This window comes from Listeria sp. SHR_NRA_18, assembly GCF_003856515.1.
GTDB lineage: Bacteria > Bacillota > Bacilli > Lactobacillales > Listeriaceae > Listeria_A > Listeria_A newyorkensis.
Genome location: NZ_QPKR01000006.1, coordinates 57672 through 115342, shown reverse-complemented (window position 1 = coordinate 115342; position 57671 = coordinate 57672). Strand labels below are relative to the sequence as shown.

The 57671-nt window shown below is 43.5% G+C and carries 55 protein-coding genes and 1 riboswitch (1 of these 56 only partly in view); of the genes, 34 read left to right on the top strand and 21 right to left on the bottom strand.

What is annotated here, in order from left to right; all coding sequences use genetic code 11:
- A protein-coding gene (locus DUK53_RS10490; RefSeq protein ID WP_081964431.1) for an LPXTG cell wall anchor domain-containing protein crosses the window boundary here: on the top strand, positions 1–1576 show its 3' portion. 716 nt of this gene lie to the left of the window's left edge; only the last 1576 of its 2292 coding nucleotides appear in the window; its start codon lies beyond the left edge, outside the window; it ends in the stop codon at positions 1574–1576.
- A 495-nt stretch (positions 1577–2071) separates the two neighbouring features.
- Here the strand turns inward: DUK53_RS10490 and DUK53_RS10485 are convergent, their stop codons facing one another.
- Positions 2072–3562, bottom strand: coding sequence for an SdrD B-like domain-containing protein (locus DUK53_RS10485; RefSeq protein ID WP_036131937.1), 1491 nt, complete (start codon positions 3560–3562; stop codon positions 2072–2074).
- Positions 3563–4087: 525 nt separating this feature from the next.
- Between DUK53_RS10485 and DUK53_RS10480 the strand changes: the two genes are divergently transcribed.
- The 5 genes from DUK53_RS10480 to DUK53_RS10460 are packed head-to-tail and all read left to right on the top strand — an operon-like array spanning position 4088 to position 10015.
- A complete protein-coding gene (locus DUK53_RS10480; RefSeq protein ID WP_036131935.1) occupies positions 4088–4531 on the top strand; it encodes a PTS fructose transporter subunit IIA in 444 nt (147 codons plus the stop codon).
- Positions 4532–4546: 15 nt separating this feature from the next.
- On the top strand, positions 4547–6022 hold the full coding sequence (locus tag DUK53_RS10475) for a PTS fructose-like transporter subunit IIBC (protein ID WP_036094610.1): 1476 nt from the start codon (positions 4547–4549) through the stop codon (positions 6020–6022).
- A complete protein-coding gene (locus DUK53_RS10470) occupies positions 5976–7037 on the top strand; it encodes a zinc-binding metallopeptidase family protein (protein ID WP_036131933.1) in 1062 nt (353 codons plus the stop codon). The genes DUK53_RS10475 and DUK53_RS10470 overlap by 47 nt, the downstream gene beginning before the upstream one ends.
- 59 nt (positions 7038–7096) lie before the next feature.
- The gene (locus tag DUK53_RS10465; protein ID WP_036131931.1) at positions 7097–8272 is read left to right on the top strand and encodes a MalY/PatB family protein; all 1176 of its coding nucleotides are present in this window, start codon (positions 7097–7099) and stop codon (positions 8270–8272) included.
- 6 nt (positions 8273–8278) lie between these two features.
- Complete coding sequence (locus DUK53_RS10460; RefSeq protein WP_036131929.1) at positions 8279–10015, top strand: PTS sugar transporter subunit IIA; 1737 nt, start codon at positions 8279–8281, stop codon at positions 10013–10015.
- A 59-nt stretch (positions 10016–10074) separates the two neighbouring features.
- On the opposite strand, the gene DUK53_RS10455 is transcribed toward DUK53_RS10460, so the two are convergent.
- The 5 genes from DUK53_RS10455 to DUK53_RS10435 form a co-directional block, all read right to left on the bottom strand.
- Positions 10075–10761: an immunoglobulin-like domain-containing protein gene (locus DUK53_RS10455; RefSeq protein WP_036131926.1), complete on the bottom strand. Its 687-nt coding sequence runs from the start codon at positions 10759–10761 to the stop codon at positions 10075–10077.
- A gap of 282 nt (positions 10762–11043) precedes the next feature.
- Positions 11044–13392, bottom strand: a complete 2349-nt coding sequence (locus DUK53_RS10450; RefSeq protein ID WP_052164914.1) for a polysaccharide lyase 8 family protein — start codon at positions 13390–13392, stop codon at positions 11044–11046.
- A gap of 316 nt (positions 13393–13708) precedes the next feature.
- Positions 13709–14137: a hypothetical protein gene (locus DUK53_RS10445; protein WP_036094605.1), complete on the bottom strand. Its 429-nt coding sequence runs from the start codon at positions 14135–14137 to the stop codon at positions 13709–13711.
- 64 nt (positions 14138–14201) lie between these two features.
- On the bottom strand, positions 14202–14840 hold the full coding sequence (locus DUK53_RS10440) for a hypothetical protein (protein WP_036094604.1): 639 nt from the start codon (positions 14838–14840) through the stop codon (positions 14202–14204).
- Positions 14837–15256, bottom strand: coding sequence for a permease prefix domain 1-containing protein (locus tag DUK53_RS10435; protein WP_036131924.1), 420 nt, complete (start codon positions 15254–15256; stop codon positions 14837–14839). Before DUK53_RS10435 ends, DUK53_RS10440 begins: the two co-directional genes overlap by 4 nt.
- A gap of 588 nt (positions 15257–15844) precedes the next feature.
- On the opposite strand from DUK53_RS10435, the gene DUK53_RS10430 reads away from it, so the two are divergent.
- Positions 15845–16666, top strand: coding sequence for an alpha/beta hydrolase (locus tag DUK53_RS10430; RefSeq protein WP_161564237.1), 822 nt, complete (start codon positions 15845–15847; stop codon positions 16664–16666).
- Positions 16667–16730: 64 nt separating this feature from the next.
- Here the strand turns inward: DUK53_RS10430 and DUK53_RS10425 are convergent, their stop codons facing one another.
- Both DUK53_RS10425 and DUK53_RS10420 read right to left on the bottom strand, forming a co-directional pair.
- On the bottom strand, positions 16731–18662 hold the full coding sequence (locus tag DUK53_RS10425) for an ABC transporter permease (RefSeq protein ID WP_036131922.1): 1932 nt from the start codon (positions 18660–18662) through the stop codon (positions 16731–16733).
- Positions 18649–19416 (bottom strand): ABC transporter ATP-binding protein, encoded by a 768-nt coding sequence (locus DUK53_RS10420; protein ID WP_036094601.1) that lies wholly within the window; start codon positions 19414–19416, stop codon positions 18649–18651. The genes DUK53_RS10425 and DUK53_RS10420 overlap by 14 nt, the downstream gene beginning before the upstream one ends.
- A 196-nt stretch (positions 19417–19612) precedes the next feature.
- Here DUK53_RS10420 and DUK53_RS10415 point away from each other — a divergent pair, with 196 nt between their 5' ends.
- The 3 genes from DUK53_RS10415 to DUK53_RS10405 all read left to right on the top strand — a co-directional run bounded on the left by DUK53_RS10415 (position 19613) and on the right by DUK53_RS10405 (position 22691).
- Entirely contained in the window at positions 19613–20302 is a 690-nt protein-coding gene (locus tag DUK53_RS10415) for an aspartate/glutamate racemase family protein (protein ID WP_124892724.1), read from the top strand.
- Positions 20303–20365: 63 nt separating this feature from the next.
- The gene (gene rlmN / locus DUK53_RS10410; protein ID WP_036094600.1) at positions 20366–21484 is read left to right on the top strand and encodes a dual-specificity RNA methyltransferase RlmN; all 1119 of its coding nucleotides are present in this window, start codon (positions 20366–20368) and stop codon (positions 21482–21484) included.
- Between the two features lie 256 nt (positions 21485–21740).
- Complete coding sequence (locus DUK53_RS10405; RefSeq protein WP_036131918.1) at positions 21741–22691, top strand: quinone oxidoreductase family protein; 951 nt, start codon at positions 21741–21743, stop codon at positions 22689–22691.
- Between the two features lie 52 nt (positions 22692–22743).
- Here DUK53_RS10405 and DUK53_RS10400 read toward each other — a convergent pair whose 3' ends face one another.
- The 5 genes from DUK53_RS10400 to DUK53_RS10380 form a co-directional block, all read right to left on the bottom strand.
- Positions 22744–24204 (bottom strand): AcpB/EbpR/MafR family transcriptional regulator, encoded by a 1461-nt coding sequence (locus tag DUK53_RS10400; protein ID WP_036131915.1) that lies wholly within the window; start codon positions 24202–24204, stop codon positions 22744–22746.
- A gap of 174 nt (positions 24205–24378) precedes the next feature.
- Complete coding sequence (locus DUK53_RS10395) at positions 24379–25284, bottom strand: AEC family transporter (RefSeq protein WP_036131914.1); 906 nt, start codon at positions 25282–25284, stop codon at positions 24379–24381.
- A 127-nt stretch (positions 25285–25411) separates the two neighbouring features.
- A complete protein-coding gene (locus tag DUK53_RS10390; protein WP_036131912.1) occupies positions 25412–26893 on the bottom strand; it encodes an MDR family MFS transporter in 1482 nt (493 codons plus the stop codon).
- A gap of 215 nt (positions 26894–27108) precedes the next feature.
- A complete protein-coding gene (locus DUK53_RS10385; RefSeq protein ID WP_036131911.1) occupies positions 27109–28074 on the bottom strand; it encodes a cation diffusion facilitator family transporter in 966 nt (321 codons plus the stop codon).
- 230 nt (positions 28075–28304) lie between these two features.
- Positions 28305–29726, bottom strand: a complete 1422-nt coding sequence (locus DUK53_RS10380; protein ID WP_036131909.1) for a CapA family protein — start codon at positions 29724–29726, stop codon at positions 28305–28307.
- Between the two features lie 377 nt (positions 29727–30103).
- Here DUK53_RS10380 and DUK53_RS10375 point away from each other — a divergent pair, with 377 nt between their 5' ends.
- Positions 30104–31534 carry a DEAD/DEAH box helicase gene (locus DUK53_RS10375; RefSeq protein WP_036094592.1) on the top strand — a complete coding sequence of 477 codons (1431 nt, stop codon included), beginning with the start codon at positions 30104–30106 and terminating at the stop codon, positions 31532–31534.
- Positions 31535–31562: 28 nt separating this feature from the next.
- Here the strand turns inward: DUK53_RS10375 and mutT are convergent, their stop codons facing one another.
- Entirely contained in the window at positions 31563–31958 is a 396-nt protein-coding gene (mutT, locus tag DUK53_RS10370; RefSeq protein WP_036094591.1) for an 8-oxo-dGTP diphosphatase MutT, read from the bottom strand.
- A gap of 529 nt (positions 31959–32487) precedes the next feature.
- Here mutT and DUK53_RS10365 point away from each other — a divergent pair.
- On the top strand, positions 32488–35514 hold the full coding sequence (locus DUK53_RS10365; RefSeq protein WP_052164912.1) for a DUF3427 domain-containing protein: 3027 nt from the start codon (positions 32488–32490) through the stop codon (positions 35512–35514).
- Positions 35515–35578: 64 nt separating this feature from the next.
- Here the strand turns inward: DUK53_RS10365 and DUK53_RS10360 are convergent, their stop codons facing one another.
- The 5 genes from DUK53_RS10360 to DUK53_RS10340 form a co-directional block, all read right to left on the bottom strand.
- Positions 35579–35977: a (deoxy)nucleoside triphosphate pyrophosphohydrolase gene (locus tag DUK53_RS10360; protein WP_036094589.1), complete on the bottom strand. Its 399-nt coding sequence runs from the start codon at positions 35975–35977 to the stop codon at positions 35579–35581.
- 156 nt (positions 35978–36133) lie between these two features.
- Positions 36134–36565, bottom strand: coding sequence for an SMI1/KNR4 family protein (locus DUK53_RS10355; protein ID WP_036094587.1), 432 nt, complete (start codon positions 36563–36565; stop codon positions 36134–36136).
- Positions 36565–38025: a T7SS effector LXG polymorphic toxin gene (locus DUK53_RS17965; RefSeq protein WP_036131907.1), complete on the bottom strand. Its 1461-nt coding sequence runs from the start codon at positions 38023–38025 to the stop codon at positions 36565–36567. Before DUK53_RS17965 ends, DUK53_RS10355 begins: the two co-directional genes overlap by 1 nt.
- A complete protein-coding gene (locus tag DUK53_RS10345) occupies positions 38012–38326 on the bottom strand; it encodes a hypothetical protein (RefSeq protein WP_036131905.1) in 315 nt (104 codons plus the stop codon). The genes DUK53_RS17965 and DUK53_RS10345 overlap by 14 nt, the downstream gene beginning before the upstream one ends.
- A 21-nt stretch (positions 38327–38347) precedes the next feature.
- Entirely contained in the window at positions 38348–38641 is a 294-nt protein-coding gene (locus DUK53_RS10340; protein ID WP_036131904.1) for a DUF3130 family protein, read from the bottom strand.
- A gap of 164 nt (positions 38642–38805) precedes the next feature.
- On the opposite strand from DUK53_RS10340, the gene DUK53_RS10335 reads away from it, so the two are divergent.
- The 17 genes from DUK53_RS10335 to DUK53_RS10255 all read left to right on the top strand — a co-directional run bounded on the left by DUK53_RS10335 (position 38806) and on the right by DUK53_RS10255 (position 52266).
- Positions 38806–40146: a metallophosphoesterase gene (locus DUK53_RS10335; RefSeq protein ID WP_052164911.1), complete on the top strand. Its 1341-nt coding sequence runs from the start codon at positions 38806–38808 to the stop codon at positions 40144–40146.
- 66 nt (positions 40147–40212) lie between these two features.
- Positions 40213–40791 (top strand): nitroreductase family protein, encoded by a 579-nt coding sequence (locus tag DUK53_RS10330; RefSeq protein WP_036131902.1) that lies wholly within the window; start codon positions 40213–40215, stop codon positions 40789–40791.
- Between the two features lie 95 nt (positions 40792–40886).
- On the top strand, positions 40887–41231 hold the full coding sequence (locus DUK53_RS10325; RefSeq protein ID WP_474200026.1) for an avidin-fold protein: 345 nt from the start codon (positions 40887–40889) through the stop codon (positions 41229–41231).
- A 119-nt stretch (positions 41232–41350) separates the two neighbouring features.
- The gene (locus tag DUK53_RS10320; RefSeq protein WP_036131899.1) at positions 41351–41737 is read left to right on the top strand and encodes a hypothetical protein; all 387 of its coding nucleotides are present in this window, start codon (positions 41351–41353) and stop codon (positions 41735–41737) included.
- Between the two features lie 24 nt (positions 41738–41761).
- A complete protein-coding gene (locus tag DUK53_RS10315; protein WP_052164910.1) occupies positions 41762–42310 on the top strand; it encodes a VanZ family protein in 549 nt (182 codons plus the stop codon).
- A 9-nt stretch (positions 42311–42319) separates the two neighbouring features.
- The gene (locus DUK53_RS10310) at positions 42320–42889 is read left to right on the top strand and encodes a VanZ family protein (RefSeq protein ID WP_036131897.1); all 570 of its coding nucleotides are present in this window, start codon (positions 42320–42322) and stop codon (positions 42887–42889) included.
- Positions 42890–43333: 444 nt separating this feature from the next.
- A riboswitch (SAM riboswitch) is annotated at positions 43334–43444 on the top strand.
- A 103-nt stretch (positions 43445–43547) separates the two neighbouring features.
- Positions 43548–44093, top strand: coding sequence for an NADPH-dependent FMN reductase (ssuE, locus tag DUK53_RS10305; RefSeq protein ID WP_036131894.1), 546 nt, complete (start codon positions 43548–43550; stop codon positions 44091–44093).
- A gap of 16 nt (positions 44094–44109) precedes the next feature.
- Positions 44110–44394: a glutaredoxin family protein gene (locus DUK53_RS10300; protein WP_036131893.1), complete on the top strand. Its 285-nt coding sequence runs from the start codon at positions 44110–44112 to the stop codon at positions 44392–44394.
- Positions 44370–45371: an LLM class flavin-dependent oxidoreductase gene (locus DUK53_RS10295; protein WP_036131891.1), complete on the top strand. Its 1002-nt coding sequence runs from the start codon at positions 44370–44372 to the stop codon at positions 45369–45371. The genes DUK53_RS10300 and DUK53_RS10295 overlap by 25 nt, the downstream gene beginning before the upstream one ends.
- 17 nt (positions 45372–45388) lie before the next feature.
- Positions 45389–46714, top strand: coding sequence for an LLM class flavin-dependent oxidoreductase (locus DUK53_RS10290; RefSeq protein ID WP_036131889.1), 1326 nt, complete (start codon positions 45389–45391; stop codon positions 46712–46714).
- Positions 46715–46726: 12 nt separating this feature from the next.
- Positions 46727–47266 carry a GNAT family N-acetyltransferase gene (locus DUK53_RS10285; RefSeq protein ID WP_036094563.1) on the top strand — a complete coding sequence of 180 codons (540 nt, stop codon included), beginning with the start codon at positions 46727–46729 and terminating at the stop codon, positions 47264–47266.
- A gap of 11 nt (positions 47267–47277) precedes the next feature.
- Complete coding sequence (locus DUK53_RS10280; RefSeq protein WP_036131887.1) at positions 47278–48105, top strand: amino acid ABC transporter substrate-binding protein; 828 nt, start codon at positions 47278–47280, stop codon at positions 48103–48105.
- 21 nt (positions 48106–48126) lie between these two features.
- Positions 48127–48831, top strand: a complete 705-nt coding sequence (locus DUK53_RS10275) for an amino acid ABC transporter permease (protein WP_036131885.1) — start codon at positions 48127–48129, stop codon at positions 48829–48831.
- A 20-nt stretch (positions 48832–48851) separates the two neighbouring features.
- Positions 48852–49562 (top strand): amino acid ABC transporter permease, encoded by a 711-nt coding sequence (locus DUK53_RS10270; protein WP_036131884.1) that lies wholly within the window; start codon positions 48852–48854, stop codon positions 49560–49562.
- The gene (locus DUK53_RS10265; protein ID WP_052164909.1) at positions 49559–50368 is read left to right on the top strand and encodes an amino acid ABC transporter ATP-binding protein; all 810 of its coding nucleotides are present in this window, start codon (positions 49559–49561) and stop codon (positions 50366–50368) included. Before DUK53_RS10270 ends, DUK53_RS10265 begins: the two co-directional genes overlap by 4 nt.
- Positions 50369–50435: 67 nt before the next feature.
- Complete coding sequence (locus DUK53_RS10260; RefSeq protein ID WP_036131882.1) at positions 50436–50906, top strand: MarR family transcriptional regulator; 471 nt, start codon at positions 50436–50438, stop codon at positions 50904–50906.
- 124 nt (positions 50907–51030) lie between these two features.
- Positions 51031–52266: an MFS transporter gene (locus tag DUK53_RS10255; RefSeq protein WP_036094554.1), complete on the top strand. Its 1236-nt coding sequence runs from the start codon at positions 51031–51033 to the stop codon at positions 52264–52266.
- 46 nt (positions 52267–52312) lie between these two features.
- Here DUK53_RS10255 and bla read toward each other — a convergent pair whose 3' ends face one another.
- Positions 52313–53233 (bottom strand): class A beta-lactamase, encoded by a 921-nt coding sequence (bla, locus tag DUK53_RS10250; protein ID WP_036094553.1) that lies wholly within the window; start codon positions 53231–53233, stop codon positions 52313–52315.
- A gap of 282 nt (positions 53234–53515) precedes the next feature.
- Between bla and DUK53_RS10245 the strand changes: the two genes are divergently transcribed.
- Together DUK53_RS10245 and DUK53_RS10240 are read left to right on the top strand one after the other, a co-directional pair.
- The gene (locus DUK53_RS10245) at positions 53516–53725 is read left to right on the top strand and encodes a hypothetical protein (protein WP_124892722.1); all 210 of its coding nucleotides are present in this window, start codon (positions 53516–53518) and stop codon (positions 53723–53725) included.
- On the top strand, positions 53722–54027 hold the full coding sequence (locus tag DUK53_RS10240) for a GHKL domain-containing protein (protein WP_036094552.1): 306 nt from the start codon (positions 53722–53724) through the stop codon (positions 54025–54027). Before DUK53_RS10245 ends, DUK53_RS10240 begins: the two co-directional genes overlap by 4 nt.
- On the opposite strand, the gene DUK53_RS10235 is transcribed toward DUK53_RS10240, so the two are convergent.
- Entirely contained in the window at positions 54024–54506 is a 483-nt protein-coding gene (locus tag DUK53_RS10235) for a hypothetical protein (protein ID WP_036094550.1), read from the bottom strand. The two genes, DUK53_RS10240 and DUK53_RS10235, sit on opposite strands and share 4 nt — an antisense overlap.
- Before the next feature lie 172 nt (positions 54507–54678).
- On the opposite strand from DUK53_RS10235, the gene DUK53_RS10230 reads away from it, so the two are divergent.
- From DUK53_RS10230 to DUK53_RS10220, 3 genes are all read left to right on the top strand, one after another.
- A complete protein-coding gene (locus DUK53_RS10230) occupies positions 54679–55614 on the top strand; it encodes a DNA-binding transcriptional repressor DeoR (RefSeq protein ID WP_036131877.1) in 936 nt (311 codons plus the stop codon).
- 91 nt (positions 55615–55705) lie between these two features.
- The gene (gene deoC, locus DUK53_RS10225; RefSeq protein ID WP_036094547.1) at positions 55706–56380 is read left to right on the top strand and encodes a deoxyribose-phosphate aldolase; all 675 of its coding nucleotides are present in this window, start codon (positions 55706–55708) and stop codon (positions 56378–56380) included.
- Between the two features lie 66 nt (positions 56381–56446).
- Entirely contained in the window at positions 56447–57460 is a 1014-nt protein-coding gene (locus tag DUK53_RS10220; protein WP_036131876.1) for a LacI family DNA-binding transcriptional regulator, read from the top strand.
- The last annotated feature ends 211 nt before the right edge of the window (positions 57461–57671 follow it).

Here is a 57671-nt window from a genome sequence, read left to right as displayed (position 1 = left end):
GACGCCGGGCGTGACGTATACAGTGACTTCTAACTGGGCGACCATTGCGAATCCTACCTTTACAGCACGTGCTATGGCGCCATTAACCATTGATTCAGCAGAATTTGTTGATGCGACTTCCTTCAAACTGACGTTAGCAGCGGATCCTAGTATGGACTTGCTAGCTGGACGCAGTGTCGTTCTAAAAGGCACGGATGGCAGTGAGTTAACAGCGAGCTATCGTTTCTCTTCACGCCAAGGTGCGACAGGTACTTTTGATGTGACTGGTGGAGGTATGCTGAATGAAGCAATCGCTTATGAAATTGTACCACAAAATAACTGGGCTGCCACTACAGATGTGACATTAGGCCAAAAAGCGGCGTACAAAATCGAGTCCTTAAACGCGATGACGCTACAAATTATTTTTCCAGAGGCGCTTTCAGCAGATGAGGTGGCGGACAGTAATTTAGACGCAATCAAGAAAAATTTTGTATTTAGTGATGGTTTGAGTATCGTGAATGTACCACGTTTGAAATCCGGATCTAAGAGCACTTACATCGTGCCTGTGACGGTGCAAGAACCTGGAAAAACGTACACGTTGAGCTATAAAGGAACACCAGTTGAGACTTTTGTTGGTAGTTCGGCTAAAATCAATATGCGAGATTCAGCGCAGGTAACGAACGATACGTTTGAAATCGAGTCATTCCAAGCGGATGGCGTGGTTGATTACGCGAATATTATTGCGGCATATGCTGGCGGACGCGGCGACCAAGCGTTTGTGATTGATGATGATAATCGTGACGCGAGTGGCAAGCAATTCCAAGTTATTTCTTCTTTGCGCGACCGCAGCGTGACGCTTACTGGAACGAATGGTGATGTGTATACGGCAAATTATGTACCATTTACGCAAGCATCCGACCGTCGCCAAGCACCGAAATTCCGTTTGCCAGTTGGTGAAAAATTAACACCAGGCGTGACGTACACGATTACTTCTGATTGGGCAGACGTTACCAATGATTCTTTCACGGCAAAAGAAATCGCACCGCTAGTTATCGCGAAGGCAGAAGCTATCGATACCAAGTCATTCGAGCTAACATTAGCTAAAGATCCAGGTATGGACTTACTTGCAGGACGCCAAGTAGAACTAAAAAGCGCAGACGGTACGACACTAGTAGCGCAATATCGTTATTCTTCACGTCAAGGCACGACTGGCATTTTTGACCTTGTGAGTGGTGAGCTAGCAAAAGATACGGTTTACACAATCACGCCGCTAAATGATTGGGCAACAGCAACGAATGTAACGCTTGGCGAGGCTGCAACAGCGCCGGGAGTAACAGCCCCAGACAAACAGCCAGATAAAGGAGTCTTTGTAACACCTGAAAAAGGAAACAACAATAAGCCAACGCCTCCAGCGGTAACAGATAGCCAAAATACTCCAAGCGTGACAGATACGCAAGCCACTAAATCAGAAAACGCAAAAGACTTGCCGAAAACAGGCGACACAATGCCAATCATCCCAATGACAGCTGGACTTGGCGCCATTTTAACAGCAGTTTATATGCTTTTGAAACGTAAATTTACGAAATTAGAAGACTAATTCATGAAGTTTGTTTTAGGAAAGAATGATTTGCTATAATGCAGATGATTTGCTATAATGAATACGAAAAGAGGGTCGTGCGTCAACACAACCCTCAAGTCAGAGCCGTCTGAAACGGTGGCCGTATTATAACGAAGAGATAACCGTTACTTTTTGGTCAAAGTAGGGACGGTTATCTCTTTTTGTCTTTATCACGATCGATGTAGAGAACGAGCGTGGCAAAGGATATTGCAATGCTCAGAGCTTCATACACAGACACTTGTTGCACTTTCTGGGGGCAACGACAAATTAAGATAGATAAGGCATCACCCTTTCCAATAGACTAGCCTTCCGTCTCACACTTCTCTATCGATATTATAGCAGATAGAATGTATAAAAAGTGCTTATTTTACAAAAAAGTCTAATAGCCTATAAAAACAGCAAATCAGCCTTAAAAACCGCAAACAAAGCCATTATTCGACGTGAGTTCATCGAGTAATGGCTTTGTCTATTTTATTAAGGTAGTAAAGGTATGTTTTGTTTGATTTCTTGGATAGAAGCTTTCGAATCAAACGTGTAGGCGCCAACTAAGCGTAGGCCTTGTAATGCGGCAGGAACTGGTCCTGTGTATACTGGGCTATAGCTGTTTGTGCCATCGATACCAAGGTAGATTGTTTTATCAAATGCTAACTTGTCTAGTGTGAACTTAGTAGTAAGTGATGATGTTGTTACGGACTGGATAACATTTCCGTTTGCATCGTAAGCTGTTACTTTTGTTGCTTTACCAAACTCTAGCAAGTCTTTTTTGCCGTTCTTGTTTTTATCCACAAAAAGGTCGCCAGTGATGACTGGTAGTTTACGGATTCCGAATTGGAAGTCTGTTGTTTTTGCGAATTTCAGAGCTGTTAGGTCGTACGAGTTACCCCAGATGTCGACTTTTGCAAAACGCATGGCTGGGATGTGGTTTAGAAGTGTTGCTAAAGATTGAACGTCGGCAAGCGTTGTGTTGACACTTGTTGCAGCGTCTGTACCTAGAACTTTTTCTACATCGACTTTTTCTACGGCTTTAATTGCTTTTGGTAGGAAGTTTGCAAGTGCTTTGATGTAGTCGTTGTTCGGTGTTGTTGAGATGTCGCCTGTGTCGAGCAATGTTGGGGTGTCTAGGATGCCTTGGATGTCTCCGCCAGAAATGATGTTGATGATGGCCGTTACTTTGTCAATGTTGCCAAGTAGGTCGCCAATGGTTAGGTTAAACGGCGAGCGAACCATCACGTACATGCCAGGATCAACGTTTGGCATTGTGATTGCTGCGCCTTTACTGCTTGTTCTGAAAAGGATTGCGTCTTCGATGTCTAAGCTACCGCCGAGCGCGCCCATAATTTTAGAGTTTAAGTCCAGTTGTGATAGACGACCGCTTGAAATAAGGTCTGCTGTTTTTTCTAAGTTAATGAAGATAAGTGTTTTACCATCTAAAATGGATTCGTTGCTGTCTTTCGTGCCGTTTCCGTTTAGGTCTTCAAATGGTGTCATTGTTAGGTTTGTTGTTTTCTTAGTTGCTAAGTCTGCCCACGTTACAACGTTTAATGTGTTGATTGTGATTGCCGCGATGCCAGGAATTTGTTTGCCAGCTGCGTCTGTGGCTGAATTGGCTTGTACAACTGGTTTTGTAGTTGTTTCTGTGCCGTACTTGATGAAGTAATTTCCTTTTGCAAGTTTCGTGAAGTTGTAAACACCGACTGCATTTGTTTTAGCGGTAGCAACGATGTTCGTGCCTGCTTGTGCGTCAGCCAGTGTTTTGTGAAGTGTTACCGACATGTTAGCGAGTGGTAAATCTAAGTTGTGCAATTCCATCACGCCGTTGCCATTTGTGTCTGCGTATACTGTTCCAGAGACTGTGTAAATAGCCGGATTCAGGATACTAGCGTTTGCTGCTGGTGCAAAAGATGCAAAAAAGACTGCAAAAATAATGACTAGAGCAGCGAAACGTTTGTTGAAAAACTGTTTCATTAATAATTCCTCCCTTTGTGGTTCTAATTTTAGTTTAGCGGGTGAACTAGTAAAAGGCAACGGGATGGAAAGTGTGAGATGGAAGATAGATAAGGTGCTTTGTCCGCTTTTATAAATGTGTTGATTATTATCAATAGGTACGTTTTGTATAGCGATTTAAGCTTTTTTAATTTCATAAAAGTATTAATTGGTTATTTGAAAGAAAAATAAGTTTGGGTCTAAAATAGGAAAATAAGTTCGCGTTTCTGCAACAGAAAAGCAAATTGGATGAATATAGTATACAATATGCTTTTAAAAGTTCATAAAGATTTCACATGTGGGAAAGTGAGATTATTTTTAGTATGAGAAGTGTTAAGATGGGAGTCGAAAAGTCTTTTTTGTAACTTTATTTTAGTTCCTGCGCATTCTGTCATCACCGGTGTGACATTTCTATTGTTTTTTTAGTAAGCGTTATCAACTATACTAAAAGAGGACAAGGAAGCAGTGTCAAAGTGGCAAGTAAATAGGATTTGGAGCTGAGTGGAAATGGAAATCATGACGATAAGTGGGATAAACTTGGAGATGCAGGGAAAGACGAAAGCGGAAATTTTGCGAGAATTTGCGGATTTGGCTGTTGCGAACGGGAAGGTGACGGACGCGGCGGGATTTTATAAGGATCTTTGTTTGCGGGAAGAGGAGTCGACTACTGGATTTGGCGGCGGGATTGCGATTCCACATGCGAAATCAGCTTTTGTAACGGAGGTCGGCGTTTTGGTAGGACGTGGAGGGAATCAAGTGGAGTGGGAAGCGATGGATGGAAAGCCTGTGCATTGCTGGATTTGCTTGCTTGTGCCGGAAACTGGTGGACAGGAGCATTTGAGGTTGTTGTCGCAGCTGAGTCGGAAATTGATGGATCCTGAATTTGTAGGGAAATTAAAAACGGGTACGGAAAACGAGATTTTGACGCTAGTTCAAGGCGTTATTTCATAAAAAGGGAGCGAAGGCATGATGACAAGTTTAAACATTGTAGCGATTACGAATTGTCCGGCGGGCATTGCGCATACATACATGGTGGCGGAAGCGCTGGAACGTAAGGCAGTTTCGCTAGGATACACGATAAAAGTGGAGACGCAGGGCGCGAGTGGTGTTGAGAATCATTTGACACCGGCGGAAATTAAGGCGGCAGATTACGTGATTCTGGCGCTGGGACGGACGATTAGTGAGGAAGACCGATTCCGTTTTGCGAATAAGAAGGTTGTGGAGCTGAAGGTTTCGGAGGCGTTGAAGCAGATTGAGACGATTTATGATGATTTGGAAGGCAAAGCGACATTATTTACAGCGGATAACAACATTAAAATGGGAAATCAAGATGCGCCGACTGGAAGTGTGATGAGTCATTTGATGGCGGGTGTTTCTGCTGCATTGCCGTTTGTTATCGGCGGTGGTTTACTCGTTGCAATTGCGAATATGCTTGTGCAGTTTGGGATGCCGTATGTGGATATGGCGAATGGTGATCCGTCGTTTGCTTGGGTCGTTGAGACGATCGGTTACTTAGGATTCAAGTTTATGATTCCGATTATGGGTGCGTATATTGCGAGCTCGATTGGTGATAAACCGGCATTTGCACCGGCGTTTCTGGTCACGTATTTGGCGAATGATAACACGATGCTTGGAACGGAGTCGGGTGCTGGCTTTTTAGGTGCGGTGGTTCTGGGACTCGCGATTGGTTATTTTGTGAAATACTTCCGAAAAGTGAAGCTGGGCAAGGCGTTGCAACCGCTCTTAGGTTCGATGCTGATTCCGTTTGTGACATTATTTATTTTTGGTATTTTGACATTTTACGTATTAGGGCCTGTGATGGGTGGCATGATGGACGGGATGCTGCATTTCTTGAACACGATTCCGACAGAAATGAAATTGGCTGCGGCGTTCTTAGTTGGCGCGATGCTTGCGTTTGATATGGGTGGACCGGTGAATAAAACGGCCTGGTTCTTCTGCTTCTCGCTGCTCGACAAAGGGATTTATGATTGGTACGCGATCGTTGGTGTTGTAGCGTTGATGCCTCCGATGGCTGCCGGGATTTCGACTTTTATCGCGCCAAAATTATTTACGAAACAGGAAAAAGGTGCGGCGATCAGTTCGATTATTGTTGGGTCGACGGTTGCGACGGAGCCTGCGATTCCGTATGCACTTGCTGCTCCGTTTCCAATGATTACGGCAAATACGCTAAGTGGTGGTATTGCTGGGATGTTGACGATTATGTTTGGAATTCAAAGGCTAGCACCCGGAATTGGAATGTTTGACCCGCTAATCGGCTTGATGTCGCCGTGGTACTGGTTCTATCTTGTTTTAGCGTTTGGACTGGCGTTGAATATTTTCCTCATTATTGTACTGAAAACATGGTGGCTAAAACGGAAAGAGGCGAAACGAAAAGATGGAGACGAATTTACTGAAACAACTGGTGATGGCATCGGGAACTAGTGGTGATGAGCAAGAAATCCGCGAAATTTTATATCGAGAATTGGTAAATGAGGCAGATGAAATTACATTCGATGGTTTGGGTAGCTTTATCGCGCGTAAGGGTTCTAAGGGGCCAAAAGTGGCGATTATTGGGCATATGGATGAGGTTGGTTTCATCGTGAAGCATGTTTCGGAGGATGGTTTTCTGTCATTTGATACGGTTGGTTCGTGGTGGAATCAGAGTATGTTGAATCATCGTGTGGAGATTCGGACGGAGACTGGAAAAGTGACTGGGATTATCGGTTCGATTGCTCCGCATGCGCTGAGTGAGGCGGATAAGGCGCGCCCGATGGAGCATGACGCGATGTTTATTGATATCGGTGCGGACTCGGCGGAAATGGTGGCGGAGATGGGCGTCGCGGTTGGTGATTTTGTTTGTCCGGAGCCGAATTTTGCGGAGTTGACGCAGGATCGGATTTTGGGGAAAGCGCTGGATAACCGAGCTGGATGCGCGCTTGTGGCGGAGCTTTTTAAACGGTGTGAGAACGGGGAAATCACGTTGTATGCGGTGGCGACGGTGCAGGAAGAGGTCGGGCTTCGCGGTGCACAGACGTCGGCCGAGGCGATTGCGCCGGATATTGCGATTGTTATCGATACGATGGTCGCTGGTGATACACCGGGCTTTGATCGGATTAAATTCCCGCTAAAACTTGGTTCTGGCGCGGCATTGGCGCTTTTTGACAAACGCTACATTCCGCATCAAAAATTGAAGCAGGATTTGGTTGATATGGCGCGAAATATGGCGGAACCGTTGCAGTTTTGTACGATGAAAACGGGTGCTACGGATGGTGGGCGCTATAATGTGATGGGTGGCGGTCGTCCGGTTGTGGCGTTTTGCTTGCCAACGCGTTACTTGCACGCTAACTCGTCGATGATTTCGAGGTCGGATTATGATAGTTTGGCGACGTTGCTAGATCATTTTTTAGTGACGTATAACGCAGAAAAACATGCGTCGATTTGTCGCTATATTGGATAAAAATCGAAAGGCTTGGCGGGCGCGCTGGGCTTTTCAAATAGGAAAGAGCTGAGATTTGGATGGGGAAATACGATTTTAATGAGGTCGTGGATCGGAAAAATACATATTGTACGCAGTGGGATTATATTGAGGATCGGTTTGGCGAGGCGGATTTACTGCCGTTTTCGATTTCGGATACGGAGTTTCGGGTTGCGACGCCAGTGCTTGCAGCGATTCAGGAACGGGTGGCGCACGGTGTTTTTGGCTATTCGAGATGGAATCATGAGGCGTTTAAGGGGAGTATTATCGATTGGTATCGGGCGCGTTTTGATGCACAGTTTGAGATGGATTGGGTGCTGTATAGCCCGACAGTTTGTTATGCGATTTCGGTTTTGATACGTTTGAAAAGTGCGGAACGGGATCGTGTGGTGGTTTTTTCGCCGATGTATGATGCTTTTTATAGCCTGATTCGGGAAAATAATCGTGAACTAGTTGAAAATGAGCTTTTGTGGGATAATGGTACGTATTGTATTGATTTGGAACGGTTGGAGGAGCAGTTGCGGGGGGCGAAGATTTTATTGCTGACGAATCCGCATAATCCGACGGGACGGGTTTTTCAAAAAGCGGAATTAGAGGCGATTATTGAAATTTGTGAGCGCTTAGGGGTTTTTATTATTTCCGATGATATTCATATGGATATTGTTTACGGGAATTCGCGCTATACGCCGATTTTGAGTCTAACCAAGAATCCTGTGAATATGTGTATTTGTACGTCGGCGAGTAAGACGATGAATACGCCTGGGTTGATGGGTTCCTATTTATTGGTTCCGGATGAGGCGCTTCGTGACGCGTTTTTGAAGCAGTTGAAGCAACGTGATGCGCTTTCGTCTGTCAGTATTTTGGGCATGTATGCAACGATGGTAGCCTATAATGAAAGCGCGGATTACGTGGATGAATTGGTCGTCCATTTGGAAAGCAACATGCATTTTCTGAAAAATTATATCGTGAATCAGCTGCCGGAAATTCATTTTGAGATACCAGAAGGGACGTATTTAGCGTGGCTGGATATTTCTAGGCTCGGTGTGTCTAAAGAAGCCTTACAGGACGCGCTGATTCACGTTGGGAAAGTAGCAGTTATGCCAGGCGAAACGTATGGAGGGCAAGGCTTTTTACGAATGAATGTGGCGTGTTCACGAAGCAAGTTAGTTGATGGTTTAGAACGGATGCATAAAGCAATTTTGACATTAAGGGGGTAAAAAACGATGCTAAATCAGCGGCAAATACAAATCATGGAACGTCTCGAAAACGGCAAAGCAAGCGGTTTAGAACTGGCAAAATTAACAGGAACCTCGAAAAGAACGGTTTTGCGGGATATTTCTCAGATGAACCACTTGCTCCAATCAGTGGGAGAGATACGTTCTAGCCAAGCGGGTGGTTACCAATTGCACATCGAGGATAAAATGGCTTATCGGAGCCTTTTGCACCAGTCGATGTATGACGATGAGCTTATTTTGTTGGAATTATTGCGCCATGATTTTCGGACACTCGATGATTTAGCGACCACTTTATTCCTGTCAAAACCGATGATATCGGAGAAAATTGTCTTTTTGCGGGGACATTATGCGAACCGTTTGGAGATTAAATCGCGGCCGAATTATGGGCATTATTTGGACGAGCCGCTATTTCGAAAAATGATTTTGCTTGCGAATTTGATTGATAAGAACCCGAGTTTTTTCTGTGAGCGTTTGGGGATTCCAAAAGATGATTTTGATGCGCTATTGCAAAGGATTAGGGAGTTGGATGTTGCTAGGTATTATCCGAATATTCATTCCGCCCATTTAGCGAGTCTGATTTTGGCGGCTATGGTATTGGGGGATGATGGGGAGACCGGGGAAACTTCTTTTTTGGAAGGATTGGAGATTCCGGCTGGGGCGCAACATTTATTAGCTCTGTTTTTTGATAGGCAACAGCAGAAAAGTCAGTTGATTACGACTAGTGCTATGCAGGAAATTTTGCAGCAACAGGGGGAACAGTATAGTGCGTTAGTGTATGATATGGAGTTGGCAGAGCAGCTGGTTGGCCACTTGAAGCGGAGTATTGCGTACCCGATTATGTTGCATGATCGCAAGTTGCACAATATTTCAAATATAAAAGCGGTCTATCCACTGGCTTTTGACTTGAGCATTACGTTTGTTGCTAGTGTTAATGAAGCGTTTGGCATCGAATTATATGATATCGACTTAATTGGTCTATATTTTTCATGTGCGATGGAGCGAGGAAGGCAGGCAGCGGCAAAAGTTATCTTATTTTCGGACCAGTATGCAGTGGCTAGCATAAATAAGCAGATGATTGAGCGAGAAATCCAGACGGTGGAAGTCATTGTTGTCATGCACCAAAAAGAATTGGAGCAAAAGCTGGAGCAGCACGATATCAAATTACTGTTGAATAATCATGCCGTATATCCCGATGTGGACGCAGATGTGGCATGTATCGACATCAAAAAAATTATTACTAAAATGGAGTTACAGGCGATTCAAGATACATTGGAAAAAATTGATGTTCGCAAAAATATATGTACCTTTTTCCCTGAAGAATTGGCAATGGATTATGATAACCAAGTGGATGAGGATTGGGACACTGTTGTGCGTGGCATATGTACGGAGCTCGTGGAAAAAGCTGTTTTAACCCCAGATGAAGCATTTAAAATTCAGGAACGTGAGCAAAAAGGGAATAATTTAGTGATTAATCATCTTGCGTTGCCACATTGTACGACGGAAAGAAATCAAGCTTTTTTTGCTGTATTTGTGCACTTGGCGAGGCCTGTTCTCGTTGACGGGATGGCTGTGCAAAATGCCTTGTTTGCCTGTGTGAATCCGAATGTGAGTACGGAGTTGAAAGTTTTCAGTTATTTGTATTATGTGCTTAATGAGCATGATGATAAGACGATTTTGGAATTGCCGGACTATGCGTCCTTTATCGCTTGTATTGTGAAAAATTAAAAGCAGGAGTCACATCTTCCAAAAAGAATGGATGCGTGACGCCTGCTTATTTTTAATGCTTATTTTGTAATGTCATCAAAACTGATTTGGTGCATTTCTTGGCCTTGTGCGTTGTAGCCAATGACGCTAATGTCATCAGTAACGCGAACTCTTTGACCACTTAGCAAGTTATGGAATGTGTAAGTTCCGTTTGATAAAGTTGCAACTTGTGCCACTCTTCCTTCGACAATAAGTTTAACAGAAGCAATATCTGAACCGTAATTGCCAGAAAATGCTGATTGCGATAGGCTAAGAGAGTCTGGTGCTGTGATAGAGTAGCTGTTGATTGATGCTACAACTGGTGGAATAACAACGTCATCTGCATATCCTGGTTCCATTTCTAGCTCGTGCATTTCTGAACCGAATGCGTTGTAACCAATGACAGAAACGATGTCTGTGCTACGAATTTGTTTGCCGCTTAGTAAGCCGCTGAATGAATACGTTCCGTTTGACAATGTTGCTACTTTAGAAACTTTACCATTTACGATAAGTTTAACAGAAGCGATGTTAGAACCGTATTTGCCAGAGAAACCATCTTTTGTTACGTTTAGTAATTGTGGTGCTGTGATGGCGTTACTGTTTTGTGCGCTAGTAGCTACTACTGATTCTGCGGCGTGTGCACCCATTGGGATGGTAGCCATTACAGAAGTTGTCAGCATTGTTGCAGCGACGGATACTACTGCCCATTTTTTGATAGTGTTGTTCATTGTTATTTGTCCTCCAATTTGTATAGAAAAACTGTATCTTTAGGCAGGGATAGGTATGCTCCTCGAGGTAAATATATAGGCATATTATCGGGCTTTTTCAGTTAACAGAAATTCCTTTATATGTAGTAACTCGCAAGTCGCTACTCGTATAATGATAGCACCAATTAAAGGTATAAAAAATACAAAAACTCCAGTCAGCAGTTGCTATTTTTGGTTAAACTGTGTTGATTTCGTCACATATTAAAAGGGTGCGGTATCTTCTTAGATACGGCACCCTCGATATTATTTTCCAAAATTAACGCTGAATGATTTGCCGTTTTTGGCGGCTGTGTTTACTTGGATACGCCAATTTTTACCGGATGTTGTGACGCTGACTTCTGGGGATTTACTTTTGACTTTGTGACCTGCGACTTTTGGTACTAAAAATACGATTTTGCTTTGTTCCATGCTTGGATCGGCAAGGGTGATTTTTTGTAGTGTCGCGGATTTGCGGATCATGATGGAGCCGCGTGTTTGAGCGACGATGCCGTTTAGCGTGCTTGCTTGACGGAAATTTGCGATCCAGAGGTTTTGTGATTTATCGAATACGGCTTGTTGATTGAGATTGTTAGCGCGGATTTCGATGTCGATTTTTTTACTGTAGGCCTCGGTTGCTTGTTTGGATTTACCCGGTAGGATGATGTAGCTGTAAGATTTATTGGTCGGTTTTTTGCCGTGAGAAATCGTGATGCCTGTGTAGTTTGCACTGACTATTTCGTTGCGGTTGCGCGTGTTTATGGTGTTCCAGTTGCCGGTCTTCGTTTTTTTGTAGGCTGTGACGTTGGTGGCTGTTGGGAAGACGTAGCCGATATTTTGACTAGGAACGGCGCCGTTTAGATAGGCCCATTTGGTCGTGATGTTTTTTGTTTGGCCGAGATTGATGGTTTGACCGCCAACGACGAAGGTATTGAGGTTTGTGTTAAATAGTTTACGGTTTTCGACGATGGTTTCGGTGCTTAGGTTTTCTTTTGAAGTAATGCCGGTGCCTAATGCCACAATTTTACCGTTTAGGAAGAACCAGGATTTGCGTGCTTCGAGCGTGCTTCCGGTCACATTTTTCATATTGTAGTGCATCGTTGAGGAGCCGTTTTGTTGATCGGATACGCCGCCGGACCAAGCTTGGGTATTAAGGTATTTGGCGTTATCGGATGTAATTGGTTTTGTTTTGTGGTCGGTTGTTGTGCCCGCGAGGCTTGTCATGTCAACGGTTGGGTAGTAGTTTCCCTCGAATGCTTCGTCGCCGTTATAGAGATAAAGCGCGCCAGTTCCTGTGTAAAAGCCTAATTTATTTTGACCTCCAATGCTTTCAAATGCGGATATTTTTTTGGAGAACATGCTGATACCAGCGACATAGGAAGATTTGATATCGACCATTTGACTTGCGCTAGCCATCATTTTGTTTTGGGTCCGATTTGGGTAGGTTGCGGGAATTTTTTTGTTGAGCAAAATGGATTGGAACGTTTGGGCTTGCGGAATAGTCAGGTTTTTATAGAAATCGAGATGTAGAGATTGACTGATAATTGAAGATTTCATAATATTGGCATATTTCCCGCGATAAGCGACATTACTATTTTTTTGACTAATTGTAAACATGTCATAAAGCATCGTTTGTGCGATTTGTTGGTTCGAAACAGCTTTTAGAGAAACGCCGCGACCGCGAGTCATATCCAGAACTTCATCTTTGTAAAGTACAGGAAGATAAGTAGTGTCTAAGTAAGTGAACATCATAGGAAGTGAGCGCAGGTTGCTAAATGATTTTGTACCAGAAAGCAATTGATAAAAATCTGCGCTACGAGCTAAGACTGCCGCGCCATATCCTGTTGTGTATGGTGTATTTGCATGTTGAATAAAGGAGCCATCTGCGTAAAATCCATCACCAGAAGTGACCGGCGTATACACACGTTTTACCATCTCCGTGCCCATGTTAATCTTAGCCTGATTCCCTCCAAGGACACCACGTATGGTCACAATAAATCCTTTATCGAGACGGTTTGCGCCAGTGCCGACATCTTTTGCGGTAGCAGTTGCAGGTTCAAAATAGTCGATAGCTTTTAAGTAATTTTGTAAAAAGGTGCTAGAAATATCAGGTTTCATTAAAACTAGCGTATTTACAAGTGAAATCGGTGTACCAATTTGCAAGTCATACCAATTCCTATTTAATTTACCTACTTTTGCGCTGTAAAGGTTGTTGTAGAACCAAGTTAGAGAGTAAATAATATCTTGTTTTAAAGTAGGATTACGATAATAAATCGAGTTTGGTGTTTGGTATAGAGTCGCCATTTTTTCGATATTCGTTGCAATGATTGTGGATTGTGTGGAATTGGTTTTCCAAGCTGTCACATTTGAGAAAAGATAGTTTTTCTTTGGATCTTTATTTAGTCTGGATAGTACATTTTGCTGTAACGCCTGTTCTTTTTCAGCCAAAGTCAGTTTTAAGGCAACATTGGAGGCTGGAAAAGCTTTACCGACCAATGAGACTTTCCAATTGTTTAGAGACATATTTTGTTCTGCGATTGTTTGGGCAAACGTTTTATCACCAATAGCTAGCAGTGAGAATAAAACTAGGAAAAAAACAACAATATATTTTTTCATGGTAACTGCACCTCCGTGTTCCTATTTTCGACACATTTTCTGTCGTAAGGTTGGTTTCTTTACTTTAGTACCCATGAAAATGCGGGGGAAAACACAAAAGTTCGTTCGTGGACATAAATTAGACACATTTAGAAAGCGGTTAAATGAATAATATGTATAAAAGATTACATTATTTTGTTAGTTGTGACAAAAGAGTGATTTATTATGATGTAAAAAATATTACTTTTTGTATTTAGATGAAAATTTTTTTATTTAGGAGGGTTTAAGACGCAAAAAAACCTACTGAGAGCCAGCAGGTTTTCATATTTTTGATGGATTATTTGATTTTTCCGAGATCTAAGATGATTTTAATTGCGAATAATAAGATGATAAGGGGTAAAAAGACGCCGCCTAATTGTCCACTGAAAATGCTATTTGCTGCGGATAAGATAACGAAGATGCTTAGCGCGAAATAGAGCATTTTGGGAACGAGGATGCCTTTTCTTAGTTTGGAGTAGTTATTGAATAGTAGTAAGGCGAATATCGCGTAAAGGACACAGAACACGGAGGCTAGGATTTTTGCGATTTGTAAGGCGTGGATTGCGTCGGGCTTAATGTCTTTTGTTGATAGTGCGAATAGTACAAACACGCCTAACAATGTAAATATGGCGAACAGCGAACAAATAATCGCGAGCGTTAATGTCATCCAGCGCGGATTCGTCAGCTGAGCACGCAAAACGGCTTTTTCGTCTAGTTGATTTTCCATTTTTATAATAGCTCCTTCAAATAAAGTTTTTGATTCTATTTGAATGTACCATAGATGCGCCGAATTATAAAGTTGTTATGTGACGTTTCGCACTAAAAAAGTACATCGAGATTGGCCACCAAACGACGGCGAAAATCGGATAAATCGCCCAAATCACGCTTGGCGAAAAGGCCCAGTTCATTCCGATGACAAACGCGCTAATCCAAATACTTGCTTGGATGGAGAAGGCGAAAAAGTTTTTGTGTTTGGCGTGGTATAGCGATAATGGCCACCAACCGATTGCGAAAATGATGGCGATTATCCACGGATAGCTCGGTGAAAAGGCAATGTTAAGCAACGCATAGTAGATAATCGTTGTTGTAGCGCCAATCACCGCGGCAGTCATCGTGTACGCTTTTTTCCCGAAAGCTGTAAAAACTGGCCAGAAAACAAGCGGGTAAAGGGCGTATAGCACCCAAAGAACATCCGGCGTTTCGCGTAGGTTGATGACAGTTAGCAGGATAATGAAGACCGAACTAGTGAAGAAAGCGAACTGTTTTAAATTTTGGCGGTAAACGAAATACATGGATAAGGGCCAGAGAAGTAGGGCGATGCAAGGATAGATGCTCCAGTCGAGCGTTGGTGTTAGGAAATAATTGAGCATGACTAGGAAAAACATACAAATCGCGCTACCGACGATTGAGAAGCTGACTAAACCTTTCAATTCATGACCTCCCCTTGGACGCGAAGGCATCTAAAGTACATGGCGAGCGGCCACCAAACGATTGCAAATGCAGGGAAAACGACCCAAAGAACGGTTGGCGTGTAGTAAATATTGATGAAAAGAAGCAAGCCGATGATAAGCGCCGCGCCAACGAGTGAGAATTGGAAATGCGTCCAGGCGAGATACGATTTAGGCGGTTTCACACGAGCCTCAGCCAGTTCCATACGTAAATCCGTCAAATCGCCGAGTTCGACAATCGCTTTATTGATTGCATCCTCCTCCGATTTCCCTTGCGCCATAAGGATATCCACTTTGTCCTCGAGACCGTGCAGAATTTCCTCTTTCATGAACAGACTTTCCTCCGTCACCGGGATATCTGTGAATAATTGTTCGACATGTTTTTTAATAGTTATCATTTTTAAAACCTCCAAAGTATTCAAAAATACAACTGCGCGCACAGTGTTCTATCTGATAGAGTAATAATAGCACGGATTACTCTGCGTGTCAAAGTAATTATTGTAAGTCTTGCTCGGCGTACTTTGCCGAGTTAGAGTTTCAATATGGCTAGGAGCGAAGCGAGTAGGCGAATCCGTCAAGCAGGTGAACATGAAAAAACACAGAACTTGGATTCTACCAGAGAACAAGACAGAAGGAAGCAGAAAACCCTGACCACTTGCAAACAAAAACGACTAACCAACCAAAGCCCCAATATGGCTAGGAGCGAAGCGAGTAGGCGGGACCGACAAGTGCATGAAACATGAAAAAAGCCGAACTTTGATTCTACCAGAGAATAAGATAGAAGGTTGCAGATAGCCTAGAACAATCACCGAGCAGAAACGCCCCAGCAAACCAAAAACCCGCCAAAATCCAATAAACCCACAAAACCCAACCTTCAAACCCAATCCCCAAAACTTCTTTAAAACCTAATATTTTGGTAACAAATTGTTCATCTTTTATGGGTAAAGTAAATGTATGAGAAAAGTTTCGGAAGGGTTGGATGGGATATGTGGCGGAAATTAGCGGTGTTTGGCGGATGTTTACTTGTGGCGGTTGCATTATTTGGATCAATAAAGGCGTATTCGGCGAAGGTCAAGGATGTTGACTTATCAAACACGACGCCGATTGTGCTTGTTCACGGCACACACGGAACGGCGAATTCGTTCAACGGGATGATTTCGCGAATCACAGCTACATACGGCAAATCCACGGATAAAGTGATTGTTTTGGTGAAAAAAGATGGCACGCTAGAATACCAAGGAACGCTAAGCGCCAAGTCAAAGAATCCTTTTATCCAGATTGTGTTTGAAAATAATGATGCACCGATTGCTCAAGAAGCGAAGTGGGTAGATACGGTTATGAAGGATATTCAGAAGAAGTACAACGTGACGCAATATGATGCGATTGGTCACTCGAACGGTGGATTGGCGCTGACGACGTATGCGGAGGAGTTGGCGGATGATTCGTCACCCACGATGGAAAAATTGGTCGTGATTGGAACGCCGTTTAATGATTTGGATGCGGATGATAATGCGGCGACGACGGATTTTGTGGATGTGACGAATAGAACAGCGGAATTGCAGCAGTATATCATGGATAGTTCGAATTTGGATGCGAATTTGAAGGTGCTTTCGATTGCGGGGGATTTGGATGGTGATTCGGTATCGGATGGCGTCGTACCAGTGCAGAGCGCGCTTGCTTCCCGCCTGATTTTTGATAGTGCAGTGGCGGAGTATAGTGAGCAGGTCGTGACGGGTTCGAACGCGCAACATAGTGATTTACATGAAAATACGACGGTTGACGCGATTGTTGCAGCATTTATTTATTGAATTAAAAAACCGCTTATTGTAGTCTGATGTGCATATCAGACTACAATAAGCGGTTTTCTTTATATCAATCTACTCTCTTTTTTTTGCCCATTACAATATTTGTGTACGTATTTACCGTTAGGAAGTAATAAGCGATAAACATCAATGTGAAGGCGCCTGTACTTATACTGGCTGCGAGTATTATGTTCATTTGTAGCAGGTTGGCTAATGCGACAAGTGCGACAGAGCTGTGCATAATTCCTAAAATAAGTGGGATTAAGAAGATGACGAGTACTTGTTTGGCGATCGTTTTACGAATTTCTTTTCGATCTAAACCGATTTTTTTCAAAATATCATACGTTGCGATATCATTATAGGCTTCTGTTAGTTGCTTGAAGTAGATGATACTTCCAGTTGCAGCAAGGAAAACCAGACCGATGAACATGCCGATAAATAGCAGGACGCCTGTTCCTTTCATCAGAGCTTCATAATTCTCTGGATAACTTCGGAACGCTGCGTTTTCTGGAAGTACTTTCGCTATTTGTTTGCTTAGTGCGATGGCATCTTTTGGTTGATCAACCATGATGGATTGGATTGTCATTTTATTTTTGCTGGGTAGTGTATTTGCAACATTATCGGAAACGACAAGTAGGTTGTAAATGGTGCTAAAGGGCAGGTCTGCCATGGTTTTTGTGACGGTTATTTTTTGATTGGTGCTATTTTTTAAGGTGAAGCTTTGATTTAGTGTATCGCTTGCAGTAGTCGAATCAGCCGAGATAAGTATGGCTTCATTGTCTTTTAGCGCTGGTATTGAATCATTGGGCTTTTCTAAGGTCCGTAATTTATTGTAAGCGGTAAGACTAATGACTGCAAAACCTTTTTCTGGAACGTATGCAAATGACATTTCACGATCACTTATTGCTTTTACATAGTCGATAGTCGTTTCTTGATGCCCAGTCATAGGTGTTTTTGTGTTGTTTTGTGCAAGTGTTAGCGCTTTTTGATTGATTGCTTCATCTGTAATCCGATATTCAAAAGTGGCAGGATTATTCAAACCAGCGTCTTTACTCACGTTGTTGTAGAGGCCACCGACCATGCCGATTGAAACCAGTGTCATGCCGGTCAAAACTGCGATAGTAGCAAGCGTTCTGGCGTTGGAAGCGATTCGGAATGTGAGCTGTGAATTGCTTATAATATTCGTGCCGTTATAGAAAATTCGTTTATTTTTACGAATCTTGTTCAGGAATAATGGTAGGAAACTGTTGAGTAAGAGTACTGTTCCGACAATCACGGAGGTCATAATAAGAATCATACCGAGTCCGAATTCGAGTTTTCCCCAAATAGAATCCTTTGTTATTAGGGGTTGCAAAGCAATAAAGTAGCCCCCTAAAATCAAAACGAGCGAGAGTATTGCTAGGAAAGGATTGCTTTTCGGTGTTTTTTCGCGCTTGCTTTCTGAGTGAAATAGGTCGAGTAATGTTGTTCGGTAAATGATCCGGTAACCGGTAAGCGATGTGATCAGTGTGATGATAATAAAAATCACGACGGTGTTTATCACAGCATCCATCGAAAAGACGAAATTACTAATCCCGCCAAGTTTCATCATGTTGAGTAGTATCGCGACGAATACCTTGGACAGTAGCGTGCCGAGGCCTATCCCTATAACTAGAGCGCCAACACCCATGAGAAAATTTTCATAAAAGAGCATCTGACCGATTTCTTTTTTGCGAAGTCCAAGGAGAGAGTAAATGCCGATTTCCTTTTTTCGTTTACGGGTAAAAAAGTGATTCGAATACAAAATAAAGATCGCGACGAAAATAATTAAGAGGATCGATGATGCGTTAAACATGCTGGCGAGGCTGCTGTCATTATCGAGACGGGCAACGACTTTTGGATCTTTTGACAGCGATACGAAGGTATAATAAATCATGATAGAGAAAATCATGGAAGCGAAGTAGAGAAAATAGTGAATGAAATTATGTTTGATGTTCTTTTTTGCTAAATCAAATAACGTCATTCATATCCCCTCCTAATTGCGCCAATACATCCAGAATTTTTTGAAAAAACTCTTTGCGGGTTGTTGTACCACGATAAATTTCAGTATAAAGCGTGCCGTCTTTAATAAACAAAATCCGTTTGCAGAAGCTGGCGGCATAAGCATCATGTGTTACCATCATAATTGTCGAATAGTCTTGTTCATTCAATTCTTTTAAATTTTCCAATAAATCGGTTGCTGATTTGGAATCAAGGGCACCGGTAGGCTCATCCGCAAAAATCAAGCTAGGATTAGCGATAATGGCGCGACTTGCAGCTGTTCGTTGTTTCTGACCACCAGAGATTTCGTTGGGATACTTATCCAAGATGTCACGAATATGGAATGTGTCAGCCACTTTTTCCAGTTGTGTTTCCATTTTCTTCACAGGATGTTTTGCGAGCGCGAGGGGTAAAATGATATTTTCTCGAACACTCAGCGTATCGAGTAGGTTATAATCTTGGAAAATAAATCCTAGCTGATCACGGCGGAACGAAGACATTTGTTGTTCATTCATTGTCCCCAGCTCTTGACCGGAGATTTGAATTTCACCAGAAGTAGGTTTGTCGATGGTGGAGAAAACATTAAGCAGCGTCGATTTCCCAGCGCCACTTGGACCCATGATGCCGACAAAATCCCCCTTTGTAATTTCCAGACTGATATTATCTAAAGCGGTATAGACGTTTCCTTTAATACCATAAATTTTACGTACATTCTTTGCTTGTAGAACTATTTCCATGTAAACTCCTCCTATATTGATGACTTATACTCTCAGTGTAACGATAAAAGTAAGCATCAACCAGTGCCTAAGATGACATTATGCGTGATAAAACTTACACTTTTGTAACTCGGTTTGGATTGAAAAAGATATTGTTCCGATTGTTTCCGTGATATACTTTTTGACATAGGTTTAGGCTAGGAAGGGGTGTGTGGTCGTGAAAAAAATCGGATTAATTGGCGGAATGAGTTGGGAATCGACGACGGAGTACTATCGGATTATTAATGAGACGGTTCGCGAAACGTTGGGTGAGCTCCATTCGGCGGAGATTATTTTGTATAGTGTGGATTTTTATACGATTGAGCAGTTGCAGCATGAGGGAAAATGGGAGGAGGCTGGGCGCGTTTTGGCGGATATTGCGGTGAAACTGGAGCGGGCTGGCGCGGATTTGATTGTGATTTGCACGAATACGATGCATAAAGTGGCACGGCAGGTGGAGGACGCGATTGGGATTCCGATTGTACATATTGCGGAGCCGACGATTCGGGCTATTCGGGAGCAGGGTTTGGAACGAATTTTATTGCTGGGGACACGGTACACGATGGTGGAGGATTTTTATAAAGGTCGCTATGTGGGAAGTGGCGTCGAGCTCCAGACTCCCGATGATGCGGATGTGGAGACGGTGAATCAGATTATTTTTGAGGAATTATGCTTGGGTGTGATACGTGAGGATTCGCGGGCGAAGATGCTGGCGATGATTGAAAAAGCGAGCGAAAAAGGGGCGCAGGGCGTTGTTTTGGGATGTACGGAATTGGAGTTGTTGATTCGGGAGCAGGACGTTGCGTTGCCAATCTTTAAAACCGCGGAACTTCACGCCAAATATGCGGCAAAGGAAGCCTTGCGATAAGGCGCTAAAACCGTTATAATTTGGATAAGGCGTAATGAAATTTTGAAAAGAGGTTTTTAAAGAATGGAAAAAAGCTCGATTTACGGGTTAACGATGGCGCAGCTTGGCGACTGGTTTGAGGAAAAAGGCGAGAAGAAATTCCGCGCGACGCAAGTGTGGGACTGGCTTTATGTCAAACGTGTCACAGAATTTGCGCAGATGTCGAACTTGAATAAAACGTGTGTGGATATGTTGGAGGAAAACTTCACGATGCATACGCTAAATGAACAAATTAAACAGGAATCTAAAGATGGTACGACGAAATATTTATTCCAACTATCGGATGGTAACTTGATTGAAACGGTTATGATGACGCATTCTTACGGGCTTAGTGTTTGTGTGACGACGCAAGTGGGATGTAATATCGGCTGTACTTTTTGTGCGAGTGGGTTGCTGAAGAAGCAGCGTGACTTGAATGCTGGCGAGATTGTGGAGCAGATTATGAACGTGCAGCTTTATTTGGATTCGAAGGGGAATGGCGAGCGTGTCAGCCATATCGTGGTTATGGGGATTGGCGAGCCGTTTGATAATTATGATAACGTGATGGATTTCCTTCGTGTTGTGAACGACCAGAAGGGCTTAGCGATCGGAGCGCGTCATATTACGGTGTCTACAAGTGGTCTAGCGCCGCGCATTATTGATTTTGCGAATGAAGATATTCGTGTCAATTTGGCCGTGTCTCTGCATGCACCGAACAACGATTTGCGTACGCGGGTGATGCGGATTAACAAGACATATCCACTTGAAAAATTGATGGAAGCAGTCGAGTATTATTTGGAGAAAACGAATCGCCGTATTACGTATGAGTATATTATGCTAAAAGATGTCAATGATCACAGGCAAGAAGCGCTTGAACTCGCGGCTTTAATCGGTGAGAAACGCCATCTGGCTTGGGTGAACTTGATTCCGTATAACCCGGTCGATGAGCATGATCAGTATCAACGTAGCGATACGGAGGTTATTGATGCGTTTTATGAGACATTGAAGCGTAAAGGCATTAACTGTGTCGTTCGTCGCGAGCATGGGACGGATATTGACGCGGCATGTGGCCAGTTGCGTAGTAAGCAAATTAAGAAAAAAGGTGTTCGGGAACGGATGCGTGAAAAAGCAGAGGCTGAAGCAAAACAAGCTGCTGCAGAATAAATAAGTAGGGATGATAGCCCAAGTAAATCGGCGACAAGCGCTCGCATTCCACAATTTTGGCGGACTTCCGGTTCTCACATACACCAGTATGCTCCGCTTCCGGTTTCCACCAAAATTGTGGAATACAAACGCTTTCGCTCGATTTGTTTAAAGCGGAATCCTCGCCTTATCCATTAATAACGGGTAGGCGTATTTTTCTTTATCCGGAGCCTAATCCAGGCTTTTCTTACATAAATGGGAGATTGGAGACGATTTTATGAAAGCGTTGGTTTTTAATGAGTTTGGGAATTCGGATGTATTGCAGTATGTGGATATTCCTGACGCGGTGGCGGGGAAGGGCGAAATTTTGCTTGATACGACTGCGATTGGATTGAATTTTGCGGATATTTATCGTCGTAAAGGGAACTACCATCTTGTTGGGGAGCCGCCGTACGTGCTTGGTTATGAGGGCGCGGGTGTTGTTGTGGCGCTTGGTGAGGGCGTGACGGATTTCGCGATTGGGGACCGGGTGGCTTTTGTCGATGTGCCGCTTGCGAATGCGGAACGTGTGGCGGTGCCTGTTGCGCAGGCGATTCCGATTCCTGACGCGATTCGGGATGATGTCGCGGCTTCGGTTCTGTTGCAAGGCTTGACGGCGAGTTATTTGGCGAAGGATAGTTACGCGATTAAGTATGGGGATGTGGCGCTCGTTCATGCGGTGGCAGGCGGTGTTGGCCAAATGTTGACGCAGATTATTACGTCGCTTGGCGGCAAGGTGATTGGCCTGACGTCGAGTGAAGAAAAGGCGGAAGTCGCGCGCAAACTTGGAGCGGAAGAAGTTTTGCTATATAGCGATAATTGGTCGGAGAAACTTGCTGGAAAAATCGATGTGGCGTATGATTCTGTAGGCTCGACGTTGATGGATAGTTTCCAAGCAGTGCGTGATAAAGGAACGGTGGTTTTTTACGGCATGTCTGGCGGCGACCCGGTATCAGTTGACCCGCGGATGTTGATGGATACTTCGAAAACCTTGACGGGCGGCGATTTGTGGAGCTTTTTGACAAGCCGAGAAGAGCGAATCAAGCGTTCGCATGCCTTGTTTGAAATGATCAGCGCCGGCAAAATAACGGTGAATAAGCCGCGGAAATTTGCGTTATCAGATGGAAAAGCCGCACATGATTTGCTGGAAAGCAGAAAAAGTACGGGCAAAATTTTATTGATTCCATAAAAAAATAGCAGGTAAACAGGATGGCGATTATAGCTCCGTTTACCTGCTATTTTTATGCTTTACAACGTTCTAATATGTTATCTAATTGCGCGTAATCGGTGGGGGAAGGCGGAATATTCCAAAGCAAGCCGTTCGCCTGAATATCTGGCTGTTCATAGAATGGGAAATCACTGATAATTAAGTCTACGTGCGACTGGGATTCATGAGATATGGTGTCGCTACAAAAAATGACTTGGTCCGTTGAATATTTCTTTTTAATTTCGCGTCGAACATATTCCTCCCATAAATAGCCGTTCTCAGAGATGACTTTGACGTGGATTTTGGGACGTTGCTCTGACTGGTCGATTAAAAGGCTGTATATTTTAGTTAAATGTCGCACGATTTCAGATTTATTTTGCCGAATAAAACGGAAATCTGGATGTGTTTCATACGATGTTAAAATGGCGCGAATTTCTTTATACAGGCTTATTTCTTCAGGTGAAACGTGTGCTGGTGGCATTTCGGGTAAGCTTGTCATTTTGTCGATGAAAGTGAAGCATGCGAGGAAATCCACAGTTTCTCTCATAGCCACTTCTTTATTTGGAATGGAATAGGCATCTAACACGCTTGTCAGTTCAGAAGCTAGCATACTTTTCGGCACATGCATATCGGGAATATATTTCGCGCGTAAATCGGAAAAGAAAGCATCTTTGTACATGAAATGGCTCCAAAAAGCAGTAATTAGCGTGAAATAGCGCTCGCTGTCGGATAATGAGTTGCCAGTGATATTTTCGAGGATACTGTAATCGATGGTCATCTTGTCTGGTTGAGTCGCAACGGCTTGATTCCAGGCGTGAATGAGCGATTCATCGAGAGTGACGGGATGTCCTTGTTGCGCGCGTGTCAAGGAAATAGCAATTGAAATGGCGTATTTGATTCGTGAGGATAGAGAAAAGTGAATGTGATAAAAAGCTTCGACTTGGAGGATAAATTGGTTGATAGTTTCGTAGGGGATGTCTGGAAACGGCCATTCGGTGTATGGATAGGATTTACTATAGATTTGATAGTAGAAGAAACGTAAATTAATCTCAGGACCTTTGATAGCAAGCGGTTGCGTCTCTAAAATAAGATTACTTTCGGCAAGATACGCATCGATTTGGCGAACGCGGCGATACATCGTTGGAAGGCTCGTATAATTTTCAGCAGCCCATTCAGCTAGATTTATCTTTTTCCCAACAAAAATGTCCTTGGAGAGTAGGTAGAGATGGGAATTACTGATGACAAATGCATAAAGATAGGCGAAATTGACATGTTCACCGACATCAAGCAGAATGTTTTTATGGCGATCTTCGTAGACATAAGCCACATCTTTATCAAACAGTTCTTGTAATGACACGATGTCGCTTTCCAACGTTTTGATAGAGCAATGCAGTAATTGGGCAAGTTCTTTTTTTTGATAGGTGCTCGGTGACTTAAATAAAGTTTGTAGCAAATGAAGTTTACGGTACTCCGAAGCAATGATTAAATTTTTCAAAAATCGACACACTCCTAGCTCATTTTATCACAAAGGGCTACACGGAAAGACGAAAACAAACACCTTGCCTAGTAACAGGTTCGGTGTTTTCATAGCTGCATAGAGATAGTTTTTGCTATCCATATTCATTCAGTTTTTTTACTATATCACACCGTATTTTATTTGTCACGATTTTTAAGGGAAAAGTATCCATAAAACGACTGGAATTGTGACAATACTGAGAACAGTGCTGATAAAAGTTGTGCTGGAAACGAGATCTGGCTTGGTATTGAATTGCACGGCGAGCAAAGTTGTGTTAGCAGCAGTTGGCATCGCGGCAAGCAAAATCATGATTTGTTGCGTCATCGTGTCTACCGGCAGAATCAGCGTAAATAAAACGGCGATAAGTGGAGAAATGAGGAGTCGCAAAATAAGCGAAATCGAGACTTTAGGGATATCAATACGGCGAAACGAAATGACCGCGAGTTGCATCCCGAGTACAATCATAATCGTTGGAATCGCTGCATCCCCGACTAATTTTACGCACGTCATCACGCTGGCTGGGACTGGGAAATGAACGAGTTGCAGGACAATCCCAAGTAGTGCCCCGTAAGCGACAGGCATCCGAACCACGCGTTGCCATACAATTTTCATGCTGGCGTTTTGCGAACTTCCCCGAGCTGCGAAAAAGACCCCAATCGTGCTCATCGCGAGTTGTTGCAACACCATCAAAATAACCGCGATATCAAGTCCAGCCGCGCCAAAAATCAGCAAAACGACAGGCGTCCCGTAATTTCCGTTATTCATGAACGCCGAGGCCAGAATCATCGCGCACGCATCTTGAATATCGTAGTTCATCACTTTCGCAATCACATAAATAATCACAATAATCGATAAACAAAGCCCGACAACGAAAATCAGTAAATACGCATAGTCTATCGTCAATGGATTCGTATAAAACGTATTAAACGCCAAAAACGGCGACATCAAATAAAGCGTCAACTTCGACAAATTCGGAATATCGAATTTGAGCGTTTTCTGACCAATAAAGCCAATCGCGAAAATTCCGAAAATCGGCAACAAAATCAAAACAAATTCCATCCAAAACACCCTTTTCTCAAGTTAAAAACCTTTTTTACTATCTTAGCATACTTTTTCTATTAACAGGAGCTGGTAAAGAAAGAAACGCATCACTGATAATTTCTCAGCGTATGCGTTTCTTTTTAGCTTATTTTGTTACTGTTTTTTTACCTTGAGGACGGATATCTTTCACGAATAGGCTTAGAATCAAACCGACAACCGCGAAGGCTACGGCAACGAGGAACGCTGCTTTCATACCGTCAAGGTTCGCTGTCAATGCTTGGCTTTGGAATGCTTGCGGATCAGCCATCGCTAAAGCTTTTTCAGGCATGTTGCTCTTCGTTACGTTACTTAATACCGTAATTAGAATCGCTGTACCAATTGAACCGGCAACTTGGCGAATCGTGTTGTTCACCGCGGTACCGTGACTCATCATGTTCAGTGGCAACGAGTTCATACCAGCTGTTGACATCGGCATCATAACCATCGAAATACCGAAGAAACGCACGGCGTAGAAGACGATAATATACATAGTAGACGTGTCTTTTGTTAAGAACATGAATGGAATCGTACCCGCGACAAGTAATGTCATACCAACGACTGCGAGTAGTTTCGGTCCAATTTTATCGAAAATAATACCGGTAATCGGGCTCATAACACCCATCACGATCGCACCTGGAAGTAGTAGTAATCCGGAGTGCAGCGCGGTTTCGCCGAGAATATTTTGGATGTAAAGTGGTAATACGATTTCTGCGCCGATCATAGACATCATCACGATCGCACTAATAATCGTTGAAAGTGTGAAAACTGGTGATTGGAAAACGCGAAGTTCGAGCATCGGTTTTTCCATTTTCAGTTGGCGCCATACGAATACGACTAAACCAACAACACCAACTGCGAACATCGTAAGCACAAGGCCGTCTGTCCAACCGTCTGTACCCGCGCTACTAAAGCCGTAAAGCAGGGCACCGAAACCAAGCGTCGAAAGCGCAATCGAGAGAATATCGATTTTCGGATTCGTTAGTTCCACGACTTTTCTCATCGCGAAAAAGGCGAAGATAATATCAAGTACTGCGATTGGAATCAAGATGATGAAAAGCATGTGCCAATCATAGCTGTCAACAATCCAACCTGATAAAGTGGGCCCGATAGCTGGCGCAAAAGCGATAACTAGTCCGACCATACCCATTGCTGCCCCACGACGATCCGGAGGGAAAATAAGTAGGAAAATCGTTTGCATCAGAGGCATTAGAATTCCGGCCCCAGCTGCCTGTACAATACGTCCAGCAAGTAACCATGCAAAGCTATCTGAGAAAGCCGAGATGATGGTACCAGCTGTAAAGACGATCATTGCTGTTAAAAATAGTGTTTTCGAGTTGATTTTACCGATTAACATAGCCGTAATCGGAATCATAATCCCGTTTGTAAGTAGGAATGCTGTTGTTAGCCATTGCCCTGTAGAGGCTGTGATGTTTAAATCGACCATAATGTGTGGAAGAGCCGTTGATAGAATCGTTTGGTTTAAGATAGCAACGAATGCCCCCACAAGCATTACTGTCATTAGTAACATACGATTATAAGGTTTCCCGTGGATATCAACGGGTTGTTCCGCGTGTGCTGTTTGTGTCATGTTCAATCTCCTTTTGATTTAAAAGTAATTAGTTCACTTAATTAACTATTTGATTATTATATGGCAAATTAGGAAAAGAGTCAATGAAAAACGTTGAAAAAATTTCGGGCGAATAAATGATAGCGTTATCTTTGTTTGTAGACCTATTTTGAGAACGAAAAAAAATACGGTGAGCAGAGAAAAAATCCTGTTCACCGTATTTTTGCTACTACTAATCACCGACCATCGCCGTATTCCCAATTAGTGATCGTGTCGTCTTCATCGAACGTTACGAGGACATCGACGACACCTTTGACAGTCAAGATACTTTCTTCTAGGCGATCTTTAACATCATCAACCTGAGCAAGCGTCATTTCTGGATCGAGTTCGACCTCCACTTCGACATGGAAAAAATCGCCTTCTTTTAGAACCGTAATGACTTGGATATCTTGCACGTCGGGATCTGTCATGACAAGCTGGCCGATTTGAACCTGCATCACTTCGTCAGACTCGCCAATCGCACCGGCCGCGTTATCGAGGAATACCTTGCCGACAACGAGGAACATGAGGACACCGATGAGGATAGAAGCGACCCCTTCCGCTTGATGGTAAGGCGTGTAATAGGAAATAATAATCGCAATCATCGCTAGAAGTCCGCCGCCAGTTGCGACTGAATCTTCAAGGAAAACGAGACGAGTCGCCGCTTTTGCCTTGCCAAAATTCGCGAGACTATCTTTGAAAAGCTTGAGGCCACGCGATTCCAGACCAACATCATGCGCGATTTCACGCATCGCTTTCACGAGCACGAAGCCTTCTAGAACGGTACAAACGGCCAGAACGAGAAGGTTAATGAGGAAACCAGTCGATTCTGTCGGATGAAAAATGTGCGCGAGGCCTTCTTTAATCGTTTCGAATGCCATGATACCAACGATAAGAACGGCGCCGAGAAGCACGAGATTCACGACACGGCCAAAACCATTTGGAAAGCGCTTTGTTGGGCGTTTTTTGCTGAGTGCCGAACCAACGAATACGAAAAATTGGTTAGCCGCGTCCCCGAGACTATGCAACGTTTCGGCGAACATGGCGACATTTCCTGTGAAAACGTAGGTGGTTCCTTTAATGATGGAGACAAGCACGTTGACGATTGCCGCGGTGAGTGCCGATTTGTTTCCCTTTTTTAGCAGTTGAAATATTTCTTTCAAATTGGGTTCCTTCTTTCTGGTTTTTAGAGAATGTTCTTTCCTTCAATCCTTATTAAGCGTGGGAAGTGCTGGTAGTGATAGGCCCATGTTGAGAATCATGATTAGTATTTCCAGATCCAGTTTCAACGGCCAGATCCTCGAAAATTTCGTGCCCTCCAAAAAAATCAAGAGCGGATTTTTCTTGCAGCCTCTAACAATTTTTTTCGGATCTGACGGGCCGTCTCAACTTTTCATATAAACGGATCAAAGTAGTCGTACTCTGTTACGCCGCCCTGTATTGGTTTACTTATTCGGATGAGTTCGTTCACAATTTTCTTCGCATCGTCGCCAAAAACGGGAAGTGGTTGGTAGTTATTTTCGTTTAGGCTACCGTCCGAGTTTTCGTAGGTTGGGACGATGGACATGTTTTTAAGAACTACTTTACCATTATCTTCTGTGAAGCGCAATCGGAACATCGAGGTCATGCGGGAAAGTAGAGTTGGATCGGCGCCAAAAGCGAAGTCGCCCATGCTGTAAACGATGTATTTGCCGTTGTATTTCTCTACGCTTTCGAGACGGTGAGGGTGAGAGCCCATGATGATATCCGCGCCGGCGTCAATGATGGCATGGCCGAATTGGGTTTGGTAATCGACGGGTGTTTCGTGATATTCGACGCCCCAATGCATGTTGACGATAACGAGATTATTCGGTTTTTTATACTTTTTTACGTCCGCTTCGATTTTTGCAAGATAGCTCGCGGATTGTTGGCTCGAGCGGCAATCATAACCGAGTAGAATAGTTTCGATACCGCCTATTTTGGTGATGAGCGGCATATTTTTGTTGAAAACGGGAATATCGTTGTCTTTAAAAGCTTTTAGCGTGTCGTCATAGCCAACTTGGAAGTAGTCCATCGTGTGGTTGTTAGCGAGATTGGCGGCATCGACACCGCTTGCTGGCAGGAACGCGACATGCGCTGGATCGCTTTTAATACGCCACATTTTGACTTCGGCTTTCGTCGCATTCGTGAAGGCACTTTCGGCGTTGATAACGGTGTAGTCGTCAGATTTGAACCATGGTAAGCAGTTTTGATAGACGTACGTGTTGGTGCCGTTATTTTTCTTGAAAACATTGTCGAATTTGAGGTGTTCAGGCGTTTCGGGATAGGTGCCGAACGAGTTGTCGCCGACCATGGTTAGCGTGATGACGCCTTTTTGCTTGAGACCTTGTTCGTAGTTCGCTGCAGCTGCATAGAACCATTGGTATTGCGTGGTTTTGGTAATATCGCTAAGCTTTTTTTCAATCGTGACAAAAGTTGGATAAACCTGTCCGAGCGCTTTTTTATCGGCTTTTCCGGATTTGTATTGTTGGAGCGTTTCTAGGCAAGCGGTTAGGTTTTTGATGTATGTGCTGTTGGCGTCGCTTGTTAGTTTGTACTGTTTTGTGTTGTTTATTAGCGCGGTTAATTGTTTTTGTGAAGTGGTGTCTCCGCCTGAATTAGCCAGGGATTGGAGCGTTGATTTCGTTTGTTCGGATAGCTGTTGAACGGATTTCTGGGTGAGATTTTTGAGCGGTTCAGATTTTGGCGCCTGGTCCAAAGCATGGACAGTCCAAAAAATGCCTACTGCAAAAAATAGAATGATGATGCCTGGTATAATGAGTGTTTTTTTCTTCATTGTGTTGCTCCTTTCAAGAGCGGTTTTCTTTTTAGTATATTATGCGAGTGGGGAAATGGCAATATGTATAAGGATAGAAGTGAGTGTGTAATGCTTGTTCTGCGTCACGATCGCCGCCTCCGGATCCAGCTTCGGGAGCCAGATCCTCGAAAATTTCGTGACCTCCGAAAAAGTTGTTGATGAACTTTCAAAGCGTCGTATGCTTTGATTTAGTGAATCAATATGCAATAGAACGTAGTGATATTGCCATCCTTTTGTGACTTTTCCTGCGGCCCCTAACAATTTTTTTCGGATCTAACGGGCTCCCTCAGCTTTTCATGTTATACTTAACAAAACACCATACAGATATGATGTAGAAATATGAAAGAGGTAGAAATATGAAATTTGATAATATAGGTTCGGATATTGAGAAGGCGCTTGCTGGGTTAGGGTATACGGAGGCGACGGAGGTGCAGCGCGAGGTTGTGCCGCTTGTTTTGGAGGAGAAGGATGTTGTCGTGAAGGCGCAGACTGGGAGTGGGAAGACTGCTTCGTTTGCGATTCCGATTTGTGAGCTCGTGGAGTGGGGCGAGAATAAACCGCAGGCGCTGGTCTTGGAACCGACGCGGGAATTGGCGGCGCAGGTTCAGGAATATTTTACTAATATTGGTCGTTTTAAACGTATCAAGGCGACGGCGATTTTTGGGAAGTCTCCTTTTGCGAAACAGAAATTGGAATTGAAGCAGAAGAGCCATGTTGTTGTTGGGACGCCTGGCCGGACGCTGGATCATATTGAAAAAGGAACGCTGAGCTTGGAGAAGGTGCGCTATTTGGTCATCGATGAGGCGGACGAGATGCTGAACATGGGCTTTATTGAGCAGGTTGAGGCGATTATTCAAGCTTTGCCAAAGGAGCGCGTGACGATGCTTTTCTCGGCGACTTTGCCCGCGGATATCGCGATGTTGAGCGACAAGTATATGAAGGCACCGAAGCACGTCGAAATCGCTGCCACTGGCCTGACGACGGCCGATATTACGCATGAAAAAGTGACGGTGAAGGATGATCGCAAAATGGTCGCGTTACGCGATACGTTGATTGTGCAGAATCCAGAGAGCGCGATTATTTTTTGTCGGACGCAGGAGCGCGTGGATGACACGTATGACCAGCTGCGCCGCATGGGTTACCCGGCTGAGAAGATTCACGGTGGTTTGACGCAAGAAGATCGTTTTGGCGTGATGAACGATTTTAAACGCGGCATGTTTCGCTTTTTAGTGGCAACAGACGTGGCGGCGCGCGGGATCGATATCGAGAACATAACGCTTGTGGTGAATTACGACGTGCCACTTGAAAAAGAGAGCTATGTACATCGGACTGGCCGGACAGGGCGCGCTGGGCGAAGCGGGAAGGCAATTACTTTTGTGACGCCGTTTGAGAATCGTTTTATCGGTGAAATCGAGGAGTACATTGGCTTTGAAATCCCGCAAGTTGATTTGCCAAATGAGGCGATTGTGGCGGCGCGAAAACCCGCTTTTGACGAGAAAATGGAAGAAGCACCAGTCGTGAAGAAGGACAAGAGCGCGGCGCTGAGTAAAGATATTATGAAGATTTATTTTAACGGCGGCAAAAAGAAGAAGCTACGCGCGGTGGATTTCGTCGGGACAATCGCGAAATTGGACGGCGTTAGCGCGGATGATATCGGGATTATCACGATTGAGGATAACGTGTCGTTTGTGGAAATTCTGAACGGAAAAGGCGCGCAAGTCGTGAAGGCGATGCAAACCGTTACGGTAAAAGGAAAGAAATTGAAAGTAAGCAAAGCACGGAGATAAGTTAGAAAAAGATGCCTAGTCAGCGCGATTAGACATCTTTTTTCTGGAGTTTTTCGACGGCTGGGAGATTGGCAGGCGACCATTTCAAGTCAGATAATTCGTTAGTGTTGAGCCATTTCATCGCCTGATGGACGTGCAAAATCGGTTCGCCAGTGATGAGATCACAAAGGAAACAAGTGAGGTGAACATTGGCAAATTCGTAGGCGTAAACGGTGTGGTCAAACGCTTGATTCACCGTGATGACACAGCCGATTTCCTCTTGGACTTCGCGAATGAGCGCTTGTTCGGGTGTTTCGCCGGGTTCGATTTTACCGCCTGGAAACTCCCAATCCGCGCCATTAACAGCAGAGTAAGCACGTTGGACGCAGAGGATTTTATTGTTCTTTTGAATGATAGCGCCGACGACATGGATATCTTTTTGCATTGGGATTCCTCCTTTTTCATTCCTTATCATAGCACAATAAGCCCTGATTCGTGTATTTTGTAATATATAGCAGTAGTTATCATATTGAGCTTAGATGGAAGGCGGAAATTAATTGACATGACGAGCGTGATGTTATACTATGGAACTATTGGAGGGCCTTTGAGTCCGTGCACTAGGTGCAAAAGCAGCAGCCGTTTCAAGGGTCTTGAACCCGTATAGCCCCAACAATTTCGTTTTGGCGAGATTGTTGGGGCTATTTTTGTGTTTATATCAATTATTAATGTTTATAAATAGAGATTTGGGCTAGGAAATGTTCAGCTCGGGTCTTTTTGATTACGGTAATATTTATTGGGCTTTCTATTATGTAATCTGAAAGAGCGTAAGACAGGTGAAATATTACTAAAATTACAAATAGAGGGCTGTTTACCTATTTCTCATAACAAATTTACATGGATTAGAGGTAAAAAATAGTCAAATAAGCTATAATAAGAATAATGGAAATTTACTAACAAGGTGGATTGAGAACAAAATGGATGAAAATTTTTATAAGAGTAATAGTGGAGATGCTCAAGAGGTTAGGGAACCAGCTGCTGAGTATGTCATTGAAGAACAATTACAGCAAGTAAACTTAGAGGTTCTAAAAGGTGAAGTAGGGCTTTCTAAAATGGATAAACAACAGAGTAAATTCTTTAACGAAATATCACTAAAAGCATCAGAAAATGGAAAAACTAGATTGATGTACAATGAAGCAGAGCAGTTATTAGATGTATTGAAGAAAGAATTGCTAACATGTGATAGTTTTGATATTGTCGTTAGCTTCATACGTACTTCTGGATTGAGTTTGTTGGTGAGTACGCTAGATCAGCTTCAACAAGCAGGTATTAAAGGTAGAATTATTACCACTACATATTTAAATATTACAGAACCAAGTGCGATGGAAACACTGTTACAGTATCCAAATATCGAAACAAAAATTTATCAACCGCAGAGTAGTGTAGACAGTTTTCATGCTAAATCTTATATCTTTTATCGTAAAAATGATGTTGACTCAATCATTTTAGGATCTTCTAACATTTCAAAAGCAGCATTGAAAAATGGAGAGGAGTGGAATTTACGTACTTATGAAAAAAAATCAGATAGTGTCGTAGAAACAGGTCAGCTGAGATTCGAACATCTTTGGAGACATGATAATATTGTATGTTTGGATGAAGCATATGTTATGGGTTATAAAGAATATTGCCAAATTAAAGATGGGAAATCAACATATAGAGCTAGCTTTAACAATTCTCAAACACTGGGTTCAGGTGAGTTAAGACCTAATTCAATGCAGGATGAAGCTCTGTCAAATATACAGAAATCTATGGATAATGGGCATACTAGAGGGCTTGCCATTGCGGCCACAGGAACAGGTAAAACCTACTTGGCTGCATTTGCTGCAAAGGATATTGGAGCTAGTTCAGTTCTTTTTGTGGCACATCGTATAGAACTTTTAAAAAGTGCTCATAGGACATTCCGCCAAGTGTTTGAGGATGGTTCTGAATCATTTTCTTATTATGTAGGTGGGAAAAAAGAGTTAGCTAAGTTTACATTTGCATCGATGAGAACGCTCGCTAAAGACTTAGAAACTATTTCAAAGGAACATTTTGATTTTGTTATTATTGATGAGTTCCACCGTGCAGCAGCTCCGCAATATGAACGATTGATTGCGCATTTTCATCCTAGATTTTTGTTGGGGCTAACTGCAACGCCTGAGCGGACCGATAAGGTAAATATATATGATTTGGTGGAAAATAATGTAGTCTCTAATATACGATTAGAAGAAGCTTTAGAAAAAGAGCTATTAGCACCTTTTCATTATTTTGGTATCTCAGATAATACGGTATTAGAATTAAATGAAATATCCAGAGATGAACATGAGTTAGTTAAAAAATTAAATACCAACAGACGAATAGAATTGATATTAAAAAATATGAAAAAATATCAGTATAGTGGTGATACATTACATGGTTTAGGATTTTGTGTTAATAAAGAACATGCCAAATTTATGAGTGAGCAATTTAATTCAGAAGGTATAAAAAGTATATGCCTGACTGGTGACGACCAAGGCGATAGAAGATTTGAAATGATTGAACGACTCCGTAATCCAAATGATGAATTGCAGTTTATATTTACTGTGGATATTTTTAATGAAGGTGTTGATATCCCAGAACTAAACTTAATTTTATTTTTGCGTCCCACTGAATCTGCTATTGTTTTTACACAACAACTTGGCCGAGGGTTGCGGAAATCACCAAACAAAGAATATGTCACGGTCCTTGATTTTGTTGCGAATCACAGGAAGAGTTATCTAATTCCAGTGGCATTGATGGGGAATAGAGAACGGGGATATATAGATAAAAATAAAGTACGGTATATGATACAGAGTAATTTTAAAGACTTAAATGCTAATTTGCATATAGATTTGTCTCCAATTGTAAAAGAAGAGATACTGCAAACTCTCGATATAACGAAGTTTAACACCGCGGATAATATTAAGTCTATATTTAAAGATTTTGATAAAGTAGTTAAGGAAAGTACGGGAAGTAATAGAACTGTTCAAATACTCGACTTTGTTAAATTTGAAAATGCTCCAGAGATTAAGCAATTATTATCAGGTACAGTATATAAAAATATCCATACAATAAAGCAGAGAACGGAATTGGCGGATTCTATTGACAGCGCAATTTTCAAAAGTAGTGTGTTGACGAAATTATTTGATAGTATCTCAAGTCTAATTCCTATTCGTAAATTTTATGATTACATCGCTTTAGTTATTTTGTTGAAAGAGAATGAGGTTAGTTTAGAGTTAGTTCAGAACTATGTAGAGTATGTATATTCGATAAAAATAGCAGAAAAGGAACAGGCTTCTATACGATTTGCAATAAATAGGCTAATGGATAATAAGCTTTTAAAGAGAAGTTTCCAAGATGATAACGGAACTATACATTTAGATCAAGAATTATCAAGCATGATAATGGCTGATGAATTTAAAGAACTGCTAAATGATTATCTTGACTATGGTGTGCATAGCTATGAAAAGGAATTTGGCCAAAAAACTCTTCTTCTTGATGAAAAATTACAGCTCTATAAAAAATATAAAAAAGAAGATGTAGCAATACTTGAAGGCGTTGATAAATATCAATCGGCAATGGATCAAGAAGGTGTTCACTTTTATAATAACTGCTTTTACCTTTATGTTAACCTGAATAAAGAAAAGGTTGAAGCTCATTTGGAATACAATGATTATTTTATCGATAAGAGCCAGTTCCATTGGCAATCACAAAATAACACAAGTGAAACTTCGCCTCGTGGAGAACAATTTATTAATCACCAAACATTGGGAATAAAAGTGAAATTATTTGTAAGGAAAAAAGCTAAAGAAGATGGTGTGACTGAACCATTTATTTATTTAGGTGGAGTTGATTTTGTTAGTAGTAATGGCAATAAGCCGATGAATGTAATTTGGCGCTTTCATCAGCCAGTCCCACAACAATTATATGGTGAGCTGACATATTAAAAGCTTGAATCATATCTTGACGAGTAAATAGACTCGAAAGGATGTGATTCAAGCTGAATTAATTTTATGAGAAGGTAAGTTGCTGTAATTTTTGAACCGCTGGAATATCAGCAGGGGCCCAAGTAAGAGAGGTTAAGTCAGATGGTTTTAGCCATTTGATGGCGTTGTGCTCTAAAAGCTTTGGTTCGCCTTGAATCAAGTGACACAAAAATGTTGTGAGATGGACGATGCCGAAATCGTACTCATAAATGGTGTGTTCTAGCTGTTCGCCGATAGTTATTTGACAATCTATCTCTTCTTGAATTTCACGAATCAATGCATTTTGAGGCGTTTCATCTTTTTCAATTTTGCCGCCTGGGAATTCCCATTGGAGTGCAAGCGATGTATTCTCTGCTCTTTGGGCACACAGTATTTTATCATTTTGTATGATGACTGCACCCACGACATGGATATTTTTTTTCATCATCTTTTCCTCCCTATTCTTTTTACTACTCCAATCATAATATAAAATCATGCCAGAGTATACAAAACAAGTAAGAAAACAGGTTTAAGAAAATAATTAAGATATATTATTTGATTAATTCCTCGCGTATCTTTGTATAACGGTATTGATCTCTAATTAGTCCTCAAGTAACTCGAAATAATATCTATCATTTTCCATCATTTTCAGTAAAAACTCTTCTAATGAAGCTGCTATTGGTATATCGTAATAATAGATGTTATTATCTGTAGTTCCAATCGACATTAGCGCACTTTCGCTGACTTCAAAAAATATTAATTTATTTTCCTCATATTCATCGTAAATTTCAATGTCTGGGAAAAATTCGAAATCATTTCTTCGTAATCGGAAATCTCTTACGGATTCGGGGTCCATCAATCTATTTACATTTGAATTAGAGCTTTTTAGGAAGCCATATCCAATATCAGAATAAAAATCTTTAAGGGGCTGAGGAAAGTTCAACTCTAATTCATCTTCGGCCTGTGCGATTTCAGATTTATCAAGTGGGTAAAATTCATTCTCAGTATCATTACTTATAAATTCGTATGCCATTATTTTTTATCTCCTTTGAATAATTCTCGTGCGGGTGAACCAGCACCATGAATACCTGCTTGATGCTCATTCGGGAATTTAGCGGGATGTATATTCCACCACTCATGTTCACCACCGAATGTATTTTCAATTAAGTGATGTGCATCATATTTTTCACCTGGACGTCGAATGATTTTTCCTGTTTTTTCTGAGAAAACATTATCAGTATACTTTGGCCATTCTTGTGCTAGCTTAGTCTCCCAATCGGCGATTATTTTATTTTTTGCGGAATCGAATTTAATTCGGTGCTTTGTGGTTTCAGCGGGCGTTAGTTTAGTATATTCTTTGGTTCGTAGCGCATCTTTAAGTGCATCTACCTGAATCTTAGCAATTTTTCTGCTTGTTTGTTGTTCTACATCTCGAATATAATTTCTAACCAAACCACTATTAATAGATTTTTGAATAACAATAGTTTTCCCGAATTCTTTGATTTGAAGGTTAGATTTAACTTTACTTAGGTTACTTTTTGAGTATAGAAGGCCTTTATTTTTGTAGGCGATCGCACCCACGGCAACACTAGCTATAATGGAGAAACTCTGCATTTTTGTAATAGGCTCATCTGTATAATAGTAAATCCCATCTATTGCTGCTTTCATTACTTTAGCATCGATATCTTCTTGCTCAGTTTTAACAGGTTTGACAGAGCCATCCGCCAAACTTTCGTTATATGCAATCGTTGCTTCTGCACAATCTGCATCTGTTTTTCCATTCTTCGTCAGTACCCAATAGTTTCCTTGTAACGTTTTGTCGTATTTATCAAAGTTAAACGATTTCTTCGCTTTTTTAGATTCTAGGGCGCCTAGTTTTATTTTTTTAGAATGGAATGTATGGGAAACCGTATCAAAAGCAATCCCGCTTTCTATTTGCGCCAAGCTTTGTTTTACTTGATGGAGTTTTTCTAAAACGTCACGAAGGACATTTCGATGTGTGGCTTCAAATTGTTCGTAGTTCTCTAATATTTGTTCTTGTCTTCGGAAATTTCCGAGGGCTGTCTCCATCCCTAATTGTAAACCAATATTTTTCCCAATGGAAGCCATACTATTTGCTGTGGAATTGACATTTGCTTTTAAATTTTCTATCTTGTTTTCATATTTTCGCATGTCTGCTTGTAATTCATACATGCGAGCTAAATCGAGTTTTGCATTTGCAGATGGATCTACTTGCGCGTGGAAATCGGATATATACTTTTTCAGGCGTTCTTCGGCATCTATTAAACTTGTTTTAGTACCATCTAGAAGTGGATAATATACATCTCGGTAATAAGCTTTTGCTTGGTCACCGATGTTTCCTTGAATATCTGAATCGGATAAAAAATGCCCAATCGCAGTCTTTTGATGGTCTAATTCCATTTGTACACGCTTGGATTCTGCAATGAATACGGTCACAAAATTATGTATTTCTGCAATATCAATACGCGCCATTGGTGTTATTCTCCTCTAATCGTTCTAGTTGGATGCGAATTTGTCGTTGTTCTTCTACCAATTGGTCTTCTAGTGCATTCGCATTTTTACGTGTTTCCCGCCACTCTGCTTCCATTTCATCTTGTAGTTTCCCGATTGTTGTGTTGGCCTGATTTCCTTGCCAGGCATCGCTGAAATTCATCAAGATTTTTGCCTTCTCGCGATTGAGCTCAATTAATCCAATCTGAATATCTTCTAAATTGCGACGTTTTTGTAGTGCTTGTTCTAACTGTTTCTCAAGTAAAGCTTTCTCTTTTTCCATCTTCCTGAGCGCCTCCCTTCATCATTTCTTCCAAGAAAAATCTTCGCCGTTTTGTAATAACTTAGCAATTTCTTTTTCGGATGCAACAAATGCTTTTTCTACATTGCGCAGGTTTTGAACATCTTTTGAAAAGGCTGTAGGAAACGCTTGCAAAAATTGTGTCATTTCCATGCAATCATAGACTAATTCTTGTGCGGTTCCTGTAGAGTAGGATACATTCGGCCTCAATTTTAATGCCAAAGCATCTGTGTTTTTTCCAATCGCAGTCGCATGTTCAGATAATCTACCGCTAGGAAGTTGTATTTTTTTTGCCACTTCTTACTCATCCTTTCCTGATTTTAGTTGTCTGCAGAGATATTATACCATAAAGATATATGGAGGTATAAGTTAGAATTTTATTCACAAAATCTCCATCCCCAAAACCTGGAATTCATGTTATACTAAATCATGTGAATATATAAACAAAGGAGCTCCGCCAAATGAAAAAAGCCGTACTTGCATGTATCGTGTTACTGGGCCTTGTGCTGACTGGATGCGCGCAACCAACTGAACAATCTTCTGAACCTAATATAGCGCCAAAAATCCCGGAAAATCAGCCGCTCACGATTTACCAAGCTACCGATATCCACTATCTCTCCAACACGCTCACGGATGGCGGAAAAGCGTTCAAAACCTACCTCGCGACGGGAGACGGGAAACAGCAGAATTATATCACCGAAATTACGGATGCTTTTGTCGATGATGTGAAGGCGCAGAAGCCGGATGTTCTCGTGCTTAGCGGTGACATCACGAATAATGGCGAGAAAGTCAGTCACGAGGAAACGGCGGAGAAATTGGAGGATATCGAGAAATCGGGTGTCCAAACTTTTGTTATTCCGGGGAATCATGATGTTTTGAACCCTTATGCGCGGAAATTTGAGGGGGATAAGCAGGTGAAGGCGGAGGATATTACGCCGGATGAGTTTGCGTCGATTTATCATAATTCGGGGTATGATGAGGCTGTGATGCGGGATGATTCCACGCTTAGTTACCTCGCGGCGCCGTCTAGTGATGTGTGGCTTTTGATGGTGGATACGGCGGATTATGAGAATAATAAGCGTTTTGGTGCGCCGGAAACGAATGGGTATATTAGTACGGAGACGTTTGCTTGGATTCAGAAGTGCATTGATTTGGCGAAGAAGCATGGCGCAGAGCTGATTACGGTGACGCATCACAATTTGCTGGATCATAGTGAGCTGTTGACGAAGGGGTTCACGATTGTGCAGAACAAGGAAGCGGTGTCGCTTTTTGCGAAAAATGATATTCCGCTCAACTTGAGTGGGCATGTGCATATTCAGGATATTCGCTCGGAAACGGCGCAGGGGCGCACGATTTATGATGTCGCGACGAGCTCGATGGCGATGTATCCGCAGCAGTATGGTGTCGTGAATTACACGCCGAATCAGGGGCTTTCTTACAAGACGCAGCGTGTGGATGTGGAGAAATATGCGCGGAAAATTAACTCGAAGGATCCGAATTTGCTCGGTTTTCAGCAGTATTCGAAGGCTTATTTTGGGCAGTTTAGTTACACGAAGGCGCTCAGTGATTTGTTCCGAACAGGGAAATATGATCCGGACGATGTGGAGGAAATGGCAAAAACGATGGAACAGGTCAATTTTGCGTATTTCACGGGGGATAAGAGCTTTTTGAATGGTGTGGAGAAGACGCCGGGTTATGCGTTGTGGCAGAAGGCGAACGGGGAGTTTATGACGCAGTATATCGATTATATTGTGGCGCATAAATCCAAAAATGACCTCACGTTGGAAATTCTGGAAAGTTAGATAGTGGTAAGCAGAGGTTTGGCGTGCTATACTTAGTGAGAATGATTATCACTAGGAGGACTATTGATGGCTAAAAATATATCAGAAATTATAATGGAACGCCGTAGTATCAAGCAGGTGGACGAGACGCCAATCGAGCGCGGGGTTATTAATGACATTTTGGAGAAATCGGCTTTTGCACCGTTTCATAGTAAAATGGAACCGTGGCATGTGGCGGTTTTGTCGACGGAAGAGGAGAAGCGCCGTTTTGTGGAGGCGATTGTGAACTCGATGGAGCGGATGCAGGGCGAGCCGTTGACGCATGAGCGACGCGAGCAGATTCGTGCTGGGAATGAGCGCAAGATTGTGGCGCCACCTTATACACTGATCGTGACGACGGACATTATCGGGAGCGGTAAGAAGGATTTTGAGGCAATCGCTGCGACGAGTGCGTTTATTCAGAATATCCAACTTTTGGCATGGGAAGCAGGTCTTGGCGTGCTATGGCGGACGAATAACTTTATTTTTGATCCGGAGGTTGTGACGGAGCTGGGGCTGGATGGTCAGCAGATCGTTGGTTGCTTGCAGATTACGCGGGTCAACGAGATTCCTGATGCGAAGCCACGCCGTGCAATGAATGATTGGGTAAAGGATTTAGGCGAGTAATAAAAAATGAGGCTCTAGTCATGCAACACTTGGCTAGGGCATTTTTGTCATTTTGTGCTATAATAGTTGTGTGATTAGTTCGAAAACTAGGAGGGATTCTGATCGTTAATTATCAGGGTAAAAAGTTCACAGTGGTCGAAAACTCGGGAAATGGCGAGGTATCTGAAAAAACGGTTTTTCATTATTTTCAAGATGGTGATGTCATTTCGGGGACATACGAGGGTGGCGAGATTGAGCGTGGCACACTGATTGGTGTTGTTCACAAGGATGGATCGATTGATTTCCGTTATAATCATGTAAGCGTCCACAAAAAGATTCGAAGCGGGACGTGCCACTCGACACCAGAATTTTTACCAGATGGGAAACTTCGTATGCACGAGAAATGGCAATGGAATGGGCTAGAGAGAGATTCTGGGACATCGATTGTGGAAGAGATTTGATGGTGGTGTTGGCTCCTTTTTGAGGGGCTTTTTGCATATTTTCAACTCAATTTGACTCGATTGTTATTTGTGTGATACAATTTGGTTGTTATAAATAAAACTAAAAAGGAGTAGGGAGTATGAAAAAGAAAATTGTTAGTTCTATTGTTGCGGTGTTACTGGTTTTTATCTTGCCAATATCGGCACTTGCAGCATCTGTAGACGGATCATATGATTTTAAAGGCGGATTATTCACGCGAAGCTTTGAGATGGGAGCCGGTAATTCTGTGAGAGTGACAACAACGCCAACAAAATGGCCAACTGGGAAATTTCATATTACATTAACTTTGCAGCAAAGCCTTGGTTATATTGGTTGGGCAAAGACGGATGCTTCATGGAATTATTCTCATGTAAAAGATACATCAGCAAAACTCTATGTAAAAGGTCGTGGCGTGTACAGAGTCTACATGAAGTCTAGCATTCTACCGAATAATCAATCTTTTAAAGGGAAGGTTTTTATTAATTAAATTATTTTTAAAGGAGCAACTGGCATGGACATAACATACGATCCATTTTTCATTATTATCTTAGCGATTGCGTTGCTTGTCGTGATGGCGATAACGTTGGGATTTCTTTTGCAGGGGAAGAAGTTGGATAGATATTATTTTGCAACGGCTTTGCTTGGGGTTTACTTAGTATTTTTGATTAAGTTTGTGATTTTTCCATTTACGATACTCGGGAATTTGTTGGATGCAGGGAATTATGCAGTGATGGATTATATAAATATTGTTCCGTTTAAGCAACTTTTGGATGGGGCGATGGCAGACTGGTATCAGGCTGTTGGGAACGTGATGTTGCTGTTTCCACTTGGGATTTATATAGGTGCGATGAAGCCGAGCATATCTTTTGGAAACTTTATTTGTATCGGGTTACTTATTTCTGTTATGATTGAATCGATGCAGTTATTTTTGGATATTGTATTTATTTATCCGAATCATTTTATGGATGTGACGGATGTCATTTTGAATGTGAGCGGGTTTGTTTTGGCGTATTTTATTAGTAAAACAGCCATGATACAAAATATTTATAATCGAGAGTGAATGATGCAAATGGGATACGAAGAATATACAATAGATGGTTTAATACCAATGTTTTTAAGCGTGTGTGTCTATGTGATAATACGAGGAGTACTTATTCTCAAAGATAAAAAATTGGATTGGCACAAAGAAATCAGTCGCTTATTTTTTGTTTTGTATTTAGGTGTGTTGGTTGTTGTGACTTTATTCCCAATAAATATCATTGTCGGGGAGTATGAGCAACGGTATCGCGAGATTGTGATTAACCTAAATCCGATGCAGTTTTTCGGTTTGTTGGATGCGGATTTTTCAATAATCGTTAGGAATCTGGGTGGAAATCTTGTTATGATGATTCCTTTCGCGATTTTATTGCCAGTTAACTTTCGAAGTATGCGGAAATTTGGACGTGTCATTATGGTTATTTTAGCGACGTCGGTAGTCATTGAAATTTTGCAGTATATTTGGCAATTAACGATGCTCAATGTCTGGCGGGCAACGGATATTAATGATGTTATGTTGAATGTTTGTGGCGGAGTTATTGGCTATGCTTTGTATTATTATATATTTCGACATGTCCCGTTTATAAAGCGCTTTATAATTTAGATAGCTAATGACTGGACAAGATGAATAAATGAGCGGATAATGGCTGTGCAGATATACATAATACAAGAGGTGATTTTGTGAAAAATATATTGAAGTATGCTGTATTATTTATTTGGGTAACAGTATTCATGTATTATTATTATGAAATTTTTCCAAGAACTTTTTTATGGTTTATTGTGAGTATTCCGTTAGTGCTCCTGAGTTGTCTGTTCATAGTAAGGTTATTTGAAAAAAAGAAGCCGAATAAATAGATATTGATTTTTCGACAAGCTACTAGTGTGGTATAAAAAAGTTATATTTAGATAAATTGTATCACTGAGAATATTAGATTGGGTAAGGTCTCATCCTTTTTGTGAAAAACCTAACTAGTCTAAAAAGACAAATTATTTGTTGACATCTGATTTTAGGGATGGTAAGATACATCCAATCATAAAAATTATACAGTCCTTATTAAGAGTTGGGGGAGGAACCTGGTCCTTTGATCCCACAGCAACCTCTAGTGATAGAACGGTGCTCATTCCAGCAGGCGAGCGTTTCTGGCCTGGCAAATAGGGAGAAGAGGGATCTCTTTTCCAAATTCGGAAGGGAGGTTCTTTTTTGTCTTAATTCATAGTAAATGCATCGGATATATATGTTTTAAAAAGAAAGTGGGGATGAGATGAGTCGAATCGTGATTTTGTCTGGTAGTCCATCGGCGCAATCGGGGACAGATAAGGTTTTGCGGTATGCTGGTGGGATTTTGCAGGGGGATGGGATTGAAACTAGTTTTCACTCGGTGCGGGATTTTGCGGCGGAAACGTTGGTGAATGCGGACTTCAAAGATGCGCGGATTGGGGAATTGGTCGCGGATATTGAGGCGGCGGATGGTGTGATTGTGGGATCGCCGGTTTATAAGGCTTCGTATACGGGGGTTTTGAAGGCGGTTTTGGATTTGTTGCCGGAGAATATTTTGAAAAATAAGGTTGTTCTGCCGATTATGTCTGGTGGGAGCAACGGGCATGTGTTGGCGATTGATTTTGCATTGAAGCCGCTGCTTGGTGTGTTGAAGGGTGAGGTTTTACAAGGGGTTTATGTGGTGGACGCGCAGGTGGATAAGGCGGCGGTTGTGCCGATTCGGGATGTGGAGTTGGAGCAGCGATTGCGTGGGCAGTTGGCGGAATTGGTCGTGGCGGTCGGTCGGCGTGAGGTTGGACAAATAATTTAAAAGGGGGACGAATGAGATGGCGGAAAAATTAGCGATTGTGGTTTGGGCGAAACGGGGTTGTGATTATTGTGCGGAGGTGAAGGATTATTTGACGAAGGAGGGGCGCGATTTTCAGGTGGTGGATGTGACGGATCATGATGAGCAGCGGGAAATTTTGCAGGCGAAGTACGGAGTGCGTTATGTTCCTGTGGTCGAAATTGGTCGGGGGAATACATATTGGGGCGTGACGGAGCTCGGGTTGCCGGCACTTGAGACGGCTTTGAGGGAGGCGGAGAAATGGGATTTAGACTCAGTTTATTAGATCAGAGCCCGATTGCGGATGGCAAAAGTGGGTATGAGGCGTTGCAGCAGACGATTGCGTTGGCGGAAAAGGCGGAGGAATGGGGATATCACAGGTTTTGGGTGTCGGAGCATCATGATACGAAGTTGTTGGCTGGTGTTTCGCCGGAGGTTTTGGTGTCGCATTTGTTGGCGCGAACAGAGCGGATTCGGGTTGGCTCGGGTGGCGTGATGTTGCAGCATTATAGTGCGTATAAGGTCGCGGAGAACTTTAACCTGCTCGCCACGTTAGCGCCGAATCGAGTGGATTTGGGTGTTGGAAAGGCGCCTGGTGGGTTGCCGCGCTCGACGAAGGCTTTGCAATTTGGACGGTCGGGAAAAACGGATTTTGAGGAGCAGTTGGTGCTTTTGAGGCAGTTCGTGGATGATGAGGTGCCTGCGGATCATGTGTTGGCTGGTGTTGGGGTGAGCCCTGAGCCACCGACGAAACCGGAGATTTTCTTGCTGGGTGCGAGTGTGGCGAGTGCGGAATTGGCCGGTGCGCAGGGTGTGAATTATTGTTTTGCGAAATTTATTAATAGTGATGAGGTGGCGCTTAAGGAGGCAGTAACGGCGTTTCGGGCGGCGAATCCGGATGGGGAATTGATTATCGCGGTTCCGGTTTTGGCGGCGGATACGGAAGGTGAGGCACGGGCGCTTGCGGGTGAGCAAAAAGTGGTGCGGGTGACGCTTTCGACGGGTGTTTCGGTGACGGTGCAGACGGTGGCGCAGGCGGAGGAATTTGCGAGACAGGCTGGTGTGACGGATTTCGAGATAGAAGAGCGTGTGGCGGATATTATTGTTGGGACGGCGCAGCAGGTGAAGGCGGAATTAGTGCGATTGCGGGCGACGTTTGATGTGGATGAGTTCGTAATTCATACGCCGGTTGCGAGGCAGGACGCGAGGTTCCGATCGGTGCAGTTGCTTAGTGAGGCGATTTTGACGGTGGATGTGAGATGAGAAGGGGGAAATGATGAATGGGAAAAATTAAATTTGGCGTGATGTTGCATGGTCCTGGTGGGCATATGAATGCTTGGAAACATGAGAGTGTGCCGGCTGATGCGAGTGTGAATTTTGAGTTTTATAAGGAACAGGCTTTGAAGGCTGAGGCGGCTGGGTTTACGCTTGCTTTTGTGGCGGATGGGTTGTTTATCAATGAGAAGTCGATTCCGCATTTTTTGAATCGGTTTGAGCCTTTGACGGTGCTTTCGGGATTGGCTGCGGTGACGTCGCGGATTGGGCTGGTGGGAACGCTTTCGACGTCTTATAGTGAGCCTTATACGGTGGCGCGGCAGTTCGGGTCGCTGGATTTGATTAGTAATGGTCGGGCTGGATGGAATGCGGTGACGTCGCCGCTCGAGGGTTCGGCGAATAATTATAGTAAGAAAACGCATCCGGAACATGCGCTGCGTTATGAGATTGCGGTGGAGCATTTGGAGGTCGTGAAAGGGCTTTGGAATTCGTGGGAGGATGATGCGTTTGTGCGGGACCGCGAGTCGGGGCAGTTTTTTGATCGGGAGAAGCTGCATCGTTTGAATCATCAGGGACGGTTTTTCTCGGTAGAGGGACCGCTGAATATTGGGCGTTCGAAGCAGGGGCAACCGGTGATTTTTCAGGCTGGGGCGTCGGAGCCGGGTAAGGATTTGGCTGCAAAAGAGGCGGACGCGGTGTTTACGAATGGTGGCTCGCTCGAGGAGGCGCAGGCGTTTTATGCGGATGTGAAGGCGCGGACGGTGGCGAATGGTCGTAACGCGGATGAGATTAAGATTTTCCCTGGGTTTGCGCCGATTGTTGGGGTGACGCAGGAGGATGCGGACGCGAAATATGAGAAGATTAAGAATTTGGTTTCAGATGAGGAGGCGCTCGCGTATCTTGGTCGCTTTTTTGATCATTTTGATTTCGGGAAGTTTCCGCTTGATGAGCCGTTTCCGGATATTGGGACGGTTGGTGAGAATAGTTTCCGGGCGACGACGCAGAAAATTAAGGCGGATGCTAAGCGTGAGGGTTTGACGTTGCGTGAGGTGGCGCTGCGGGTGACGACGCCAAAATCGGCTTTTGTGAGCACGCCGGAGAAAATTGCCGATGAGTTGATCGCTTGGTTTGATGGCGAGGCTGCGGATGGTTTTATTTTCGGAGCGCCAGTTTTGGGTGAGGGATTGGACGATTTTGTTGCAAAAGTGATTCCAATTTTGGAGGCGCGTGGGTATTATGATCGGGAATATGAGAGCGATACGTTGCGTGGAAATTTGGGATTGCCGTTTAAGGAGAGTCGTTACGCGGACAAAGTTGAGTCGCAAAACTAAGGAGGAATTTTTGTGGGGGATGTTATTCGGTTAGCAAAGCTTGAGGATGCGGTGGTCGTGCATGATGTCTCGATTCGTGGGTACAAGCCGCTGAAGGATATGGATATAAAATTTGTTGGCGCGACGGCGAATTTGGCGACGGTCGAGGAGAATATTCGGCGAAACGCGAATTATGTGTTGGAGCGTGATGGGCGGATTATTGCGACGGTGACGGTGGCTTTTCCGTGGGCTTTAGGGGAACGCTCGATTCAGCCGTATCCATTTATTTGGTGGTTCGCGGTGGACCCGGATTTCAAACGGCAAGGGGTTGGGACGGCGCTTTTGGATTATGTGGAGGAACAGGTTTTAGTGGCGCAGATTAAGGCTCCGGCGGTTTATTTAGCGACGGCGACGCGGCATCCTTGGCTTGTTTCGATTTATGAGCATCGTGGGTATGTTGGGTTTTATGAGCATGAGTATGAAGGGGATAATATTGTTTTCTTACGGAAAGTGTTGGATGAATCACTGTTTGCGGAGCTTGGCGATGTGGACGTGCTAGTTAATTCGAATTAAGGGGAGATTGGATGAAAAAGTGGATTTTTGGTGCGTTGTTAGTTGTGGCAAGTGGTGTTTTGCTCGCGGGTTGCGGGCTTGGAACGGATACGGGGGCGTCGAGTGATGCGCTAACAAAAGATGGCAAGGATGTTAAAACGATTGTGGTTGGGACTGGTACGCAATTCCCGAATATCTGCTTTATTGATGATAAGGGGAATTTGACGGGGTATGATGTGGAGCTTGTTAAGGCGCTGGATAAGAAGTTGCCGCAGTACAAGTTTGAGTTTAAAACGATGGATTTTTCGAATTTATTACTGAGTTTGCAGACTAATAAAATCGACTTCGTGGCGCATCAAATGGAAGTGAACGATGAGCGTAAGGAGAAGTTTTTATTTAATAAGGAGCCATATAATGTTTTTCCGCTGCAGGTGGCGGTGAACGAGAAGAATACGGGTATTAAGTCGGTTGCGGATCTCGCTGGGAAGACGGCGATTGTGAGTGCGACGAGTAATTCGGCGGTGTATTTGGAGAAATATAACAAGGAGCATGGGGATAAAATTAACATCGTGTATTCGGGTACGGGAAATAATGACGCGACAAATCAAATTAGAACGGGGCGCGCGGACGCTACGATTACGACTCCTTTTGCGGTGAAATTGCTGAATGAACAGGCCGATGCTCAGCAAAAAGTGGTCGGTGATCCTGTGCTGAACTCGAAGGTTTTCTTCTTGTTACGCAAAAATGAGTCGCAGTTGTCGGATGATTTGGACGGGGCGCTGAAGGAATTGAAAGAGGAAGGCGTGGTTAGCAAGCTGAGCAAAAAATGGCTTGGTGCTGACTATACAGTAGACTTTTAAAGAATAAGGGGTGGAACGCGAATGGGGAAGGCGTTTGATTGGCATTTGATTTTTGATTTTATTCCGACGTTGCTGGAATATTTGATGATAACGTTGCAGGTTTTGTTTTATGCGACGGTGATTGGATTATTTTTAGGGCTTATTTTGGCGGTGATTCGGTTGTTTCGTGTGCCGGTTTTGAGCCAGTTGGTCATCGTGTTTCTTTCCTTTATTCGCGGGACGCCGATGTTGATTCAGCTGTTCTTGGTTTTTTACGGGTTACCAGCGTTATTGCTCGTGTTTGGCGTCGATATTTCGCGGATGGCGCCGGCGTATTTCGTGATTGTGACGTACGCATTGCGTGATGGGGCGATTTTCTCGGAGATTTTCCGGAGCGCGATTAATGGCGTGGATTATGGGCAAACGGAGGCCGCGATGTCGGTTGGGATGAGCCCGATGCAGAGCTTTTTCCGAATTGTGTTGCCGCAGAGTGCAAGTATCGCGTTTCCTAATGTCGCGAATTCGGTGATTAGTTCGCTGAAAGACACATCGCTCGCGTTCACGATTGGGCTGATGGACATGATGGGGCGCGGGGAAGCACTGATTGCGGCGACGGCTCACGCGCTGGAAGTCTACATCGCGATGTCAATCATTTATTATGCGGTTGTTTTAATCTTAGAACAAGCTGCAAAAGTATTTGAAAAACGCGCAAATCGGCATAAAGCGCCAGTTATGGCGTTAGATTAGGAGAGGAGGCGAAACACACGATGCAACTCGATTATCCGTTTATTTGGGAGGCTTTTAAAGAAATTTTGACGGCGCTCCCGCTTACCTTAATGCTTACATTTGTACCCCTGATTGTTGGTTTTTTGATTGGACTTGGCGTCGCGCTAGCACGTATTTATCGCGTCAAGGGCGTCTATCATGTGGCGAATGGCTATGTATCTTTTGTCCGCGGAACGCCAATCGTGATGCATATTATGCTCATTTATTTCGGCTTGCCGCTGCTACTCGATAGCTTAGCGAAGCGTTACGACTGGTCGTTCAACATCAACGGCGTACCGATCACGATTTTTGTACTTATCGCTTTGTCACTTAGCGCTGGGGCTTACCTTTCCGAGATTATCCGTTCTGGCATTGTCGCTGTCCCAAGTGGCCAAATCGAGGCGGGTTACTCGGTCGGGATGACCAAATTCCAAGTGATGACGCGCATCATTTTACCGCAAGCACTCGCGCAGTCGATTCCCAATTTGACGAATATCGTGGTTGGCTTTTTGCAAGCGTCGTCCATTGCCTTCCTCGTGTCCGTCAAAGAAATCACGGGAACCGCGCAGATCGTCGCCTCCAGCAACCTCAAGTTTCTCGAGGCATTTATCGCGGCGGGCCTGCTATACTGGGGCGTCACGATCATCATCGAGCTAGTCGCGTCACGCATCGATCGCAAAGCCACGGCCTATAACCAGGGAGGGATTGGATGATACGCTTACAAGGAATTAAAAAGCAATTCGGCGAACAAGAGGTGCTAAAAGGCATCGATTTAACGATCAATAAAGGCGAGGTAATCACGATTCTAGGACCCAGCGGCTCTGGAAAAACGACGCTTCTGCGCTGCCTCAATTACTTAGAAAAACCAAATGGTGGACTAATCGAAATCGGCAATGTGACTGTAGCCACCGAAAAAGCGACGAAAAAAGACATCATTGCCCTGCGTAAACAAACCGCGATGGTATTCCAACATTACAACCTATTCGCGCATAAAACCGTGATTCAGAACGTGATGGAAGGCCTTATCGTCGCCCAAAAAGTGAAAAAAGCTGAAGCTCGTGCGCGCAGTGAAGCCATCCTCGCAAAAGTCGGACTCGGCGACAAGCTCGATTTTTATCCAAGTCAGCTTTCAGGTGGACAGCAACAACGCGTCGGCATCGCGCGAGCACTCGTCCTAAACCCGGAAGTTATCCTGTTTGACGAACCAACTTCCGCGCTTGATCCAGAGCTCGTCGGTGAAGTTTTGGCAGTCATCAAATCCATCGCGGAAGAAGGCATGACCATGGTTGTGGTGACGCACGAGATGCAATTCGCGAAAGAAGTCTCCGATCATGTCCTGTTCATGGCAGACGGCGTTGTGGTAGAAGAAGGAAGCCCAGCAGAACTATTTGGCGCACCAAAACAGGAACGAACTCGCCAATTCCTAAAACGGATATCCGGCGATGTAACCGTTCCGCCCGTAGTCGTGCCGCTAAAAGAAGCCTGGATTCCGACCGCATCCAATCCAACCGCCTTTTAAATATTATTGTTGAAAAAGAAACAAAAACGAGCTATAATTGTCCTTAACGCAAGAAGGAGGGCAAACGATGAACAAAGAAGACGAAATCATGTCAGGCGCCAGAGAAGTATTTAACAAGATGGCCTCGCTGAACAAGTCAAAAATGGAAGTTAGCCTCAAGGGGTACAAATCGTCAGAAGTCCACGGCGTTGAGTACATCGGCAAAATGGCTGATCCCAACGTAACGAAGCTCGCGGAAGCCTTTTACATGACCCGAGGCGCAATCAGCAAATTGACGAAAAAACTGATAGAAAAAGGCCTCATCGAAAGCTACCAAAAAGCAGAAAACAAGAAAGAAATCTATTTCCGCCTGACTCCAAAAGGACAAGAAGTTTTTGATATCCATGAAAGGTTGCATCAAGAGTTCCAAGAGCGAGATAAAGTCGTTTTCGAGCAAATAACAGAGGAACAATTCCAGGCCACGCTAAACTTTCTAAAAAATTACAGCAATCACTTGGATGCCGAAATAAAGAAACAAAATACCGATGATAAAATATGAAACAGCTCACCCCTCATTTGGAACCAGAGCTGTTTTTTATTTCGAAAATAATTTGTTGACAAGGAAACAAAAATAAGTTATTGTTGACAGAGAAACAAAATAACGACGCTTAAGGAGCGAAATCATGCCACAAATCAAATCACACAACAACCAACCAACAGTCAATAAACACGCCCTAGTATTCGGTCTTATCTCCGTATTTCTTATCGGAATCGGATTCAGCATCATCACGCCAGTCATCCCGTTTTTAGTACAGCCATATATAACCAATCCAGGAGACCAAGCGATGGTCGTGACCTTACTCATGTCCGTATACGCCATCTGCATGTTCTTCTCAGCACCCGTGCTCGGAGCTCTCAGTGACAGATACGGCCGGCGTCCCATACTCATCGTCAGCCTACTCGGAGCCGCAATCGGATTTTTTGTTTTCGGAATTGGTGGCGCGCTATGGGTTCTATTCGCCGGACGCATCATCGAAGGCATCACAGGCGGTAGCATCAGCACCATCTTTGCCTACTTTGCCGACATCACGCCCCCAGAAAACCGCACCAAGTATTTCGGCTGGGTAAGCGCAATGGCAGGCGCAGGTTCCATCATGGGCCCAACAATCGGCGGGCTACTCGCAACCCATTTCGGCTACACCGCACCACTTTATTTCGGCGCCATCATCGCACTCTTAAACATGGTCTACGGTTACTTTTTCATGCCAGAAAGCCTCGACGCCAAAAATAGACTCCAAGAAATCACACCAGCCCGACTCAATCCATTTATCCAACTTTTCAACATCCTATCCATCAAAAATTTAAACCGACTTCTCATCGCGGCATTCCTACTTTGGATACCGAGCGGTTCCATGCAAGCCATCATGTCCCAATTCACTATCGACACTTTCAACTGGAAACCAGCCATCATCGGACTCGTGTTTTCCATCATGGGCTTCCAAGACATCATTTCACAAGCTTTCATCATGCCCCAACTCTTGAAAAAGCTCAGCGACAAGCAAATCGCGCTTCTTGGAATGACCGCAGAACTCATCGGTTACGCCTTCATCGCGACATCAACCGTCGCATCATCGGCACCAATTTTCATCGTTGGAATCTTTATATTCGGCTTTGGCGATTCCATCTTCGGACCATCATTCAACGGCATGCTATCCAAATCCGCCGATGCCAGCGAACAAGGCCGGATTCAAGGTGGCAGCCAATCCATCCAATCACTAGCGAGAATCATTGGTCCAATACTAGGCGGCGCGATCTACGTATCACTTGGACACGCCGCGCCAGCCGTGATGGGCGTTATCCTACTCGCCGCTGCGATTCTTGTTCTATACAAAGCCAAACAAGCCAGCAGCGCACACTAAAAAAGGGGGACAGAAATCCAGTTGTAGATTTCTGTTCCCCTTTTTCCTATAGAGAATAATAATCACTAAGTACCTTCGCCGCATCCGCTATCAATTGGTCGTTATATTCATCGTCTTTGCCCGTTTTCTTAGAATAAATAACCCACACGAGCGGTTTTGTGTCCTTGTCTTTAGGATAAATCATCGCGATAGCATTCCGGGTGCCGTAAGATCCAGCGCCAGTTCTATCACCAACAATATAACCAGCCGGAACACCAGCACGAATCAATGTAGCCCCAGTCGTGTTATCAATCAAAGTCTGCTTAAAATATGCCAATCTATCCGCCGGCAGATTCCCCTCGGTTAGGAGGTAGGCAAACGTCTTAGCCATCGCTTCCGGAGTCGTCGTATCACGGATATCACCAGGCACAGCATCATTTAGCTCAGGCTCAAAGCGAACAGGTTTCATCGTCTTATCACCAATTTTCACGAGCTCTTTCTCAAAGCCTTTAGGTCCACCAAGCTGTTGAAGCGTCAGATTCGCTGCCGTATTATCACTGTAAGTCATTGACGCGTTAATAAGCTCCTTCATCGTCATCCCGCTGTCCACATGTTTTTCCGTAATCGGAGAATGGTCCACCAAATCCTCTTTTGAAAAAGTAAACCGTTTATTCAGCTGTTCATCCGTCAAATTTTTAAGTAATATCCCGCCAGCAATCGCTTTGAAAGTGGAGGCATAAGCAAATCGCTCTTCTGCATTAAAACTAATGGTTTGCTTGCCTCCCATATCCATCCCGTAAACACCTAATGTCGCTCCATACTTTTTTTCCAGTTTTTCGAGCGCTGCTTTGACTTGTGCATTTTCCGTTTCCTGCTTCGTTTCTTCTTTTTTAGTGGCCGCCGCGTTTTTATCTGGCGCACCACACGCTACCAACCCCGCTACTGCAAAAATGACCGTCAAACCTAACAAAATTTTTCTCATACGCATGTTTTCATCTCCTATCTTTAGTTTGTGTTACACGGTCTAGTCTAGGGTACAAAATTAAAGAGGGATTGCAGAAAACAGAAAGAAAATATTAAGTTTTGATGGTGCATTTTCCGGCTTTGTTATTTAGCTAACAAATAATTATTATTACTATAGATCCGTTTAGCTACATACAAGAAAATCCCGGCTAAAAGGAGGTTGGAAGAAAGTGTTCCCAATAGATGCGTCCATACAAACTGGTCGTAAATCATCTCCCTCAATAAGAACGAAATATTAGCCAATGGAATGAAGAACATAGCCGTTGTCGTCTGGCTCAGACTAGTAGGGCTTATTCTAGTACTCGTCATCGGAAGCCCACTAATCGGCTGGACGTTACTCTTTTTATACCTCCTTGCAAGCCACTACCTACACCGAGCGCCACCAATTACGCGAGCCACACGCTATTCCAACTCACAAAAAATGAACGACCAGATGTTGCGGCATGGCTTGCGATGACCGAAGAACAATTACAACTAGCAAACATCGATTTTCAAGTACTATTATCTGATTTACCTATCGAAAAAGGCGAATTAATAACGTTCCTATCAGCGATTTTGGCCAATGCAAAAGAAGCCGCGACGCAAACGGACAATGGCTGGATAACGTGGCGATTGCAACAACAAAGCGGCCTATTTTTACTTGAAATAGCGAACGCGACGAATATGTCAAGTCAAGCCGTCATGGACCATGCAATAAGGCCCAATCTGAGTTCAAGCAAAAAAGAGGTGAGGCTGGGACCAACTCACTTCTTTTCTTAATGGGATACCGGCAATTGACCGAGACGCTTGATTTCTGCGATGATACTTTCTCGTTCTGATTGTGTTAGGTTAGGATTATTCAGTTTTTTCTTTTGAGCAGCAATGAGTTGCCCTTTTTCGCGGCCAGTAATGGCGCTCGTTTCTTTTGCGGGCTCTGTTGCTTTTTCCTCGACTTCTGGCTGCATCGTTTTTGGTGCTATGGGTGTTTCTTTGGTTTCTTGTTTAGGCGTCTCTGTTACTGAGGATTGTTCTTTTGTTTGCGTTTCGGCCTCCAATTTTTCCTTAGAAGCTGCTATTTTCGCATTATCCTCTTTCAAAACGGTATTTTCATCCTTCACCTGAGCGATTTCTTTCTTCAACGCTTCGATTTTTGCCTCTGCTTTCTGTAAATCTTCATTTTGAGGCGTTTCTGCTTTTTCATTGCCACATGCGACGAGCGCTAAACTTGCTAAAATCGCGAGACTTAGTAGTTTCTTCATTTTGATGATTCCCCTTTCGTAACTTATCATTATAGTATACATTACAGAAAATGCAAGGTTTATAATATTATGGCGTCGATGCATTAACTGGTATAATAAAGGCAGACATAGGCATTAAAATTTATATACGTGGCACATACATAGTTCTAATTTTAAGAAATGAGGAAACCCAATGGATAAACAGAAACAGCAGCTAAGCATTGAAGTGGCGCGACTTTACTACCAATCCGACTATAGCCAACAAGAAATCGCCAGCCAACTAGGCATCTCGCGCCCAACCGTATCGCGACTTTTGCAATTTGCCAAAGAAAGTGGTTACGTCGAGATCAAAGTCACCGATCCGTTCGCTGATTTGGACGCATTGGAGGCTGCACTCAAAGAAAAATATAACTTAAAAGAAGCACACGTCGTCTTCTCACCGACTAGCGAATACACAACCATCACCGACTTCCTCAGCAAAAAAGGCGCTGAATACCTCGAAGAAACGGTCAAAAATGGCGATATCCTTGGGGTAAGCTGGGGAACAACGATGTACGAAGTCGCGAAAAAAATCAGCCCACAAGACGTGCGCGGCGTCGAAGTTATTCAACTAAAAGGCGGGATTAGCCATTCCAATGTCAACACCTACGCGTCCGAAACCATCTCCCTCTTCGCCGAAAACTTCCAAACGATGCCGCGCCACTTACCGCTTCCCGTGATTTTCGACAACGCGACTGTCAAGGAAATGGTGGAACAAGATCGGCATATTCATCACATCATCGAGATGGGGAAACAAGCCAATATCGCCGTTTTTACCGTAGGCACCGTCCGCGATGAAGCGCTTCTTTTCCGACTTGGCTATTTCAATGAAGCCGAGAAAAAGCTGCTGAAATCGATTGGAGTCGGCGATATTTGTTCTCGTTTTTACGATAAAGACGGCCAAATTTGTAGCGTGGAAATCGATGCGCGTACAATCGGTATCGAACTCGACTCACTCAAGCAAAAAGAGCGCTCGGTTCTGATTGCAGGCGGAGCAAGAAAAGTTGCCGCGATTCATGGCGCACTTCAAGGCGAATACGCGAACGTCCTCATCACCGACCAATTCACCGCGAAAGAATTAGTTCGATAAGTAGTTTGAACATAATTTCATATATATCTTTACAAATGTTCATATATGTATTATGATGAAGACAAATAATAGAAAAGCGAGGAGATTAATCATGACGAATATCGCCAAAATGATCGACCACACAGCTTTAAAACCAGAAACAACGAAGGAAATGATTCTAAAACTGACGGCAGAAGCGAAACAATATAATTTTGCGTCTGTATGTGTCAATCCAACTTGGGTCGAGCTAGCACATGAACAATTAGCAGGAACTGGCGTGGACGTGTGTACCGTTATCGGCTTCCCACTTGGCGCTAACACAAGCGTTACCAAAGCTTTCGAAGCAGCAGACGCTATCCAAAAAGGCGCAACAGAAGTCGATATGGTCATCAATATTGGTGCCCTAAAAGACAAAAACGATGCATTAGTAGAGTCTGATATTAAAGCCGTTGTCGACGCAGCAAAAGGCAAAGCACTGGTCAAAGTTATCATCGAAACGTGTCTATTAACAGACGAAGAAAAAGAACGCGCATGCCGTCTAGCGGTAGCTGCAGGAACTGATTTCGTCAAAACATCAACAGGATTTTCAACAGGCGGCGCAACAGCGGAAGACATCGCGTTAATGCGCAAAACAGTTGGACCAAACATCGGCGTGAAAGCATCCGGCGGCATCCGCACAAAAGCAGACGTGGATAAAATGATTGAAGCAGGCGCAACACGTATCGGAGCAAGCGCGGGCGTGTCGATTGTTTCAGGAAATGACGCAAATCCAAAAGATAACTATTAACAAAATCACCGAAATGTGGCATGATGGAGGAGAAGTAATTTTTCCTGTGAAAAGAGGCGAGCCACATTGGGTGCAACGATTCGAGATATTGCAGAAAAAACGGGTGTTTCCATTACGACTATTTCCCAAATTCTAAACGGTAAAGGAAGTCGTTTCAGTGAAGCAACGCGTAATAAAGTGTTTCAAACCGCAAAAGATTTAGCCTATAAACCGAACTTTTTTGCGAAAAATATGGTGACGAATCGGACGAATACGATCGGCATGATTGTACCGGAAGTAACGGATCCATTTTTTTCGCAGATGGTGAAGGGCGCCGAGGACTATTTAAACGCCCATGATTACATGATTTTATTGTGCAATTCGTCGCAGGACAGCACACGCGAAGACTTGTATGTCGAAGAACTTTTGCATCGGGCCGTAGATGGCTTGATTATCGCGAGTCCAAATATTTTAGCGTCAAACGTGTTCGCACAGCTGGAAGCGCTACATAAACCGTACATTTTGCTCGATCGCAAACGGCACCACCGCGAGGAAGGCAATATTTTTATCGACGACTATGAAGGCGGATACATGGCAACAGAACACCTCCTATCACTTGGTCACACAAAAATCGGGATTATCACGTCAGACGATTCCTTTTATTCCGTAGAAGAACGCTTACAAGGCTATCAAGCCGCGCTAAAAGACCGTGGCATAACAGGCTCACCGACGTGGATTATGGAAGGCGACCAAACGATGCCAGGCGGCTACATCGCATCGAAAAAACTACTAGAAACCGCAGAAATCACCGCCCTTTTCGTGACCAATGACCAGATGGCAGTCGGAGCATACCGCGCCGCACTCGAACTCGGAATCACGATCCCAGACGACCTCTCGATCATCGGTTTCGACGACATCGAGCTCGCAGAATACATGGCGCCGACACTAACCACCATCCGCCAACCAATCTATGACATCGGCAAAACCGCAGCCAAATACCTACTAAAAGCCATACAAAACCCAACCGAAAAAATGCCCAACAAAAAAATGCCACTAGACCTCATAGCCCGCCAAAGCACAAAAAAACGGTTGGCAAAATAAAACGCAAAACAAAAAGAAACACAGAAAACCCACCCAACAAGATATCCCACCAAACCTCAGCGTGTTCACAAGTGCTTAGATTCTAGGCAAAAGTGAGTACCAGAGCGGAACGTACTAAAGTACGTGAGCACTGGAACGGAACTTTTAACGACGAAGATGAGCACTTGTGGACACGCTGAAAGAGGATATTGTTTCACTTGGGGAGAAATTG

Excerpts from the sequence above, each read along its gene's own strand:
- DUK53_RS10270 (WP_036131884.1), top strand. The coding sequence starts at position 48,852 with ATGCAACTCGATTATCCGTTTATTTGGGAGGCTTTTAAAGAAATTTTG.
- DUK53_RS10275 (WP_036131885.1), top strand. The coding sequence starts at position 48,127 with ATGGGGAAGGCGTTTGATTGGCATTTGATTTTTGATTTTATTCCGACG.
- DUK53_RS10345 (WP_036131905.1), bottom strand. The coding sequence starts at position 38,326 with ATGGAAAAAGAGAAAGCTTTACTTGAGAAACAGTTAGAACAAGCACTA.
- DUK53_RS10390 (WP_036131912.1), bottom strand. The coding sequence starts at position 26,893 with ATGACACAAACAGCACACGCGGAACAACCCGTTGATATCCACGGGAAA.
- rlmN (WP_036094600.1), top strand. The coding sequence starts at position 20,366 with ATGGAAAAAAGCTCGATTTACGGGTTAACGATGGCGCAGCTTGGCGAC.
- DUK53_RS10405 (WP_036131918.1), top strand. The coding sequence starts at position 21,741 with ATGAAAGCGTTGGTTTTTAATGAGTTTGGGAATTCGGATGTATTGCAG.
- DUK53_RS10460 (WP_036131929.1), top strand. The coding sequence starts at position 8,279 with ATGCTAAATCAGCGGCAAATACAAATCATGGAACGTCTCGAAAACGGC.
- DUK53_RS10420 (WP_036094601.1), bottom strand. The coding sequence starts at position 19,416 with ATGGAAATAGTTCTACAAGCAAAGAATGTACGTAAAATTTATGGTATT.
- DUK53_RS10230 (WP_036131877.1), top strand. The coding sequence starts at position 54,679 with ATGGATAAACAGAAACAGCAGCTAAGCATTGAAGTGGCGCGACTTTAC.
- DUK53_RS10435 (WP_036131924.1), bottom strand. The coding sequence starts at position 15,256 with ATGATAACTATTAAAAAACATGTCGAACAATTATTCACAGATATCCCG.
- DUK53_RS10290 (WP_036131889.1), top strand. The coding sequence starts at position 45,389 with ATGGGAAAAATTAAATTTGGCGTGATGTTGCATGGTCCTGGTGGGCAT.
- DUK53_RS10475 (WP_036094610.1), top strand. The coding sequence starts at position 4,547 with ATGATGACAAGTTTAAACATTGTAGCGATTACGAATTGTCCGGCGGGC.
- DUK53_RS10260 (WP_036131882.1), top strand. The coding sequence starts at position 50,436 with ATGAACAAAGAAGACGAAATCATGTCAGGCGCCAGAGAAGTATTTAAC.
- DUK53_RS10395 (WP_036131914.1), bottom strand. The coding sequence starts at position 25,284 with ATGGAATTTGTTTTGATTTTGTTGCCGATTTTCGGAATTTTCGCGATT.
- DUK53_RS10240 (WP_036094552.1), top strand. The coding sequence starts at position 53,722 with ATGACCGAAGAACAATTACAACTAGCAAACATCGATTTTCAAGTACTA.
- DUK53_RS10465 (WP_036131931.1), top strand. The coding sequence starts at position 7,097 with ATGGGGAAATACGATTTTAATGAGGTCGTGGATCGGAAAAATACATAT.
- DUK53_RS10330 (WP_036131902.1), top strand. The coding sequence starts at position 40,213 with ATGGCTAAAAATATATCAGAAATTATAATGGAACGCCGTAGTATCAAG.
- DUK53_RS10425 (WP_036131922.1), bottom strand. The coding sequence starts at position 18,662 with ATGACGTTATTTGATTTAGCAAAAAAGAACATCAAACATAATTTCATT.
- deoC (WP_036094547.1), top strand. The coding sequence starts at position 55,706 with ATGACGAATATCGCCAAAATGATCGACCACACAGCTTTAAAACCAGAA.
- DUK53_RS10430 (WP_161564237.1), top strand. The coding sequence starts at position 15,845 with ATGTGGCGGAAATTAGCGGTGTTTGGCGGATGTTTACTTGTGGCGGTT.
- DUK53_RS10235 (WP_036094550.1), bottom strand. The coding sequence starts at position 54,506 with ATGAAGAAACTACTAAGTCTCGCGATTTTAGCAAGTTTAGCGCTCGTC.
- DUK53_RS10300 (WP_036131893.1), top strand. The coding sequence starts at position 44,110 with ATGGCGGAAAAATTAGCGATTGTGGTTTGGGCGAAACGGGGTTGTGAT.
- DUK53_RS10365 (WP_052164912.1), top strand. The coding sequence starts at position 32,488 with ATGGATGAAAATTTTTATAAGAGTAATAGTGGAGATGCTCAAGAGGTT.
- bla (WP_036094553.1), bottom strand. The coding sequence starts at position 53,233 with ATGCGTATGAGAAAAATTTTGTTAGGTTTGACGGTCATTTTTGCAGTA.
- DUK53_RS10295 (WP_036131891.1), top strand. The coding sequence starts at position 44,370 with ATGGGATTTAGACTCAGTTTATTAGATCAGAGCCCGATTGCGGATGGC.
- DUK53_RS10310 (WP_036131897.1), top strand. The coding sequence starts at position 42,320 with ATGGGATACGAAGAATATACAATAGATGGTTTAATACCAATGTTTTTA.
- DUK53_RS10450 (WP_052164914.1), bottom strand. The coding sequence starts at position 13,392 with ATGAAAAAATATATTGTTGTTTTTTTCCTAGTTTTATTCTCACTGCTA.
- DUK53_RS10320 (WP_036131899.1), top strand. The coding sequence starts at position 41,351 with ATGAAAAAGAAAATTGTTAGTTCTATTGTTGCGGTGTTACTGGTTTTT.
- DUK53_RS10445 (WP_036094605.1), bottom strand. The coding sequence starts at position 14,137 with ATGGAAAATCAACTAGACGAAAAAGCCGTTTTGCGTGCTCAGCTGACG.
- DUK53_RS10485 (WP_036131937.1), bottom strand. The coding sequence starts at position 3,562 with ATGAAACAGTTTTTCAACAAACGTTTCGCTGCTCTAGTCATTATTTTT.
- ssuE (WP_036131894.1), top strand. The coding sequence starts at position 43,548 with ATGAGTCGAATCGTGATTTTGTCTGGTAGTCCATCGGCGCAATCGGGG.
- DUK53_RS10455 (WP_036131926.1), bottom strand. The coding sequence starts at position 10,761 with ATGAACAACACTATCAAAAAATGGGCAGTAGTATCCGTCGCTGCAACA.
- DUK53_RS10360 (WP_036094589.1), bottom strand. The coding sequence starts at position 35,977 with ATGAAAAAAAATATCCATGTCGTGGGTGCAGTCATCATACAAAATGAT.
- DUK53_RS10255 (WP_036094554.1), top strand. The coding sequence starts at position 51,031 with ATGCCACAAATCAAATCACACAACAACCAACCAACAGTCAATAAACAC.
- DUK53_RS10375 (WP_036094592.1), top strand. The coding sequence starts at position 30,104 with ATGAAATTTGATAATATAGGTTCGGATATTGAGAAGGCGCTTGCTGGG.
- DUK53_RS10265 (WP_052164909.1), top strand. The coding sequence starts at position 49,559 with ATGATACGCTTACAAGGAATTAAAAAGCAATTCGGCGAACAAGAGGTG.
- DUK53_RS10280 (WP_036131887.1), top strand. The coding sequence starts at position 47,278 with ATGAAAAAGTGGATTTTTGGTGCGTTGTTAGTTGTGGCAAGTGGTGTT.
- DUK53_RS10480 (WP_036131935.1), top strand. The coding sequence starts at position 4,088 with ATGGAAATCATGACGATAAGTGGGATAAACTTGGAGATGCAGGGAAAG.
- DUK53_RS10380 (WP_036131909.1), bottom strand. The coding sequence starts at position 29,726 with ATGAAGAAAAAAACACTCATTATACCAGGCATCATCATTCTATTTTTT.
- DUK53_RS10335 (WP_052164911.1), top strand. The coding sequence starts at position 38,806 with ATGAAAAAAGCCGTACTTGCATGTATCGTGTTACTGGGCCTTGTGCTG.
- DUK53_RS17965 (WP_036131907.1), bottom strand. The coding sequence starts at position 38,025 with ATGGCGCGTATTGATATTGCAGAAATACATAATTTTGTGACCGTATTC.
- DUK53_RS10245 (WP_124892722.1), top strand. The coding sequence starts at position 53,516 with ATGAAGAACATAGCCGTTGTCGTCTGGCTCAGACTAGTAGGGCTTATT.
- mutT (WP_036094591.1), bottom strand. The coding sequence starts at position 31,958 with ATGCAAAAAGATATCCATGTCGTCGGCGCTATCATTCAAAAGAACAAT.
- DUK53_RS10355 (WP_036094587.1), bottom strand. The coding sequence starts at position 36,565 with ATGGCATACGAATTTATAAGTAATGATACTGAGAATGAATTTTACCCA.
- DUK53_RS10470 (WP_036131933.1), top strand. The coding sequence starts at position 5,976 with ATGGAGACGAATTTACTGAAACAACTGGTGATGGCATCGGGAACTAGT.
- DUK53_RS10315 (WP_052164910.1), top strand. The coding sequence starts at position 41,762 with ATGGACATAACATACGATCCATTTTTCATTATTATCTTAGCGATTGCG.